Annotated in this window: 53 protein-coding genes (1 of these 53 running past the window's edge); 14 read left to right on the forward strand and 39 right to left on the reverse strand. The window is 52.1% G+C overall.

Annotated elements, in window-relative coordinates; translation table 11 throughout:
• Positions 1 to 322: 322 nt before the first annotated feature.
• Positions 323 to 1,540 carry an MFS transporter gene (locus AN477_RS16410; RefSeq protein ID WP_054970341.1) on the reverse strand — a complete coding sequence of 406 codons (1,218 nt, stop codon included), beginning with the start codon at positions 1,538 to 1,540 and terminating at the stop codon, positions 323 to 325.
• 397 nt (positions 1,541 to 1,937) lie between these two features.
• Positions 1,938 to 2,498 carry a PadR family transcriptional regulator gene (locus AN477_RS16415; RefSeq protein WP_054970259.1) on the reverse strand — a complete coding sequence of 187 codons (561 nt, stop codon included), beginning with the start codon at positions 2,496 to 2,498 and terminating at the stop codon, positions 1,938 to 1,940.
• A gap of 331 nt (positions 2,499 to 2,829) precedes the next feature.
• Between AN477_RS16415 and AN477_RS16420 the strand changes: the two genes are divergently transcribed.
• Together AN477_RS16420 and AN477_RS16425 are read left to right on the forward strand one after the other, a co-directional pair.
• Positions 2,830 to 4,119, forward strand: a complete 1,290-nt coding sequence (locus AN477_RS16420; protein ID WP_054970260.1) for an acyl-CoA thioesterase/bile acid-CoA:amino acid N-acyltransferase family protein — start codon at positions 2,830 to 2,832, stop codon at positions 4,117 to 4,119.
• Between the two features lie 373 nt (positions 4,120 to 4,492).
• Positions 4,493 to 4,891 carry a hypothetical protein gene (locus AN477_RS16425; RefSeq protein ID WP_054970261.1) on the forward strand — a complete coding sequence of 133 codons (399 nt, stop codon included), beginning with the start codon at positions 4,493 to 4,495 and terminating at the stop codon, positions 4,889 to 4,891.
• Positions 4,892 to 5,071: 180 nt separating this feature from the next.
• Here the strand turns inward: AN477_RS16425 and AN477_RS16430 are convergent, their stop codons facing one another.
• Positions 5,072 to 6,634 carry an MFS transporter gene (locus tag AN477_RS16430; protein ID WP_054970342.1) on the reverse strand — a complete coding sequence of 521 codons (1,563 nt, stop codon included), beginning with the start codon at positions 6,632 to 6,634 and terminating at the stop codon, positions 5,072 to 5,074.
• Between the two features lie 239 nt (positions 6,635 to 6,873).
• Between AN477_RS16430 and AN477_RS16435 the strand changes: the two genes are divergently transcribed.
• On the forward strand, positions 6,874 to 7,398 hold the full coding sequence (locus AN477_RS16435) for a PadR family transcriptional regulator (RefSeq protein ID WP_054970262.1): 525 nt from the start codon (positions 6,874 to 6,876) through the stop codon (positions 7,396 to 7,398).
• 58 nt (positions 7,399 to 7,456) lie between these two features.
• Here the strand turns inward: AN477_RS16435 and AN477_RS16440 are convergent, their stop codons facing one another.
• The gene (locus AN477_RS16440; protein WP_054970263.1) at positions 7,457 to 8,050 is read right to left on the reverse strand and encodes a hypothetical protein; all 594 of its coding nucleotides are present in this window, start codon (positions 8,048 to 8,050) and stop codon (positions 7,457 to 7,459) included.
• A gap of 163 nt (positions 8,051 to 8,213) precedes the next feature.
• A complete protein-coding gene (locus tag AN477_RS16445; protein WP_054970264.1) occupies positions 8,214 to 8,711 on the reverse strand; it encodes an NUDIX hydrolase in 498 nt (165 codons plus the stop codon).
• A 98-nt stretch (positions 8,712 to 8,809) separates the two neighbouring features.
• Here AN477_RS16445 and AN477_RS16450 point away from each other — a divergent pair, with 98 nt between their 5' ends.
• Entirely contained in the window at positions 8,810 to 9,106 is a 297-nt protein-coding gene (locus AN477_RS16450; RefSeq protein WP_054970265.1) for a hypothetical protein, read from the forward strand.
• A 307-nt stretch (positions 9,107 to 9,413) separates the two neighbouring features.
• Positions 9,414 to 9,629 carry a hypothetical protein gene (locus AN477_RS16455; protein ID WP_054970266.1) on the forward strand — a complete coding sequence of 72 codons (216 nt, stop codon included), beginning with the start codon at positions 9,414 to 9,416 and terminating at the stop codon, positions 9,627 to 9,629.
• Positions 9,630 to 9,702: 73 nt separating this feature from the next.
• On the opposite strand, the gene AN477_RS16460 is transcribed toward AN477_RS16455, so the two are convergent.
• Positions 9,703 to 9,891, reverse strand: coding sequence for an alpha/beta-type small acid-soluble spore protein (locus AN477_RS16460; RefSeq protein WP_054970267.1), 189 nt, complete (start codon positions 9,889 to 9,891; stop codon positions 9,703 to 9,705).
• A gap of 226 nt (positions 9,892 to 10,117) precedes the next feature.
• Entirely contained in the window at positions 10,118 to 11,470 is a 1,353-nt protein-coding gene (locus tag AN477_RS16465) for a glycosyltransferase family 2 protein (RefSeq protein ID WP_054970268.1), read from the reverse strand.
• A 335-nt stretch (positions 11,471 to 11,805) separates the two neighbouring features.
• Between AN477_RS16465 and AN477_RS16470 the strand changes: the two genes are divergently transcribed.
• The 3 genes from AN477_RS16470 to AN477_RS16480 all read left to right on the forward strand — a co-directional run bounded on the left by AN477_RS16470 (position 11,806) and on the right by AN477_RS16480 (position 14,627).
• Complete coding sequence (locus AN477_RS16470) at positions 11,806 to 12,132, forward strand: PadR family transcriptional regulator (protein ID WP_157062017.1); 327 nt, start codon at positions 11,806 to 11,808, stop codon at positions 12,130 to 12,132.
• Between the two features lie 14 nt (positions 12,133 to 12,146).
• Entirely contained in the window at positions 12,147 to 13,007 is an 861-nt protein-coding gene (locus AN477_RS16475) for a permease prefix domain 1-containing protein (protein ID WP_054970270.1), read from the forward strand.
• 69 nt (positions 13,008 to 13,076) lie between these two features.
• The gene (locus AN477_RS16480; protein WP_054970271.1) at positions 13,077 to 14,627 is read left to right on the forward strand and encodes an MDR family MFS transporter; all 1,551 of its coding nucleotides are present in this window, start codon (positions 13,077 to 13,079) and stop codon (positions 14,625 to 14,627) included.
• A gap of 137 nt (positions 14,628 to 14,764) precedes the next feature.
• On the opposite strand, the gene AN477_RS16485 is transcribed toward AN477_RS16480, so the two are convergent.
• The 3 genes from AN477_RS16485 to AN477_RS16495 form a co-directional block, all read right to left on the reverse strand.
• Positions 14,765 to 15,751, reverse strand: coding sequence for a LysM peptidoglycan-binding domain-containing protein (locus AN477_RS16485; protein WP_054970272.1), 987 nt, complete (start codon positions 15,749 to 15,751; stop codon positions 14,765 to 14,767).
• Positions 15,752 to 16,060: 309 nt separating this feature from the next.
• Positions 16,061 to 17,539, reverse strand: a complete 1,479-nt coding sequence (locus AN477_RS16490; RefSeq protein ID WP_054970273.1) for a hypothetical protein — start codon at positions 17,537 to 17,539, stop codon at positions 16,061 to 16,063.
• A complete protein-coding gene (locus tag AN477_RS16495; protein WP_054970274.1) occupies positions 17,536 to 18,519 on the reverse strand; it encodes an RDD family protein in 984 nt (327 codons plus the stop codon). Before AN477_RS16495 ends, AN477_RS16490 begins: the two co-directional genes overlap by 4 nt.
• A 28-nt stretch (positions 18,520 to 18,547) precedes the next feature.
• Here AN477_RS16495 and AN477_RS16500 point away from each other — a divergent pair, with 28 nt between their 5' ends.
• Entirely contained in the window at positions 18,548 to 19,537 is a 990-nt protein-coding gene (locus AN477_RS16500) for a stage II sporulation protein M (protein WP_054970275.1), read from the forward strand.
• On the opposite strand, the gene AN477_RS16505 is transcribed toward AN477_RS16500, so the two are convergent.
• From AN477_RS16505 to AN477_RS16560, 12 genes are all read right to left on the reverse strand, one after another.
• Complete coding sequence (locus AN477_RS16505; RefSeq protein ID WP_054970276.1) at positions 19,497 to 20,849, reverse strand: DUF58 domain-containing protein; 1,353 nt, start codon at positions 20,847 to 20,849, stop codon at positions 19,497 to 19,499. The two genes, AN477_RS16500 and AN477_RS16505, sit on opposite strands and share 41 nt — an antisense overlap.
• The gene (locus tag AN477_RS16510; protein ID WP_245631862.1) at positions 20,803 to 21,738 is read right to left on the reverse strand and encodes an AAA family ATPase; all 936 of its coding nucleotides are present in this window, start codon (positions 21,736 to 21,738) and stop codon (positions 20,803 to 20,805) included. Before AN477_RS16510 ends, AN477_RS16505 begins: the two co-directional genes overlap by 47 nt.
• Positions 21,739 to 21,776: 38 nt before the next feature.
• Positions 21,777 to 22,919, reverse strand: coding sequence for a DUF4350 domain-containing protein (locus AN477_RS16515; RefSeq protein ID WP_054970277.1), 1,143 nt, complete (start codon positions 22,917 to 22,919; stop codon positions 21,777 to 21,779).
• Positions 22,916 to 23,521, reverse strand: coding sequence for a DUF4129 domain-containing protein (locus AN477_RS16520; RefSeq protein WP_054970278.1), 606 nt, complete (start codon positions 23,519 to 23,521; stop codon positions 22,916 to 22,918). Before AN477_RS16520 ends, AN477_RS16515 begins: the two co-directional genes overlap by 4 nt.
• A gap of 11 nt (positions 23,522 to 23,532) precedes the next feature.
• Positions 23,533 to 24,444 carry a DUF7847 domain-containing protein gene (locus AN477_RS16525; protein ID WP_054970279.1) on the reverse strand — a complete coding sequence of 304 codons (912 nt, stop codon included), beginning with the start codon at positions 24,442 to 24,444 and terminating at the stop codon, positions 23,533 to 23,535.
• Positions 24,445 to 24,804: 360 nt separating this feature from the next.
• Positions 24,805 to 25,287 carry a cupredoxin domain-containing protein gene (locus AN477_RS16530; RefSeq protein WP_054970280.1) on the reverse strand — a complete coding sequence of 161 codons (483 nt, stop codon included), beginning with the start codon at positions 25,285 to 25,287 and terminating at the stop codon, positions 24,805 to 24,807.
• A gap of 30 nt (positions 25,288 to 25,317) precedes the next feature.
• Positions 25,318 to 27,129 (reverse strand): ABC transporter ATP-binding protein, encoded by a 1,812-nt coding sequence (locus tag AN477_RS16535; protein WP_054970281.1) that lies wholly within the window; start codon positions 27,127 to 27,129, stop codon positions 25,318 to 25,320.
• Positions 27,126 to 28,847 (reverse strand): ABC transporter ATP-binding protein, encoded by a 1,722-nt coding sequence (locus AN477_RS16540; RefSeq protein WP_245631863.1) that lies wholly within the window; start codon positions 28,845 to 28,847, stop codon positions 27,126 to 27,128. The genes AN477_RS16535 and AN477_RS16540 overlap by 4 nt, the downstream gene beginning before the upstream one ends.
• 127 nt (positions 28,848 to 28,974) lie before the next feature.
• Positions 28,975 to 30,321 (reverse strand): glucose-6-phosphate isomerase, encoded by a 1,347-nt coding sequence (locus AN477_RS16545; protein ID WP_054970283.1) that lies wholly within the window; start codon positions 30,319 to 30,321, stop codon positions 28,975 to 28,977.
• Positions 30,322 to 30,414: 93 nt separating this feature from the next.
• Positions 30,415 to 31,989: a Na+/H+ antiporter NhaC family protein gene (locus AN477_RS16550; RefSeq protein ID WP_054970284.1), complete on the reverse strand. Its 1,575-nt coding sequence runs from the start codon at positions 31,987 to 31,989 to the stop codon at positions 30,415 to 30,417.
• Between the two features lie 225 nt (positions 31,990 to 32,214).
• On the reverse strand, positions 32,215 to 32,421 hold the full coding sequence (locus tag AN477_RS16555; RefSeq protein WP_054970285.1) for a DUF378 domain-containing protein: 207 nt from the start codon (positions 32,419 to 32,421) through the stop codon (positions 32,215 to 32,217).
• Positions 32,422 to 32,532: 111 nt separating this feature from the next.
• Complete coding sequence (locus AN477_RS16560; RefSeq protein WP_169787913.1) at positions 32,533 to 33,261, reverse strand: HAD family hydrolase; 729 nt, start codon at positions 33,259 to 33,261, stop codon at positions 32,533 to 32,535.
• 234 nt (positions 33,262 to 33,495) lie between these two features.
• Between AN477_RS16560 and AN477_RS16565 the strand changes: the two genes are divergently transcribed.
• A complete protein-coding gene (locus tag AN477_RS16565; protein WP_054970287.1) occupies positions 33,496 to 34,791 on the forward strand; it encodes a uracil/xanthine transporter in 1,296 nt (431 codons plus the stop codon).
• A gap of 164 nt (positions 34,792 to 34,955) precedes the next feature.
• Here AN477_RS16565 and AN477_RS16570 read toward each other — a convergent pair whose 3' ends face one another.
• The 9 genes from AN477_RS16570 to AN477_RS16610 all read right to left on the reverse strand — a co-directional run bounded on the left by AN477_RS16570 (position 34,956) and on the right by AN477_RS16610 (position 45,134).
• A complete protein-coding gene (locus AN477_RS16570) occupies positions 34,956 to 35,429 on the reverse strand; it encodes a hypothetical protein (protein WP_054970288.1) in 474 nt (157 codons plus the stop codon).
• Positions 35,430 to 35,550: 121 nt separating this feature from the next.
• Entirely contained in the window at positions 35,551 to 36,468 is a 918-nt protein-coding gene (gene opp4C / locus AN477_RS16575) for an oligopeptide ABC transporter permease (protein ID WP_054970289.1), read from the reverse strand.
• Between the two features lie 11 nt (positions 36,469 to 36,479).
• Positions 36,480 to 37,439 carry an ABC transporter permease gene (locus AN477_RS16580; protein ID WP_054970290.1) on the reverse strand — a complete coding sequence of 320 codons (960 nt, stop codon included), beginning with the start codon at positions 37,437 to 37,439 and terminating at the stop codon, positions 36,480 to 36,482.
• Positions 37,440 to 37,539: 100 nt separating this feature from the next.
• On the reverse strand, positions 37,540 to 39,285 hold the full coding sequence (locus AN477_RS16585; protein WP_054970291.1) for an ABC transporter substrate-binding protein: 1,746 nt from the start codon (positions 39,283 to 39,285) through the stop codon (positions 37,540 to 37,542).
• A 54-nt stretch (positions 39,286 to 39,339) separates the two neighbouring features.
• Positions 39,340 to 40,305, reverse strand: coding sequence for an ABC transporter ATP-binding protein (locus AN477_RS16590; protein ID WP_054970292.1), 966 nt, complete (start codon positions 40,303 to 40,305; stop codon positions 39,340 to 39,342).
• A gap of 13 nt (positions 40,306 to 40,318) precedes the next feature.
• Positions 40,319 to 41,284, reverse strand: coding sequence for an ABC transporter ATP-binding protein (locus AN477_RS16595; RefSeq protein WP_054970293.1), 966 nt, complete (start codon positions 41,282 to 41,284; stop codon positions 40,319 to 40,321).
• A gap of 459 nt (positions 41,285 to 41,743) precedes the next feature.
• Entirely contained in the window at positions 41,744 to 43,027 is a 1,284-nt protein-coding gene (locus AN477_RS16600; RefSeq protein ID WP_054970294.1) for an MDR family MFS transporter, read from the reverse strand.
• A gap of 108 nt (positions 43,028 to 43,135) precedes the next feature.
• Positions 43,136 to 44,191 carry a selenide, water dikinase SelD gene (gene selD / locus AN477_RS16605; protein WP_083486366.1) on the reverse strand — a complete coding sequence of 352 codons (1,056 nt, stop codon included), beginning with the start codon at positions 44,189 to 44,191 and terminating at the stop codon, positions 43,136 to 43,138.
• 166 nt (positions 44,192 to 44,357) lie between these two features.
• A complete protein-coding gene (locus AN477_RS16610; protein ID WP_425388196.1) occupies positions 44,358 to 45,134 on the reverse strand; it encodes a lipoate--protein ligase family protein in 777 nt (258 codons plus the stop codon).
• On the opposite strand from AN477_RS16610, the gene AN477_RS25920 reads away from it, so the two are divergent.
• Positions 45,023 to 45,265 (forward strand): cytochrome c3 family protein, encoded by a 243-nt coding sequence (locus AN477_RS25920; RefSeq protein WP_169787914.1) that lies wholly within the window; start codon positions 45,023 to 45,025, stop codon positions 45,263 to 45,265. The genes AN477_RS16610 and AN477_RS25920 overlap by 112 nt on opposite strands.
• On the opposite strand, the gene AN477_RS16615 is transcribed toward AN477_RS25920, so the two are convergent.
• Genes AN477_RS16615 through AN477_RS16625 form a run of 3 tightly spaced genes read right to left on the reverse strand, consistent with a single transcriptional unit; the run spans position 45,184 to position 48,491 of the window.
• Positions 45,184 to 46,542 (reverse strand): glycosyltransferase family 39 protein, encoded by a 1,359-nt coding sequence (locus AN477_RS16615; protein ID WP_245631865.1) that lies wholly within the window; start codon positions 46,540 to 46,542, stop codon positions 45,184 to 45,186. The genes AN477_RS25920 and AN477_RS16615 overlap by 82 nt on opposite strands.
• Positions 46,539 to 47,573 carry a threonine ammonia-lyase gene (locus tag AN477_RS16620; RefSeq protein WP_245631866.1) on the reverse strand — a complete coding sequence of 345 codons (1,035 nt, stop codon included), beginning with the start codon at positions 47,571 to 47,573 and terminating at the stop codon, positions 46,539 to 46,541. The genes AN477_RS16615 and AN477_RS16620 overlap by 4 nt, the downstream gene beginning before the upstream one ends.
• Positions 47,574 to 47,606: 33 nt before the next feature.
• Complete coding sequence (locus AN477_RS16625; protein WP_054970297.1) at positions 47,607 to 48,491, reverse strand: LysR family transcriptional regulator; 885 nt, start codon at positions 48,489 to 48,491, stop codon at positions 47,607 to 47,609.
• A 258-nt stretch (positions 48,492 to 48,749) separates the two neighbouring features.
• Between AN477_RS16625 and AN477_RS16630 the strand changes: the two genes are divergently transcribed.
• Both AN477_RS16630 and AN477_RS16635 read left to right on the forward strand, forming a co-directional pair.
• The gene (locus AN477_RS16630) at positions 48,750 to 50,012 is read left to right on the forward strand and encodes an adenylosuccinate synthase (protein WP_054970298.1); all 1,263 of its coding nucleotides are present in this window, start codon (positions 48,750 to 48,752) and stop codon (positions 50,010 to 50,012) included.
• A gap of 84 nt (positions 50,013 to 50,096) precedes the next feature.
• Entirely contained in the window at positions 50,097 to 51,053 is a 957-nt protein-coding gene (locus tag AN477_RS16635; RefSeq protein ID WP_054970299.1) for a DMT family transporter, read from the forward strand.
• An 8-nt stretch (positions 51,054 to 51,061) separates the two neighbouring features.
• On the opposite strand, the gene AN477_RS16640 is transcribed toward AN477_RS16635, so the two are convergent.
• On the reverse strand, positions 51,062 to 51,433 hold the full coding sequence (locus AN477_RS16640) for a hypothetical protein (RefSeq protein WP_054970300.1): 372 nt from the start codon (positions 51,431 to 51,433) through the stop codon (positions 51,062 to 51,064).
• A gap of 26 nt (positions 51,434 to 51,459) precedes the next feature.
• Positions 51,460 to 52,836 (reverse strand): MATE family efflux transporter, encoded by a 1,377-nt coding sequence (locus tag AN477_RS16645; protein ID WP_054970301.1) that lies wholly within the window; start codon positions 52,834 to 52,836, stop codon positions 51,460 to 51,462.
• 235 nt (positions 52,837 to 53,071) lie between these two features.
• Between AN477_RS16645 and AN477_RS16650 the strand changes: the two genes are divergently transcribed.
• A complete protein-coding gene (locus tag AN477_RS16650; RefSeq protein WP_054970302.1) occupies positions 53,072 to 54,118 on the forward strand; it encodes a LacI family DNA-binding transcriptional regulator in 1,047 nt (348 codons plus the stop codon).
• Here AN477_RS16650 and AN477_RS16655 read toward each other — a convergent pair.
• The 3 genes from AN477_RS16655 to AN477_RS16665 all read right to left on the reverse strand — a co-directional run.
• Entirely contained in the window at positions 54,115 to 55,614 is a 1,500-nt protein-coding gene (locus tag AN477_RS16655) for a gluconokinase (RefSeq protein WP_054970303.1), read from the reverse strand. The genes AN477_RS16650 and AN477_RS16655 overlap by 4 nt on opposite strands.
• A gap of 116 nt (positions 55,615 to 55,730) precedes the next feature.
• Positions 55,731 to 57,023 carry an MFS transporter gene (locus tag AN477_RS16660; protein ID WP_054970304.1) on the reverse strand — a complete coding sequence of 431 codons (1,293 nt, stop codon included), beginning with the start codon at positions 57,021 to 57,023 and terminating at the stop codon, positions 55,731 to 55,733.
• Positions 57,024 to 57,601: 578 nt separating this feature from the next.
• Positions 57,602 to 57,671 carry the end of an ABC transporter ATP-binding protein gene (locus AN477_RS16665; RefSeq protein ID WP_245631867.1) on the reverse strand. Its footprint extends 1,787 nt past the window's final position, so only the last 70 of its 1,857 coding nucleotides appear in the window; the start codon falls outside the window, past its right edge — the gene reads right to left on this strand; the stop codon is at positions 57,602 to 57,604.

The raw sequence follows: 57,671 nt of genomic DNA on the forward strand, positions 1-57,671 counted from the left end.
CTAAGCAGCCCCGAGTGGCCGGGCATCACCTGGGCTTAGTCGGCGAAACCGACTTAAGCCGCAGAAAATGAGGAGTTAAGTCGCTCGGAGCGACTTAACGGATTACCAGAACACCGGCTTAGTCGGTGGCAGCGACTAAGCAGCCCCGAGTGGCCGGGTATCACCTGGGCTTAGTCGGCGAAACCGACTTAAGCCGCAAAAAATGAGGAGTTAAGTCGCTCGGAGCGACTTAACGGATCGTCACGACATCACAAAAGGCGCTGCCGCACGTTTCCCATTCGCCCATAACCCATTCGCCCATAACCCGTTCGTACGTTTCCCGTTAGTGATGCTTCGCGATCAGTGACTTTCGACCTGAAAAAAGTACCAAAACGCTGACAACCAGAGCAGCCGTCCCCGCGTAAAATGCAATACTTGGATTGAAAGACTCCGCCAGCCGTCCTGCCAGCCAGGGCGCCACTGCACCGCCAAGGAACCGAACAAAACTGTAAGCAGAAGACGCCACGGACCGTTCTACCGGCGCAGCTTCCATGGTCCCCGTTGTCAGCAAGGTAGCCATAATGCCCATAAAACATCCACCGAGGATGACACTCGTAATGAGAATCGCCCGTGCAGACCACATGATGCCAAGGGCAACAAAAATCGGTTTGCCAACAGCGGTCGTGAGACCCATCACCAGGAGATCAAGAGCAAGCAGCGACAGCACAAAATACATGGTCCGATGCGTGGCAAATCGAGCTTCAAACCAAGGGGCGACAAATACGGAGAACACCGCCATCATGACCCCCCAGCCAAAGAAAACAAAACCAAGTCCGTGTGCGTTCATCTTCAAGACGAACGGAGTAAATGCAAATAGAGTGTAAAAGCCGTAATTGTAAAAAAATGCAGTCACTGCCATGGTGCGAAGTCCCTTGTGGCGGAGGGCTCGAAATGGATCGAGCACGGAAATGCTCCGCTTCGGTTTAGGAACCTTCGGCAGCATCACGGCAATGGCAAAGAAACCAATCAACATCAACACTGAGACACCATAAAATGGGCCTCGCCAACTGATGGCCCCGAGTTGCCCGCCAAGCAGTGGACCAACCGAAAGTCCTAGACCAAGCGCTGCCTCATACAAAATCACAGCGCTCTCGGTGCCTCCGCTCGCTACTCCCACAATCACAGCGAGTGCAGTAGAGATGAATAATGCATTACCAAGTCCCCATCCTCCGCGGAATAAGACAACCTGTGCAACGGTGTTGGATGTCCCAGCTAATGCTGCGAAGACGACAATAATGAACAGCCCCGACAGCAACGTCCATTTAGGCCCAATTTTCGATGACACCGCTCCTGAGATCACCATCATCACGGCAGTGACCAACATGTAGCTTGTAAACAGCAACTCAACCTGACTCGGTGAGGCCTTTAGGCTTTTCGCGATCGACGTCAAAATCGGGTCTACGAGACCCAAACCCATGAATGCAACGACCACGGCAAATGCAACAGCCCACGCAGCGTGGGGCTGTCGGAAGTGATCCCTAAACCCTTTGTGTTTCTGGATCGGCTTGTCATTCTGTTCCGGCAATACATCTTGCAGAATTGCGCTTTGCTGCACGGTTTGTGTCCCTCTCTCTGTTATTCTGGTTGTCTCTTGTGTCTTTCTGTACTGTGTCTTTCTGTACTGTGTCTTTCTGTACTGTGTCTTTCTGTACTGTGTCTTTCTGTACTGTGTCTTTCTGTACTGTGTCTTTCTCTAACGAGTCTTCCCCCACCATTTCATATATAAAAAATTACATATGAAATACCATCACCATTAAGCTCCACCTTGTTTCATATGTCAATATTGATATATCTACTGAAGGACGATTCTGCTGGCGTGAAATCGTACACATCGGGCCAGATCGCCCATAAACAAAAAATCTGCGCGATCTGCCCCAAACAAGGCATCTCGCACAGACTCAGTTAGATTTATCGAGGAGGGTCATAACCCAGTCACACCATACGATTTCGTCTTCTTCCTGCTGCAACTTCCGCTTGAACAGCAAGTACCTGCCAAATACTCTCGAAGAAATATCCCACACTGTATCGCCAAACTCTTGCTCCATGAGTTTGATTTCTTCTTTCCGGTACAACACCTTTTGACGGTAGGTCTCCTTGCGTTCGTCAAACATTTGCTTTGCAATCTGCTTGTCGACAAGCCAGATGGCATAGACTTTGATGAGGAACTCATCACGAATTACAGGTGGGCTTGCGGGGCTCGATATCCAGTCTTTCAGGACTTGGCGGCCCTTCTCAGTGATCGAGTATACCTTTTTATCCGGCTTACTCGATTGCTCCACCCGTTCGTACGTGAGTAATCCCTCACCCTCCAACTTGGCCAACAGCGGGTATATTTGGCTGTGTTTGGCCTGCCAGAACACCTCTAATAGTTCTTTCAACTCATATCCGGTACACGATTTCCTGACTAGCATGCTGAGCAGAGCGTAAGCAAGTGCGTTCATGGGACACCACCCGTCCATCTCGTCCCTCCATTGTAATACACCGCATGGTGAATTCAATCCATGCAATCAATCCATGCATTCAATCCATGCATTCAATCCATTGCACGCCATGACATTCAAACCGAATTGATGCCTGTTCTGTTCCGCAATCATGGTCCGAAGCGTATGTGTACGATGCTTTAAAACGGAGAAATCATTGCACAATCTGGAAGTCTGCGGTACCGTAATTACAATTGTCGGATTTTTGGCAGCAATCACATAAAAACACTGTGATGCTCGTTACTGAGACACTTCGTTCTATGTGATTCAACCAAGACATTTGAAGCGAGATCAAGGGAGGGGTACAAGGGTGGCAGATAAGATCGGCTTTCATATTACACCAAGTGTTTCATTCGTGGACGATCCGATAAGCATTCAACTCAAGGGCTTAACCGCGCACCAGCGAGTCACCCTTCGCATGCACCGTCCCTCGACAAACCCTCTCATTACGCTGGAGTCTTACGGGATATTTCAAGCTGATGAACACGGGGCGGTGAACTTAGAAACCAAAGCCCCACTGGACGGGACATACTCAGGTGTTGATGGAATGGGATTGTTTTGGTCTATGCATCGGATCCCATTGGATGAAAGTCATCCATCATCCAAGGAGCCATTGACTCCCTTATCACCTCTCCTCTTCTCACTGACTGCAGAGGGCGAGGGCGAGGTGATCGCGGAGACAACCATCCAGAGGTGCTGGACTACTCCCTACGTGCAAAGAACACCAGTCCGGGAAAATGGACTGACAGCAACGTATTTTCACCAGGAAGATGACCACCCCCGACCGGGCATCATCGTTTTCGGTGGCTCTGAGGGTGGATTAAACGAATATATGGCAGCCCTGTTCGCAGCGCACGGCTATTCTGCCTTGGCACTCGCCTATTTTGGCATGGACGGACTGCCTTCCGAACTCGTCAACATTCCACTCGAGTATATTGAATCGGCCATTGAATGGTTTGCGTCGCAACCGGCAGTGCGTGAGGACTTTATCGGCATTCACGGTACATCAAAAGGCGGTGAACTCGCCCTTTTGGCAGCGTCCATGTTTCCACAGATCAAGGCTGTGGTCTGTGTATCAAGCGGCGGTGTTGTCCTTCACGGTATCCAGTTAAAAGGATCGGACTCGATGCCCCCGTCCTGGACCTATCGGGGAAAGCCCATTCCATATGCCTCGGCCGAGAACCCGCACCGCTCCGGAAAGCTTGAACCTCCCGGCACAGTCATCTCGTATCGTCCCTGGTATGACTTCCATCTCTCAGATGAAGCTGTCGTAGCCAAGGCGACGATCCCCGTGGAACGGATCCAAGGGAGTATTCTGTTTATCTCCGGACAAGAGGACCGGATGTACGACAGTGAGCGGATATCGGGACTCAGTATGGATCGGCTCAGGGAACACAATCACCCGTTCTCATTCCAGCACATCGTGTATCCCAGTGCCGGACATTCCATCTACGTTCCATACCTGCTCTCAAGCACGCAAGCTGAAGCGCCCAAAGTGGGCAAGGTGTGGGTCCTCGGCGGCACGCTGCGAGGTAACGCATACGCAAGTATTGATTCATGGAAACAAATTCTTGAATTCTTTCGCCGGGAGAGCGAGTGAATGCGGTCAAGACCCGAGTGAAGCCAACCCCAACGAGCGAATAAATACCATCATGGAGAAGGACACAGCTCTCACCTGGTCCTTCTCCTTATTTTTTCCTCTGCTTGCCAGTGAGACGAAGACTCCAAGTCCATGAAAAGTCCACTGTTGCCTGACAGTTGGATCATCTTCCCATCATGAAGTCTGGTTAAAGTAACAGTATCAAAGCCATACAGGTTCCAAACCTGGGCTCAATCAAATAGCCCAATGACCTGCCGCAAAACGACGTCTGAATCGATGCTGCGGTGGACAGAATGGGCATAGTCAGTCAGAAAACAGGGCCTATTCAAATAATCCGGCAACTTGTCGGAAAACCATTGGAGGTATGTATATTATGGAAAAGCATCTTGGATGGATTGTCGGCGGGATTAGCGCACTGCTTATCGGCATGACTACGCCGTTACTGGTTTTTGCAGGCACAGTACAAAATGGACCAACAACTTCACCCGTTTCCGTCCCATCTAAAACTGCCGTTTCAAAGCCTGTCACTGGAAACGCGCAGTCGGCACCCTCAGCCTCAGCCGTCGAGCGCCCGACACTACCATACAAAATTCATACTGTAGACAGACTCGCGGTAGACGCTGTAGGCGGTGGAACAGTTACAGACCTTTCCAGCCAAAACTCTGGTAATCAGTCGGTCTGGACGGTGACCGTCCATCAGCCGTCAGGGAACTACCAGGTTCAGGTGTCTCCGACGACCTACTCGGTTCTAGCTGTAAAGCGTATTCAGTAATAAAGCACCATAATGACCGACATAAAATGCTCACACGGTACGTTTCTAAACATAACATCCCCACCGCAGAGGTGGGGATGCTTCGTGATCAGACCAGATATGCTTAAGCGAACGACCTGCAATCAATACAGTTACTTCATACAATCAATGAAACATGTCCAGACTGTCATTTACTTTGCTCTAGCCCTGTACAGGAGAAGTCTCGCTATCCCGAACCAATCTCTTTCGATATGCTCCCGCAATCAAAACGAAGGCCAGACTCAATACAGAAATCACACAAGCACTCCAGTACAGATGCCCAAAACCTACATCAGAGACATCGTGCAACGCCTTTAATATGGCATTTTGAATTGGCACACTTGGGATTTTCGCAATCTGGCCGGTCAAATTCCCAAAGCTTTCAATCCCCTTTAGGCGGGCTAATTCAGAAGTCGGTACGTTCGATGGAGAAATCCCGATTACTTTGAGATTTGACATCAACTTCTGCGGAAACTGTGCCATCGCTCGTGTCAGAAACCCGGCAAAAATTGTAGGACCAAGCGTCAGTCCAACCTCTCGCACCAATGACAGGATGCCCAGTGCCGTCGATTTGTCATCTTCGACATGCTCCGTAATCATAAAATTGAGTGGAGCCCCGAGCGTGATCCCTACACCAAGTCCAACCAAACTGCTCGCAATGACCATCTGCCATGTTGTTGTGACCCACAGTGGGAATAATGCCGATCCGATCGCCGCCGTCACTGCGCCGAACGCTAACGTTGTGATGGGACCGCGCCGATCCATGAACGCCCCGCCACCCATCGCACCGACGCCTGAGAATAAGGCCATCGGCGTGTACCAGTATCCAGCTTGATTCGCAGACCACCCAAGGACGGTTTGCACATATGCCGGCAGAAAAATTACGGACGACAGAATCAGGCCAGAAGTGAGTCCAATGGCCAAAGTCCACCGGAGCTCGCTTCTTCTCAGTAAGGACATGGGGACCAAAGAATCCTCGCCATTTTTGTCTAACCTGTTATCATGCCAGAGCAGAACCAGCAGCAGGACAAGTCCGGCCAGTACATAGCCATAGACACTTGGGCTGCCTAAGCTTTGAACGATGTTGGCACCTTTCAGGTTGGTTAATCCGTACATCACCCCGAGCATGCCGGTCGATAAGAGCACAATCCCGAGTACGTCTAGTCGGCCCTTCGGAGCTGCACGATTCTCCTCGATACCTCTCTGACCTAAGACGACGAGAGCCAGTGCGATGGGCACATTGATCCAGAACAGCCAATGCCAATCGTTTGTGAGGCTCAATAACAAAGAGCCAATGTTCGGACCTAGGATTGCAGAAATTCCGTTCATGCCCCCGACCATGCCGAGTGCCCGCCCTTGACGCTCCACCGGAACAGTTGCCACGATGTATCCATTGGCAATTGGGAAAATACCGCCGCCGCCAAGTGACTGCACCACGCGACTAATCAGCAGAAATGTGAAACTGTGGCTGAGCGCCACACTCATGGAACCAAGCCCAAACAATGCAATACTGATGAGAAACATGCGCTTGCGTCCATACCTGTCTGAGAGTTTCGCCATGATCGGTACACTGACTGCCAAGCCAAGCGTATAAATTGTAATGATCCAAGCGCCCCAGCTTGCCGATACACCAAAAGAATGGATCAACGTTGTCAGAGCGGAACTCATAATTCCGTTGTCCAGACCGCCCATAAACACTCCAATTGCGAAAATCCCCAGAGCCATTTGTGTCTTTGGCTTTGACACATTCGTCGCTTCCTTTCCCCCAGCAACTGAAATCTTCCAGTCAACAGTCAGTCAACAGTCAGTCAACAGTCAGTCAACAGTCAGTCAACAGTCAGTCTAATAGTCATTTCAAATTAGTCATCGTTGACTATTTGCCTCATTGTAGCTCCCTTTGATCCTTTTAGTCAATCATGACTATAATGTACTAAGTTAACGTTTTGTGAAGGAGTGCTTCACGAGTGGATGAGCGTGCGTTATTACTACTGGGGATTTTGATGGCACAGAGTCAACACGGGTATCAAATCAATGAGTTTATCGACAAGAACCTCAGCCGCGTTACGGACATGAAAAAGTCAACCGCATACGCGACACTAGATCGGCTTTGTGAAGCCGGGTACGTGGAAATGCATCAGGAACAAGAAGGAAACCGGCCGTTGCGTAAGGTCTATGCCATCACCCCGACGGGAACGGAACACTTCCTCGCACTACTGCGTACCAACCTCGCAAAGGTCGATCCGCTGAACTTCGCTAGTGACATTGGGATGATGTTTCTCGACCATCTGCCCTGCGAAGAATCTTTGTCCTTGCTTGAGGAGCGGCTGCGTCACCTCGAATCGGAGATTAGACTGTATGAATCCGCACCGAGGCACGGTTTTGGGCTAGGCGTAGACTTCGCCATGGAACATCATCTCGTTCACCAAAAGGCTGATTATCAGTGGCTTCAATCGGTCATTGAACGTCTGCAAACAAGGAAAGATGTATAGCCGTGGCATGGCTCCGATTGGCGTCTCAAACTGCCATGGGGGTGAGACTGACTTCACTTTACTTTCCTTGTTTTACAACTGGATTTCCGATGGGAACCAGATGTCCCGGTAAGCCTGTTGGAAAAGCAGGCTTGGGCTTGTTAAATGCATAGTCTACTTTGAGAATCACATACGTATTGTCCTTTTTAAAGTAAAACTGGGCGATAAGATATTTGGGCATATCCCATTCATAAAAGGGCATCCCTGATTTAGTATGCTTCAGAACCCAGGGAACGGGCTTCAACTCGGAACCTGTTTTCCATGTTGCGGGCGACTGCGAGGTAAATTGAAAGCTATAAATCGGATCACCCGCCTGATTCCCCATAAAATCCATGTTCCCTCCGGAATCCCATTCCGTAATGCGGGGATTCGCGATACCAAGCCCACCTGTAACCATAAAGACCTCGTGGTCTTGAGGCGTGCCAGAAACATTGTATTGATTGAGGTGCTCTCGAATGGCCTTCATGGTTTGACTGTCAAAGTTATCATGAGGAAGGATATAGTCATGAGGAATCGCAGGCTTCACAGGGTGGTATCCGTAAACCACCAGCAACCCAGCAATCACGAGAACTCCAATAAAGAGTTCAACCGACAATCTGCCCCCGCGGGACATGATTACCCCTCCCATATACACATCGCTGTCCGCATTCGTGCCATTGAGGCTAGGCAACACCCATTGCCATCATCACCCATGGCTTTCTGATGATTTGATAATACACCATCCAATCATATGATTGGATGTCCGCAAAACCCGGACGTCAAAATTACCATCAGGTCTATATGACTGGGCTTTTCTCTAGCAGTGCTTTCTCAAAGTGAATCAGATTTCCATCGTCATCGTAGGTAAACCTATAGTCATGCTGCTGTTCTTCCTCAATCACTGTGTGCAGATAATATTTCAAATCGGCAACACCTCGGTTTTTCGGGTGAACTAACCACGACAGATCCTTCCAATCCAAAATCCCCTCATCCGTCTTCACCGGCGTTGAGTAGACCACTGTGTCCGATAATTGAGCCCGGAAAATGTACATGCCTCCGACAGAGCCACCCTCAACGTTATACCAAGTGGCTGTTCCTTTATACTGAACATCATACCCTCGCAGCTGAAGACCGGTCTCCTCCTGAACCTCGCGCAGCACACATTCTAACGGTGTCTCAGTGCCTTCGATTTTTCCTCCGACACCATTCCAGGCACCCATCCATTCAGGTGACGTTCGATTCAGCATTAAGATGGAATCCCGTTGCCTAATAAAACAAATGGTAAACTTCAACATAGGACGGCCCCTTTCACACCATTGCGGCTTGTCTAGCTAACTGATGTTCAGGTCGATATAATATAGATCTCAAATTCAACCAAGGTGGCGAACCAACGATGCGGTGCAAAGTCACACTAGCAGCAAAGAAACAGATTCAAGCCATATTGAAGGAACAAACAGATACGAATTTAAAACTACGGGTGTATGTCACAGAGGCCCACGGAGATCATGCTCATTATGGAATTGGGCTCGATTATAGATCGCAAAATGATGTCGTTAACGCTGCCACCCCAGGTGTTGAAGTGCTGCTTGAAAAGAATAATGAATTTCTGAACGATATTGTGATCGATTACGATCCGGCGCAAAGTAGTTTCATTATCAATAATCCCAGGCACGGCCATCATCACCACTAGAGCCTCGTTGAAACAATCCTCCAAATGATTCTGATGATCTCAAAAAGGACCTTGTCTGACAAGGTCCTTTTTTGTTCCCATCAAGTGCAAAAAAGATGACTCGCACAATATCTATCGTACGAGTCACCAACAGGGGATAAAGGAGACGATTTCAGTGTATGCTCCCAAGCGTACCAAAATCACCATTTTGAACAATGAATCAAACGAATTTTAGTTCAAAAAAACACACAATCATATGCTCATTGAAATGAACTTTTGCGCATAATTTATGTCAACCAGGAATATCGTCAGTTGCGGAGGGACAGGAATGCCGAGCTTTACGAAGGAAGAACTCATTGCTGCCAGCGAGCTGCGAACCATTTCACAACGAGAACTTTTTCACATGCTTGAAGAACGAGGTAAGCTTGGCGTCCTTTATAAGGATAGTCTTGCGGCCGTGTTGTTGCCCCATGCTCGTTATGCCACCATGGCGACTCGACTCAAAGAACTCGATGAGACTCTTCTCCAGCACCAGCACGAGTGAGTCAAAGGCGCCAAAAAAAGGACCACAGAGACACCGCTCTCTGTGGTCCTTTTCTTTGTAAGGTAAGTCACCCTTATCTGCGGCTAAAATGTTGCTCTGCAAATGCAACCAAGCGTTTTGTGATTTCTCCGCCAACGGAACCATTTTCACGAGCGGTCGTATCAGCGCCGAGCTGTACACCAAATTCGGACGCAATCTCATACTTCATCTGCTCGATTGCCTGTTCTGCACTCGCTACAAGTGTCTGGTTGTTCGTTGCCATCATCGTTCCTCCCAAAACATTTGATTTGCTTCCACGGTGGTTATTGTGGAATGTGCAGGTGTTTTTTATGCGTATTTTATGCGTTTTTTTGTTCAGTTTTATAAATGCATTTTTGCACAACTTATAGCATGGTTTTTTAAACAAAAATCCCTCCAAAAGACCATTACTTCGTTACGACAGACCCTTTGTGTTCGGCTCTGTTGCCATGTGATGAACTGGGCGCGGCTTAGTTTGATTGTCTCATCTCATCAAGACTAATCGATCGATGGTGTTCGGTATGGACCCATTCCCTGCTATGTCGACGATGGACGGCTTCGATGGAGAGTGGAATCCACGTCAAAGTAAAAAACAGGTACAATGGATAAAACACAAAAGCTCTCCACCCTGCACGTTCGAGGACAAACGCTGTCAGTGGAAATCCAAACCCGACAACACTCATAACGTCCCAGAAAACAGAAGGAATCAGATGGGTCAACCAAGGGAAGTACCAAGATGCTCCGAAAATGTACTGCAGTATCGACAGAACCAGATTGACGCCCATTAGTGCGACAAACACTGGCTGTAAAACGTAAATCGACATATCCAGGGCACGCATTTTCCCGTGCCGAGAAAATAAGGCTTTCCGTAAAAGCGGCCCAAGGTACTTCAATGCCGTTGTCCAATGTCCTTGCATCCAACGCAGACGCTGCACAGCGGAAGCTTCAAGGCCCAACGGCTTCTCATCATATACGCGCGCGTCCTTGGCGAAGACCACCCTGTGTCCTGCGATCGTCAACCGCGCTGTGTACTCCAAGTCCTCAGTCAAATTGACGGCTTCGAATGGATGCCTTCTGAGAACCGCAGTGGACAGACAGAATCCGGTCCCTCCCAACACAGCCGTCAATCCGAGAATGTCTCGGGCTCTTTGGGAAAATCGGTTCATGAACCAGTACATCGACGCGTACGCTAGGCTAATCCAGTTGTCATATGGATTTTTCGTATCCAGATAACCCTGAATGGCTGCGTCTCCTCGCGCCAAATGTTTTGCCATTACCTTAAGAAAATCTGCGTTGACAAGATTGTCAGCATCAAATATACAGACGGCGTCATATCTGCTGAGCCTGGCCTTCGAGTGTAACGCCCAGCGCAAGGCGTATCCCTTACCGCGCTCGAAGGCATTGTGCCGTTCCCAAACGATTGCCCCCAAGCTTTTCGCAATGCGAGGGGTTGCGTCTGTGCAGTTGTCTGCCAGCACCACGACATCATAGCGGGCGTCAGGGTAATCGATGGCTTTCAGGCTGCGAACATGTTCTGCAATAACCTTTTCCTCATTGTGAGCTGCCGTCAGACATAAAATCCTTGGATATTTGTTCACATTCACAGACGGACGCTTAAGTTTGAAAAAACCAGCTACAGATACGGCAGCCTGGTAGAGGGACCAACTGAGGAGCGTGCTTTCCACGCAGAATATCAAGATCGAAAAGCAATATTTAACAATGGTCCCGGCGATTGTGTGATTATTTTCAATAAAAGTGATGATCCCGACGAAGAGAAGTGTCATTAGGCTTATCACAAGAAGACTGAACTTCTGATGCTTCAACTGTGAGCACTCCTTTATCAAGGATTCTTCAACGTTTTCGCACCCCAATTTCGCTGAACACTGCATACACCGCCAAATTCAGACTTCAAAGTACGTCCGAACTTTAAAGCAACATATACCTCCTTGATTCAGACAATTCGACCAAAAAACCGACTCTTTGACCGTAATAAAATAAAAGCCATGCTGATGATCAAGCTGTATGGGCCACAATGGCATGTCCACGTCCCTCGCGTTCCAATGTGCGACGTCATCGGTGCAGTAACTGTTCTGTTAGGTTGTCAAAGTACATTGACTGTCATAGTAATATGACATATATTAAACACGAGGTGAAACCAGTGACAGGAAAGATCTCATCCGACCTCTTGAGAGGTCACACCGATACCATCGTTCTCAGAATTTTACTTGAGGGGGACAGCTACGGCTATGAGATATACAAACGGATTGTCGACAAGAGTAACGGACTGTATGAGTTGAAGGAAGCAACGTTGTATTCGAGCTATCGAAGGCTGGAACAAGAGGGCTGCATCACCTCGTACTGGGGCGACGAGACGCTGGGTGGCAGACGAAAGTATTACCACATTACAGCGGTCGGTGCAGATGTTTATCAGCGCAATAAGGAAGATTGGGAGTTTACAAAGTCAGTCATCGACAAGCTCATCTAAAGAGGTGGAAGAAGATGAAAAACAAGATCAAGCGACATGTCGACGGGTTGTTCTCTGGTGTCTATGAAACAAAGCAGTTACGAGAACTAAAGGAAGAAATTTGCTCTAACCTGTTAGATAAGGTCAATGATCTGATTACAAAGGGATCCAATCCAGATTCAGCCTTTCAGTATGCCATTTTGGACTTAGGAGATATGACTGAACTCGTCGACAGCCTGCGGGAGGCATCGGAGACAAGACTTATGAAGGATCAAAGTACACCGACTTTCATTGATAAGAACCATATCATCGGCTATCTCGTCGCATCATTCACCTTACTGATTGGACTGTTGAGTGGTGCTTACGTATACCTGCAAGTGAGACACCTGTTCGTTGCATTGGAATATTTGGCTCCGTTTCTTCTCGTGTCAGCGCCATTATTCATCTACTTTGGCCTCACTCAGGAGACCAAACACGATTACGGAATGAATACAAAGCGAGCACTGATATACAGCATGGCATCGGAAGTTTTCCTTTTGGGTGCCAGCGCTTCCGCAATTGAATATATTGGGCGACATGGCCTGGCAATGACTCTCTTAACGTTTGGTCCGTTTGTCATCGTATCAGCAATCATCTTTATCTACTTAGGGCTAACGGAAAAGAGTCGACGGAAGATGGACTCGCAGTGGCAAAGAGAATGGGTCAATTATTACAACGACCCGCATACTGCTATGGTGCGAGGAAGTATTTCCGGCGCCCTATGGCTCTTTAGCATCGCAGCTTTCTTCTTCATTGGTTTTGCTTGGGGCTGGAAATACTCTTGGATCGTATTCGTCATTGCTGTTGGCTGTGAGCCTCTGATAGAGGCTTACTTCGCCTCAAAAAGAAAGCACTAGACCCTTGGTCGTAATCTATCGATTGCAGATGGTCGACAAAAAGTCAATGAGATAAGCAGGTGATAAAGCATGGGCGTGGTGAAAAATCAAACAGGTTTTATCATTGTTGGTCTCCTGTTGGGTATTCTCATCTCATCGATGGACAATACCATCGTTGCGACTGCGATGGGGACGATAGTTGCACAACTCGGAGGGCTCAACAAGTTTGCCTGGGTTTCTTCGGCATACATGGTTACTGAAATGGCAGGTATGCCGATTTTCGGGAAACTCTCGGACATGTATGGAAGAAAGAGATTCTTCATTCTCGGGATGGTGTTGTTTTTCACTGGTTCAATTCTGTGTGGAACGTCTCAGAATATCACAGAGCTCATCATTTATCGTGCTGTTCAGGGCATTGGTGGTGGTGCATTAGCCCCGATTGCGTTTACCATTTTGTTTGACGTTGTTTCGCCAGAGCAACGTGGAAAGATGGGTGGAATGTTCGGTGCTGTTTTCGGTCTGTCAAGTATCTTTGGACCTCTGTTAGGAGCGTATATTACCGACCACATAAACTGGCGTTGGGTGTTTTACATTAACATTCCGCTGGGTATTGTCTGTTTCCTGTTGGTGTTCATCTTCTACAAAGAGTCCATGCAACACTCTAAAGAGCGGATCGACTGGTTTGGCGTGCTTACACTCGTACCGGCGATTGGCAGCTTAATGTTTGCGCTGCAACTCGGTGGTGCAAAGTACCCATGGAATTCGTCAACCATCATTGGCTTGTTTTTCGCAGCAGGAGTGCTGTTTACGCTCTTCCTCGTTATAGAAGCGAAGGTCAAGGAACCAATTGTACCCTATCAGATGTTTGCCAACCGTCTGTTCACCGGAAGCAGCCTGGTTGCATTGTTCTCCGGTGGTTCGTACGTTGTGGCGGTATTGTTCATCCCCATCTTTATTCAAGGCGTTATGGGCGGAACAGCAACGAACTCAGGACTTATCTTGTTACCCATGATGCTGGCAAGTGTCGTGGCGAGCCAAGTCGGCATACTCATTGCAAGGAAACTGACGTATCGCGGTATAATGATGATTTTCTGTGTGATCTTTACAGCCGGCATTTACTTGTTGAGCACCATTGGTGTAGAGACGACCAGACTACAAATCACGCTGTTTATGATTGTCATCGGCTTTGGCATCGGGGCGTCGTTCTCGGTTCTCAGCGTCGCAGCCATGCAGCCATTCGGCATGCGTCAACGTGGGACGGCGAGCTCGACGACAAACTTTATTCGTGAGTTTGCGATGGCTGTGGGTATCACCGTGTATGGAATTATCCAGAAGAACATGTTTGCCCATAACGTCACACAAGCATTTGCCAGCCAAGGGACATTATCAGCGATGGCCAGCAAATTTTCGCACACAGACCCCCACGCCATTCTGTCGCCTCAACTGCGGTCTGCCATTCCAACTCCGATTCTCGAAAAATTAACAGGGGCTCTGTCTGCATCGATTGCCCACACGGTTCTTTGGACCCTGGTTCCCGCTGGTCTGGCCTTGATACTCGTGTTTGTGATACCAAAAGAAAAAATGACCATGGGTTTTGGTGAACTAGAGCAACTGTCTTCATCGCCATCTCAAGGTGAGTAAAGGTTTGTCGAGTGGACCACCCCCGACACACCAGAAGCATTCTTTTCACACGTCTTCATCGCAAGGCATCCTGTAACACTTCTAGTGCTCTAGGTACACCGGTCACAAATCAATGCTAGATAGACTTCCACAAAGTGTTACGCAGACCTGCATTCATTTATGCTTTTTCGTTGGTGCAGTGTGGTGGTGGTCATCGGTGGTCCTCCGACCCACCCCCACTCATAAGTCATCAACATCAGAAAATCGACTTCTTCGCCCAGAGTCTTGTAGTCGAATGCGCCCATCCATGATGCGGTCGGAGAATCGCTCGTCTTCGGCCCCATCGCAATTGAAATGGAGAGACGCTGACGGCGACATGCAGCTGCCAACTCGCGGATAAATGTGTTGTACAGCGGCCGATCCGTTGGCCGCATATGCTCAAAGTCGACGTTTACTCCGCTAAACCCTCTCTCCCTCGCCATGGATACCGTGCTCTGAATCAGCTTCCGCCGCAAGCTCGAGTTGGCAAGCAGTGTATGCGCAAGTTCGGTATTAAATTGGCTGCCGTCAAAGTTTGTCACCGTCATGAGGGGTTGAACCCGGGCCGTCTTGGCTGCACTCAGCGCTTGGGAATCGGCTTGCGGGGTCAGTGTCCCATCTGCCCTTGCTTGGTAACTAAAGACACACAGATAGGTCAAGCGCTCACCCACTTCTTGAACAACGCGAGCATCGCTCTGTGTTCCTTGCGGCAAGAGATAGCCATTAACTTCGATGGCGCGTTTCTGGGTAATTCGCTTTGGAATCGCGACTCCAGCCCCAGCTTGCCAGGGCATGGCACTCTTATAACCTGGAATGGGCTGGTTTGGAGCCTTGTTCCCAGGGGCAGGCGTGATACCGAGCCATCGTTCTAATTCAACTTGGGACACGCCGGCTCGCCGAGCCACTCGGGCGACCGTGTCCCCACGCTTCAGCGGGTACACCTCAGCGAGCGTTGCAGTCGGTGACGGGATGAGCAGATGCTGTCCAGGAACGATAATCTCCTGGCTTTGTAATTCATTTAAGTGCTCAATCTCACGTGTGGTTGTCGAGTACTGCTCTGCAATTCCACGCAGTGTCTCTCCCTCTGTGACAGTGTGTATCCACATCGTCCTCGCTCCTATTCTCATGCAAACGTACATTCTGGTTCCACCCGTGCAACCCTGAATGTTCCAGCCACTGATCAAAGACACTATCCGTCGATCGCGTATGGCAGGGGCTTCATTGAAGCAGATGAGACCCACAATGCCTTCGTACTGCTGCTAGGATACGGGCATTTTGGGCGAATAGTGACGAAAACAGCCGCCCAAAAGCGGGCGGCTGTACCTTACTGACGTATTCGGCTGGCAATCGGCTGACGACGCAGGATATGATTCTTGGAGCACCTTGCCGAGCGCTAATCGTGTCCAACAATGCAATCAGCCAGAACCACCCGTCGGAACCGTCGTGTTCACAGGAACCAGAACGTCAGCATTTCTCCCATAATACACAATCTTCCATTTGCCTGTTCCGGTGAGATAGGTCACAAGGGAGCTGCCGCTGTTAAAAAGAATAGCTTTGAAATGGTACTCATCAAGCAAATACGGGGCGTTGGACCACACGTTCTGGAGTGCGAGATAGTCCATGAACTTACCGTTCTTCAAGTAGATATCTGTACGTCCATCGATAAACGTAGGAACTCCCCTGAGAATCAGGTAGCCCCCCCAGTCATATTTGTTCAAAACACGCGTTGTCAGGTGATGTTGCTCCATATAGTTCACAGCGCCGACAGGATAGGCACCTTGACTCCAGTGGTCTGCAACCGGTCCTTTCACATTCGGAACAGTGGTAAGAAAATACACCACCCAGACGAGGAGCAGGATGCCGTCCGCAAATCGCATCAGGCGTGTTGGTCTGTTTAACCGTTGGAACCAATCACTTGTCACTTGTGCTAGGAGAGGCACAGAAGCGATGGCGACGTAGGGAAGGAAACGCTGATACACCAGCATCACAGCAAAACTGCCGCCAAAGTAAAGCACATCACGCATCGGCAACGTCTTGTGGCGCATGAGGATGATCAAAAACACGATGATCAGAAACGGCAACACTCCGTACTTGAAACTCCATATGTGAAAGTCTGGCGAGTGCCATTCCATGATGTTGTTTGTCATTTCTGGGTCATTGCCAAGCAATGCATATGTATAGGCCTTGATCCCATTCGGATTGATGAGCCCGACCAAAGTTCCTGCCACAGCGGCAAGCAACAGCCGCCACCTGGCTCCCTTTGGCAACACAGTTTTGGTGAATCTGCCCACTGTCGGCAAGAAACTGACCAGGACCTCGAGCACCAGTAAGAAAATTCCGATTGTCGAGGAACCATGGGAATTCGCCCACAACAGCATGAGCAGGGGGACCCAATAGAGGACGTAAAAAGCCCCTTCGCGAACACGCTGGATGAGCAACAAAAACAAGGCAAACATCAAGTAAGAGACAATCTGCGGCCGCATGGTCCAGAAAATGATACCGGCGAATTGCCCGATGCATGCAAGGAAGGCAGCCATCACACGATTGCCCTTCGACACCCTAATCGCCAGGTGGTACAAAATGAACACTGTACCCGCGAAAATGGCCATCTGAAACAGCCATGTGGCTGGAAATCCAAAGTGTTTGCCCAACCAGGCAAAAACAACTTCAAACAACCACTCTTGCGTTACCCAAGGTTGTCCTTTGCTCGACCAAGAGAATGGATCGGTGGTCGGAACCATATGATGCGAAAGGATATACAGACCTGTGGCATAGTGCCATGGTGTGTCGGGGTCATCGTACGCGTGCATCTCATACATCGCGATGGCGAGAATCCAGACAAATAGAATCAACCACTCGACGCTAAAGAGACGCCGAAAGTTCCACTTCATCATGACTTCCTTCCTCTCCGGTTGTCGCGGATCTGTCGGCTTACCGCAGTCAGCAAATGCTCCATCTCCCTCAGAGTGACCTGTACAGGAGACGCTTTCGCAGACGTCTGTTGCAGAGTCGTCGTTGAACCCGCCTGGACAAACGGCATGGGCTCTTTATCCTTATCACTCTTTCGCCGTGAATCGACGTTCCCCTCCCACGGTTCTACAGTGACAACATCGAGCGCCGTGAACCTGCGCCATACTTCGGGCACCAGTTCGTTCCGCTTTTCCTTTGACAGGGAGCGTAACCGAACCGTGAATTCGCTCAAAAACTGCCCCCAGTCTCCTGGCAAAGTTCCTTGAATCAACACAGCTGCAGTACATTTTGGAACCGTTATTTGCACGTTTGCAAGGGGTTGAGTTGCGATACCGGGTTTGGATAGGTTGCTGTCTACAGATGCGCTCTGGTTCGAATCCAGCGTCTCGGCAACGTTCCCTTGACCGAGTTCCCAGAAACTCATCATGCGGTCATGAACGACGACTGTACCTGCAGCGAGATCGCCCAGGCGGCGCTCTTGTTTGTCAATCACCGTCACAACCATACCAATCAAATAGCCAAATGGAAGAAAGTCGACGACCCGAAGCAGATTTCTCACCGTCGACGCGTAAAAACTCAAGGGTCGGCCGTCTCGACCAACTGCTCGAATCTTCATGATTTTTTTCCCTATGGTTTGTCCAGACAAAGCTGTCTCAAGTGCGATAAAATAACCCCAGAAGATGAGAAAAGAGATGACGACCGCTGCCCCGACCAGATAGGAAGTGGCACTCCCGAAGACGTTCAACCATTGCCACATCAGTTCACTGAGTGTGAAAAGGACATAGAAGACGACCAGAACCAGGAGATCGATGAGTTGAGCCACTGCGCGCGACCCGATGCCCGCCAGGTGGAGACGCAGGCGCACCTGCTCTGGTGTCTGTATTTGCATATCATTATCCAGCACTTTATCACCACCAGGAGGAATACACGCTATGCTCGTCCAACAGTTTCAGGCTCGAAGAGGTCCAACTTGGCAAAAACTAGAGAGCTTGCTCCAAGAGCGGAACCTGAGTCAAACCGCCGACAAGTTTACACAGTTTGTACGGCTTTACCGGGGTGTGGCGAGCGACCTCTCCTATGCACAGACGTTTTACCCTGACCACCCCGTTACAGAATACTTAAACGGCCTGGTATCTGTTGCACATCATCGATTGTATCGCAGAACGAGTCGCAGCTACACGACAATTTGGACTTTTTACTCGCGCATCTTTCCCCAGACATTCCGTCAACTCAGCGGCTACATCTTCGCAGCGACGGCATTGTCTCTCATCGGTGCCTTGTATGGATATATGCTTGTATTGATGCAGCCAATTCAGGCGTACCATTTGCTTCCACCGTCTTTTCTCAGCCAGTTTCACCCGAATCAAGCAGGCCCGCACGCAGTCGACTCCCCCTTAATATCGAGCATTATTATGACCCACAACATCATGGTTGCCTTGATGGCATTCGTGGGCGGAATTACTGTCGGATTGTATACGGCCTATGCTCTCTGGCAAAATGGAATGATTCTCGGCGTTCTGGCAGCCCTCTTTCAGACCAGTGGACGAGCCACGGTCTTTTGGTCCCTGATCGTGCCGCATGGTGTTACTGAACTTCTCGCCATCTTCATCGCCGGGGGCGCTGGTCTGCGTCTGGCCCACAAAATGGTGGCTCCTTCGCACCTGACACGGCCTGCTGCGTTTCGTCTCGGTGCACTGGATGCCGTAAAGTTAATGCTCGGCACCGTGCCAATGTTCATGATTGCGGGGACCATCGAAGGTTTTGTAACCCCGTCGAACATCCCTGTCTGGATGAAGTTCATGGTGGCAGGCCTCACAGGGCTCATCTGGGTGATTTACTTTTCATCCGCCGGCCGCAGGTCCTCTTCTCGCTTCCGTGCCGCTAAAGTACGCCGCGACGCTTCTTCTTCAGATAGTTACTGACCACTTTGGTCACAAGCTCACTCGGCGGAGCTTCAATGACATCGACATTCTCACGACGCAACACCGCTGAAAGGTCCTCGCGCTCCTCGAGGAGCCATTCCACCGATGCCCATTCCGCGACATCAGCTTCTGTCAGCGGCGGTTGTTGCAGGAGTTGATGCAAGTGGACCGGAGAGACCGTAACGAAGACTGTCGGGTGATGCCGCCTGGCCGTATGAATGGCTGGTAAAAAACCGGCATCTGTCGCGAGTCCTTCCATTTCCGATAGTACGATAAGCAGGCTTCGCCGCCGAAAGCGCCCCGAGAGACTGGAAAAAAGCGCCTGGTACCCCCCTTGAACCGCCCGCGGTGTCAGCTTAGCGAGGGAGTCGACAACGGCTTGCCAATGTTTCTGCCCTTTATTTGGGGAAAGACGAACGTCCACTTTATCGCTGAACCCAATCACCCCTACGCTGTCACCCATCCTGAGTGCGGTATAAGCCAAAGCAGTCGCGCACTCGACTGCATGATCGAGCCTTGTTTTCCCATCTGGCAACTGAACAGCCATGTACCGACTGGCATCGATCGCGATAATGATGTGCTGGCCGCGCTCTGGTTCATACACATTTTTCATCAACCGAGTTCTGCGAGCGGTGGCTGCCCAGTTTACCGACCTGAGGTCATCATCCACGCCATACTCAGCGATGTACGCAAAATCTGTATCGCCGCTGGCAAGACGCCTTACATGTCGGCCCTCTTGAAACAGCGTCTGCATGAGGCTCGCCACGCTGTCTCGCCAAGATGTCACATCCGGCAGCACCAGAAGCTCACATGCAGTATCATCCGCCCGGTGGAAATAGGTCCAAAATCCCAGCGGACTCTTCCATCGGCAGTCAACAGCTGAAAATTCAGCCCACCCACGCACCCTCGGTGTCAACTCTGTGTGGTACACGAAGGGCGATTCCATTTCTGTACGCTTGGTGACGCCCCACGAGAATGGTTCACCCAGATCGAACTCGAACTTCGGTGCTGCCAACGTGGGCGAAGGCAGAACGCGAACGGTCACCGTGAGCGGCAGTCCAATCTGCGGCGTCCCACTCGTTTCCCGCTCAACTTGCGGTGTCCCCATTCGGCGTCCAATCACAAAGTCAACGAGGACCACGATGCCAAACAGCAAAAACAAGATGCCCCCTGTATATGTGAAGCTTTTGAGCGTTCCGAGCCCGAGCGCGATAATCCCCAGAACCACCCACACCGCAGCTTGGCGATTTGCAGGGGCTGTCCTGTCAGCGCGGGACTTCCACTTGTTCCAAGATGCGCGAAATGACGGCATCAGCTTCGACTCCTTCGAGTTCAGCGTTGGCCATAAGCAGGATACGATGCCTCCAGACCGGATGTATGACTGTGTGAATGTCGTCAGGAATGACATAATCACGCTCGTCGATGTAAGCTGCCGCCTTTGCGGCATCGAGCAATGCCGTCGCAGCACGAGGACTCGCTCCAAGGGAGATGCCCTCGACATTACGAGATCGACGGGCAAGCTGCACGATGTACACTAGAACTGCTTCGGAAGCTGTCACGTTTTGAACCTCACGCATCATGCGAAAGAGGTCCTGCGTAGAGACAACCGGGGCCAATCGAGCCAGTCCATCCTCCCCCATCCCACCTCGATGATGCTGCAACATCAAAACTTCTGCTGCTTCATCTGGATAATCCACCCGAATCTGCATCAAAAAGCGGTCCAATTGCGCCTCTGGCAACGGGTATGTACCTTCATACTCAATTGGATTCTGGGTTGCGATCACGAAAAAGGGGTGCGGCAATGGGCGGGATTCTCCATAAATGGATACCTGTCTTTCTTCCATGGCCTCAAGCAACGCAGCTTGTGTCTTAGGTGGCGTACGGTTGATTTCGTCCGCCAGCACCACATTCGCAAATATGGGGCCTTGTCGAATTTCAAAGGTACCATGTGACATATCGTAGTACGCATTCCCAAGAATGTCGCTTGGCATTAAGTCAGGCGTAAACTGAATCCGTTGATATACACCGCCAATCAGTTGCGTCAATGTCCTGGCAAGCCGGGTCTTTCCGGTGCCTGGCACACCTTCAATCAATACGTGACCGCCGGCAAGCAGTGCAATCAGCATCTCATTGACGACACCCCGCTGTCCAAAAACCACGGATTCAAGCTGTTCTTGAATCGATTTGACCTCTTCTCGCAACTTCCCCGTACCCCTTTCGCTCGCCATCCGTGTCAACTTTATTCAGAAGTCTCACCAAGCCCATAGAGGAGACTTTGCAAGGCTCGAAGATTGCGTCTCTGGGCAGCTCTTCCGGCCTTCATACCATCTCCGCCATCCTCCGTACGCCACTGTGCATATGCCTGTTGCAATGACGGGGATAGGCTCGGCAAGACCACGGTATCAAGAACCTCCCAAGAGGCCGTTCGGGGCATCCCGTACAACTTGCACAGCCTGCGTCGTACGGCTCCGTCGAGCAGAGCCTGCCGCGCCTTCAAGAGGCCGCGGCGCCGATAATGCCACGCAAGTGCATGCACCAATTCCACGTCAACACGAGGCTGTTCATCTGGGGCTGGTCGAAAAGCCCCAAAACGGGTGCCTCCTCCCATCACAACGGCAACGACGGCCGCAAGCAGTAACAAGAACGTCCCTTCGCGCCCGTACCCAAAAAGAGTGGCCCACATTCCCTGTGCTACGACGCCGTGTCCATACTCATCCCACAAGATGGACTTTCCCGCGGAGAAGTGCCAGAGAATTTGCAGGTTCTGAGCCTTGCCAATCGCTTGATTCTCGAAAACCCGTGGTGCAGTCCAGACAACGAGCTCTCCCTTGCCGAATTGGAACTCAGCCCCGACATCGATATCGTTGTTGGCAACCATGAGCGAATCGGCTGCTTGTAAGCCGCTCCCACCGAGTTTACTGGACGCTGAAAAATCCAGTCCTCTCAGCGACGTGTAATCTCCAGCGGTTCGAATCTGAACTGAGTGCACTTTCTGAGTACCCGTTGTGTTCACTGTGAGTTTTAGAAGATGGGTCACTGTGTCAGGGCTGGAGGTCACCCAAATCACCTCGTGCCCTGCTTTGACGTAATCGACCAGCGCCTTTGCGTGTGCGGTATTGTACTGTCCAGATTGCGGTTCCACGCTTACATAGACCGCATTTGTGGACGTAGGCAGCAACTCAGGAACCTGCGCAAAGGTCTGAAAAGAGAGGCCAAGACGCGGCCAGAGCTGTGCGAGTGCAAGATCGCCCATCGGTTGTGCTGATGCACTGGATCCCGGGGTTGCATCTATCGTCGCTTTCGGGTTCGGGTGAGCGATATACAAAACACCAGCGTAAATCGCCATGGCCAATAAAACAAGCCACCAACTGCGCGGTCTCATGACGCCTCCGTCCCCCTCACCGCCAACGCATCGCTCACTTCGCGCAGAATCCGCTCTGCATCCGCTTGAGCCAGCGGCCGTTTTGCAAACCAGACGGCTTCAGCGGCTGCGGCTGTTGATTGAAAAACGCTGGCAAGGGGGGCCTGTGCTCGGATCAGTTCACGGCTGTATGCACGAAGTGTCTTCGATAGGCGGACGCGGATCAAATCCTCTGTTGCCGCCCGCAACAGCATCGCCTCAATCAAAAAATGCAACATTTGCGAGTAATCGCCAGCTTCAAAGCGGCGGTTGGCATCCTTGAGGAGCGCTTGCCCATCCTGGCTCTGCGGCGGTACCCGGATTGCTAACCCCCTGGCGCGTCCTCTGACGACACGCCACACGACTACGCCAGCGGCAAGGATCAAGATGATACAGACACCAGCCAACGCAAAGCCCACATCGCGAAGGGCGTGCACACTGAGGTTCAGATGAATGTGCCTGGCTATCCACTGCAAAGCACGCATCCACCACGGAATGGGCTGTTTTGGGGTGTGAAACAACTTATCCCGTAAAATACCCTGAAGTGCTTGATGAGCTTCTCGATATGAAGGGGAGTTGGCCATCCCATTACCCCTCACTCATCACGCAGCCAAGCGGCAAGATCGGGGGCTTCCGTGCGGATGCGCAAATCCAGGTACAATATCGCCATCGCGAGGATGGAGAAGGGTGTTACGACGACCGCAACGAGATCGGTCAGAATTGACTGGAGGACAACAGCCTTCACCAGGCTGAGCAGTAAACCGAATCCAAGACTCACCACAAAGATGAGCAGTTTGACAACAATGTAATATCCGATGATCCGCCACATGTTTCCGCGTGTCAGTTCAAACGAGCGACGAAAGGAAGCACCGAACGAGACCTTTTCTTCGAGCGTTGCGGACGGAACAAAAGCAAATTTTACTGCCAGCCAAATCAGGAACACTGCGGCGGTGAGCGACAGGATCATGACAGCGACAGTCACCGCTGCTGACGTCAGGCCCATACCCCCAAAGAGGGCACCCACTGCTATGATGATGGCTGCAGAAACAGCAAAGGCGACGAAGTAGATGATCCAGCGAAGCACGTTCGTCCCGAGTACCGCAGGCAGCCTGCGCCAGGCATGTAAAAACGCCGCCCAATTCCCACAGGGACGCTCCTGTCTGTCGTACTGAAGACTCACGACAATATGCAAAACGGATCCGTAGAGAAGCGGAATCACGACAAACGCGCTTAAGAGCGTGAATACAAAGCCCGCGATCAGTGTCGGCAGCTGTGCAATCACTTTTTGCTGGACAACCGCCGGGTTCTGTACGTTCTGCAGCAACCCGGACACAAAGGTCTGCGTATGGATGTTAAACAGCGATTCCACTATCAGATACGGCAGATAAATACAAATCGTGAGAAGCATCAGGGAAAGAAAGTGCCGGCGGTAAAGTCGGAAGGTGGTATCGATTAACCCTCCCACGGTCTGAGGCCGTAGATTTCCAGGTTGTTCGTGGATGCCCACCTGGTTCCCTCCTTTGAATGAGACAGTCAGATGACAAAACACTGGACTGAGGCGGCATGATTTCAAAACTGGGACAATCTTGTTCTTCGCCCATGATAGCACATCTGCGTGAACAGATGGGCAGATCGGACGTGCATATCCGTGAGAAGATGACTTGCAAGAGCATTGGCCGTGCGTGATTGGACTCGCCTGTACAGAAAAAGGCTGCCAAAACAGCGGTTTTCACCACCGTCCGGCAGCCTTGTTCGATCCGTTTACTGGAACGTAGTCGGTACGTGAGCCTATTTCCATCAGGGCTCATTTCCATCAGAACTCACTGACGAACACCATTAATGCGAATGTGATACGAATCGTTGTCCATTAATGTACCACTGTCGGTACGCTCCTGGCCCGCTCTGCTGCAGCTTTGGCTGCTCTTTCCGGTACCACGAGCAGATATCCTTCCATCGGACCTTCATGGTTTGCATCGGCGTGGGCCGTACAGATGACACGAAAGAAACCAGGTTTCGTTGCTTTAAAATGGAGAGTCGTGACCTCATTTCGGTGCACCACAGTGTGAAGATTGTAGCCCTCAAGCACGAGAGGATGATCGTGACCCTTCAGCCCCCGAATCCTTAACGTTACATCATCCCCTTCGGCTGCTACAAACACTGCGGGGTCCAACCGATAGACCTCTGTCGTTGATCCGTCCGATTGTTTGGCAGCGATCTCGTTCGTGACCACCTGATATGACACACTTTCCGCAAGCACTGTTCGCGGGTGCATCACGAGACTTGCAGCAACAACAGTCAAAACCGCCGCAAGACTGACGGCGCGCGTCAGACTTGTGTGACTTATACGCACAGAAACTCACCCCACCGCCCTCATCTTGGCCTAGCTTCTGCGCATAGGATGTACAGTTTCCTCCGGTTTATACTCAATGCCGGACTTCGCGTGCAAGTCTGCGTAGAGTCCCCCCAGAGCCAGCAGAGATTCATGAGTGCCTCGCTCGACAATACGTCCCTTGTCGAGCACCAAGATCAAGTCTGCACTCCGGATGGTCGCCAGGCGATGTGCAATCACAAGAGTCGTACGATTGTGCGACACTGCTTGCAGTCCTTGGCTGACAAGTTCCTCAGTCTGACTGTCTAGATTCGCTGTGGCCTCATCGAGAATCAGGATGCGCGGGTTCAGCGCAACAATCCTGGCGAATGCAATCAGTTGGCGTTCGCCCATCGAAAGATTGGCCCCCTTACCGTAGAGCATGGTCTGGTAGCCCTGCGGCAGCCTGGAGATCATCTCGTGTGCCCCGACCATACGTGCCGCCTCAACCACCTCGTCATCTGAAATCTCTTGTCGGAAGATGCGAATATTGTCTGCAATGGTACCGCTGAAAAGGTACACGTCCTGCTGAATCAAGCCGACGATCCGATGCAGGTCGACTTGTGAAAGTCTTCGAATATCCATTCCATCGATGACAATCTGCCCCTCGTTCGGGTCATAAAACCGCGTGAGGAGACTCATCACGGAGCTCTTCCCTGCACCGGTCGCACCAACCACACCGATGAGTTGCCCTGGGCGCACCGTGAAGTCAATGTGACGGAGAACCGGCCGGTCCGCTTTGTACCCAAACGATACATTCCGAAACTCGACCTGTCCTTCCAGTTCTTCATCGCTTACAACCGCTGGTTGAGGAGGGTCAACAACCGTTGGTTCTACCATCAGGACCTGACCGATTCGATCTGCGGCAACCATCGACGATTGCAGCGTGTTCCACTGCTGTGTGATGGAGTTAATCGGTTGGAAAAACTGACGAATGTAACTGATAAAGGCGTACAAAGTGCCAAACAAGATGGTATGGTGCAGTACTGCGATACCGCCAATCCACACGATGGCTGCAACTGCAGCATTTCCGAGCAGTTCAAAAGTCCGGTTGAAAATGACCGACAGTTGATACTCTGCTACGTTCGCTTCTCGATGCGCTGTGTTCAGTACATTAAAATGGCGGGCCTGGCGTTTCTCCTGGTGAAAGATTTGGATGATCCGTATTCCAGCCAGGTTTTCTGCCAGAAACGCAACAATGTTTGAAAGTCGTGTCCGCGTTCGCTGGTATCGTTGCCGCAACTGTTTACGGAAAAGCAACGAGATAAGGAATAAGAGCGGAATCAGGACCATTGCATAACTCGCAATGCGTACGTTCAACTCAAACATAGCCACGACAATCATAACGAGGGACAGTCCATCGCGAATCATACTCAGAAAAAAGTTCGTGAAAAACTGAGATACGGTCTCAGTGTCGCTGGATACGTTGGTCACAAGCCGCCCTATCGCATTGGTATCAAAAAAGCCCATGGATTGTCGCTCGATATGTCGAAACAAATCCAGTCGAATGGTCCGAATGATGCTTTGTCCAGAAAACTGCAAAACGAGGATTTGGAAATAGTTCGCTACCACACCGATGACGACACTGCCCACGTAGAGCGCACTGATGACCACAAGGCCGTGAATCTGTGGATTCGCCGTGCTAAGGTCCCGGTCGATGGCCACTTTCACCAACCATGGTTGTAACACGTTTGTGCCATTAAAAATGACCACCAACACCATGACAAGGATAAAGTGCATCCGAAATGGCTTCGCGTAGGGGAGCAATCTCAGCAGGCTCTGGAAGCTGGCTGAAGGTCGTTTCGTTACGTCGTTCGTGCTCATGCCAGTGCCTCCTCCCCTTCCTGCAGTGCGACCATCGAAGCATAGATACCGCTGTGGGCAAGGAGTTCCTCATGGGTTCCTTGTTCAAGCAACGTGCCATCATCGAGTACAAGAATCTGATCGGCATGTCGGATGGCAGATAGACGGTGTGCAATGATGATGGTCGTTTTCCCTTGTCTGAGCTCTCGAATCGCCGCAATAATGCGTTTCTCTGTATTCATATCTACGGCAGAGAGACTGTCGTCGAGAATTAGAATCGGTGCGTCTTTCAAGAAGGCTCTCGCAATTGCAGCACGCTGCTTTTGCCCACCGGACAGAGACACACCGCGTTCCCCGACAACTGTATCGAGTCCTTCCGGGAACTCTTCGATCTCGTTCCAAAACGAAGCGCTCTGAGCTGCCCGGATAATCTCTTCCTCCGTGGCGTTTTCTTTCGAAAAACCGATATTCTCTCGAATCGTCGTAGAGAAGAGGAACCCGTCCTGGGGAACGTAAGCAATGGCCTCGCGAAGCGTTTCCAGACGAAGGGTGCGTACGTCATGACCGTCCACGAAGACCGATCCAGCCGGCGGGTCGAAGATGCGTGGCAACAGGTTGACAAGGGTCGTTTTTCCCGCCCCAGTTCGGCCGACAATGCCAATCGTCTCGCCTGCGGCAGCCGTGAACGAAACGTTTGCGAGGGCATCGCGATCGCCGTCAGGATAGCGAAACTTAGGAAGCGAAACCGTGACAGCTCCTTGGATATCGACCTCGACCGGGTTTTCCGGGTTCGTAATGTCCGGCATCTCCGAAAACAACACCTCGAGCCTGGCGAGGGATGCTGACGCACGCTGGAACTGGTTAAAAACGAACCCCATCTGCTGCAAGGGCTGAATGATCATCGCGAGGTAAAGCGTAAACGCAACGAAGCCTCCGAGGTGAATCTGCCCCGTGATGGTTAGATAGCCACCGTAGAGTAGGGCAATGGAGAAACTGATGGAGCCAAGAAACGGAATGATGGACTGAAACATGGCACTTTGACGAAACACTGACATCTGTCTGCGGACGATGACGTCAACACGCCGCTCAAACCGGTGTGCCTCGATATGCTCATTAGCTGTTGCCTTGACGAGACGGATAGCCGAGATACTCTCTTCCGTTAAGTCTGCCATATCGGACAAAGCCTCTTGTGCTCTCCGTGACGCGTTTCGAATCCGGGGCCCCCACCAAATCACAAACAACGGAAGAAACACGAGCGGGATCATGCTCACAAGCGTCAGTTTTGGACTCACGGTTCGGAAGGTCATGATGAGTGTCGCAGTCAGTAAGAACAAAGCGTTCGTGAGGATGTTCAGTCCGCCTGACAGAGCCTCGCGAACCGTCCGAACATCGTTCAAAGCGTGGTTCAACAGGTCACCGATACTTCGTTTGCGAAAGTACGCAGTGGATAGACTTTCCCAGTGCTCGAACAGGCGTCGCCGCAGTTCGTATTCGAACTGTCTGCCAAGTTGTCCGTTTCTGAGCTGCCCGAACCCGTAAAGAAGAACATATAAAACGCCGACTACGAGTAACAGAAAGCTGTAGTGAAGCACGACAGCGCGCGACAAATGATGTGTTTGAAGCGTGTTGGTAAAGTTCCCGAGCAGGTTCGGAAACTGCACCATCACGAATTCAGAAATGACAATCGATAACAGCGACAGTGCGTAAGCCCACTTGCGAGACGAAAGGAAATTTCGCAATAAGTGTTTTGGATTCTCGATGGTGTCCTCACCCCTCATAAGACCGTGGAATTGGGCGTGTCACCACGCCCGTTGCTGCAGCGTTCGCCGCGCTACCCGGTTGTTCCACGTTTACTCAGCTTGTCTGCTATACGTTTAGCTGCTTCAAAAGCTCTGTACGCTGTTGCTCAAACCCGGGCTTTCCTAGCAGTGCAAACATGTTCGCCTTGTACGCTTCGACGCCTGGTTGATTAAACGCGTTCACCCCAAGCAGTTGTCCACTCATCGCACAAGCGAGTTCAAAGAAGTAGAACAAGTCGCCAAGGCTCTCCGGTGTCTGATCAGAAACATTCACCAGAAGGTTTGGTACTTCTCCATCCACGTGTGCAATCTGTGTCGCCAAACGGGCTTGATCGTTAATGAAGGACAGCGGCTTTCCAGCCAAGTATTCAAGTCCGTCTTGCACGTCCGGCGTCGACGGAAGGTCAAGGTCGGAAACCGGGTGCTCAATCCGAATCACGGTCTCAAACAGGTTGCGGTAGCCTTCTTGCACAAACTGTCCCATGGAATGCAGGTCAGTTGTGTACCCAACCGATGCGGGATAAATGCCTTTATGATCCTTGCCTTCACTTTCACCGAACAGCTGTTTCCACCATTCCGCCACCATCTTCAAGGATGGCTCGTAATAGGCAAAAATCTCAGTTGTCTTGCCTTTGCGATACAGTGCATTCCGGGCCGCTGCGTACAGATAGGCAGGATTGTCGGTCACCGAAGATGTGGAAAGTGACTCCTCCGCTTTGGCTGCTCCTTCTAACAACTTCCTCACTTCCACCCCGACCGCTGCAAGTGGCAAGAGCCCGACAGGCGTTAAGACGGAATACCTTCCACCAACATCATCCGGGACCACAAACGTCTTGTATCCCTCTGTATTTGACAGTTCTTTCAAAGCCCCTTTTCGGGCATCCGTCGTAACGTAAATCTGCTTTTTCGCCTGTTCTGTGCCGACTTGTTTCTGCAGCCAACTGCGCAAGATACGAAATGCAACAGCCGGTTCTGTCGTGGTCCCGGATTTTGAGATGACGTTCAGATAAACCCGTTTGCCTTCAAGTACTCGAAGTAAGTCGTTTAAGGCTGCAGCGCTCAAATGATTTCCCGCAAAATAAAGTTCGGGCCCTCCCCGGAGAGCTCGAGGGAGTTGATTGTAATACTCCGGTTTCGCCCACTCAAAGGCCGCCCGTGCACCAAGGTACGACCCGCCAATCCCAATCACGACAAGCGCGTCCGCACCATCTTGAATTTCCTTGGCCGCCGTAAGCAGCTCATCGATGCCGGCCGTCAGTGTCTGACTCGGCAAATGCAACCAGCCTAAGAAATCTGAGCCCGGGACCTCGCCGCTATGTAATCTCCGGTGTGCTTCAGACACGACCGGTTGCAGTTGTTCTACCTCGTGATCAAACACAAAACGCCTCGCAAATCGCAGATCTAACTCCGCCATTCCTCCAGCCTCCTTCTCTATGAATAAGGATACTCTTAAAACTGGTAAACACCAAACAGAGCCGCGTTGTCAACATTCAGGAAAGCCCGCTGGTTACAGCCACCCTGCAAGTGCGTAGAGAGCGGCAGAGCCCCCTGCTACGAAGAGTGCTGGCTTCAATTTTACTCTCGCATATTCCATAAGCGGCAGTTTCATCACGGTCGCCATTGCAACGGTGTTGTCACTCAAAGGTGAGGCGAATCCTCCGAAGGTGCCGCTGGCGAAAACTGCCCCCACAATCAGGGGTAACGATGCGTTCGTACTCGCTGCAAGGGAAAAACCAATTGGCATTAAGATACCCCATGTACCAAACGAAGAACCGATGACATAGGAAATGGCGCAGCCGAACAAAAACAACACTGGAGCGATCCAGGCTGCGGGCACGAGGCCTCCGATTACGCGTTCCATGTAGGTTGTGAACCCGAGATCGGAAGATACAGCTGACACGGCCCAAACAAGAGCCAAGAGAACGATGACCCCCATCATCTCGTTGCCGCCGGCCAGAAACCCGAACATGGTTTTGCCAATCGGCTGGCGCAGTGCAGCATACCACACTACAGAAAAGATAAGTGTAATCAGCAGTGCTTGCAGCATGGCCCGTGCAGCATTGGCCTTCACAAGCGCTTGCCATATGGATGTTGCACCGGTGTGACCGCTCCACCAAGTCAACAGCAATGTCAAAACAAGCAGGAGCGCGAGCGGCAGGAGCAAATTCAGCATATTGGGCTTCGTGCGCTCAGCGGCCACCTCCATCGGATCGGGCAGAGCATCTGAAGATACGTCTTTCTGTGAGGAATCAGCCTGATCCGTTTGACGACTTGCGATGGCTTCAATCTCCCTCGAAACCGACAAGTCCTCACTCGCCTCCATCCCAAACTGGGAAGCGATGCGCAAACGGGATTCCGGTGACAGATGCAGCCGCTTCGGCGACTTTGCCGGACTCACTTTTGCATCCACCTCCGTTTCAGCCGTCGATTGCCGGACGCTCCGGGCAAAAAACGTACTGTACAAGCCATAGAGCAGCATGAGGAGCGAAAAAAAGTTGAACGGCAGGCTGAGCAGCAGGAGGTGATATGCGTTTGCTGCAAGTCCATGGTGAGGACCTGCTGTGGCGAGCAGTCCAACCATGTAACCAACAAACACAGTCCCAAGCGGAATCAACGCGGTTAACGGGGTCGAAGTCAGATCAATGACCAGTGCAACCCTCCGACTCGACACCTTGAGGCGTCGAAAGACATGGCTGACCACCGGAGCAACGGTAATGATGCGAAAATCAGGCGCCATAAAAGTTGCCAGGGACGACAGCCAAGTCAGCGCAAAGGCTCCCCTCACGGTTGATACCCGCTTCTCCATCCACTTGGCGAACCCTGTCACTCCGCCAGTCACCCGAACCAATCCAACAAAAGCGCCAAAACCGTACAAAAAGACAATCAGTCTGAGGTTATCCGGAATGCCGAGTTCTCTGAGGATGTAACTGAGCGCGCCGTCAATGCCGCCGAGCAGTGTCGGATGCATCATGTACGAGCCTACCAACAGGCCGACCATCAGCCCAGGCAAGACCTGGCGGGTTACAATTGAAATGGGGATCACAATCAAAAAGGGCATGAGAGACCAGAAGCTTCCGTGCACACTGTCGCCTCCTTGTCTTTCACAGACCGTGTCTCGCGCTGCGGAGCCTCGGATGGCTGTCCGCCTAAGCGCTGTGTCTGTGAAACGTGCAGCGGCGGGATGCGTACCTCCGCATCCTCTAACTTCTCACGGAAGATTCATCTCATGCATGCCCTTTCCAGCCCGCTTTCCCATCACGGGGTTTTGTGACGGTAAAGTGGGTGTGGGAACCTGCAGCAAACCGATTCAGTCCTTTTTCTGCACCATCTTGACCCCGAACGCTTGCGGCAGCAGGTATACCCCAGCCAACCCGACCAAGACATAGATAATCCGGCTCCACAGCACATCTGATCCCCCAAACAGAGCGGCGACGACGTCCAATTGGAACAGTCCCACGAGCAGCCAATTCAGTGCACCAATGAGCACAAGCCACCATGCGATTTTCTCGACCATGGTACATCCCTCCCTACTTGTACATATGTACAAGAGAGAAACTGTAGACCGTATGTGCTGAATTTGGACAACAAATTCACCGCCTGGCCGACTGCAGTTGTCCGTGTCCCCCTAGTTTCGAGCTGATTCGAGCTGTGCGAGGGCGCTCAGGACCTGCTCCCGGGTTGTCAGCGGGGTTTTGCCCAGCTGTTCTTCAGCGTCGTGCGCCATGACTGGGTCCGGCACATACCAAATAGCACTCATGCCAAAGGCCATTGCCCCTTCCACGTCTGCGTGATAATTGTCGCCAATCATCACGGCTTCTGCCGCCTCAATCCGCAGTACATCGCACGCTGCCTGATAGACAGACGGGTGTGGTTTCGCCATGCCAATCCGTTCCGAGATAATGATGGTGTCCTCGGGGAAGTACGACGCCAGTCCAACAACGCTGAGCTTTCGCTGTTGTAAATCCGGCGATCCGTTGGTGACAATGCCAAGGCGGTGGTCACGAGCGAGATCGCTCACGAGGTCTAGGGTCTCCTCGTACGGAAACAGCGTGTTATCAAAGTTCGCATCGTAGACAGATTGGAACTCTGCAGCGTCAGCGAGGGTTTTATGAACACCGTGATCGCTCCACGCTCGCAGAAATCTCTCCCTGCGCAGATCAGCCATCGTGATTTCACGTTTGTCATACTGCGCCCACAACGCTTGATGATTCGCCAAAAAGCGCTCAACCCAAGTTTCAGGGACCTGATTGTCGTAGAGCACCTGTAGTGTATGTGTTAAGCCGACGTCATACTGTCGCCTTGTATCTACCAATGTGTGATCCAAATCGAGAAATACCGCTGCAAATTTGCGCATCTCTGAGTGCTCCTTCCCAAAGAGTTTCAACTCTTCCCGTTTCAACTCTGCTACTATACCACTCTCATTGCGCAATTCACATGCCTTCTATACAAGGTGGGACACCTGCTTCTCCCATCTCAGGAGAAGATTGAAAGACTTTATGGACCGCCAACACCAATCGCTGCGGATACGGTATGATTTTGGCTGTACACTATCATGAATTCCTGCAAGTAGGTCACGAGGGAGGATCCAATGGGCAAGCAGTCAACAACCACAACCACGATTTTTGCCGCAATTCAGTGGCTCGGCTTCATGTTCGCGAATACTGTTGTGATTCCGTTATCTGTCGGTGCTGCGTTCCACATGTCTCCCGTAGCTCTGAGTGGCGCGATGGCGCGCTCGTTTATGATTACAGGCATCGCTTGTCTGATTCAGGGGATGATTGGACACCGATTACCCTTAATGGAGGGCCAGTCTGGTCTCTGGTGGGGGGTATTGTTGAATCTCGCAGCCACAGGCAGTGCTGCAGGACTTGGGATTTCGGAAATCGGCGGCAGCGTAGCGGTCGGCATGATCCTCGGCGGCCTGGCCCTGATGTTGGCCGGAGCATTTGGATTACACAAGTTTCTTAACCGCCTGTTTACCCCGATTGTCATGGCCGTGTTGCTACTGCTTCTGGCGGCCCAGTTGATTGACATCTTCTTCGAAGGCATGATGGGTCTCAACCAGGGTCACATCATCCTGCCCAAAGTTGCGCTCTTGTCGCTTCTGCTCGTGGTTTTGGTCTCCTACCTGACCATTGGCGTACGGGGGGTTGTCAGTAATTTTTCAATTCTCATCGGTCTGGCATTAGGATGGGTCGTGTACGACGTGTGGATTGGTGGGACGTCTAGCGTGGCTTTGCCTGAGTGGTCTGAAATTACGCGGCTGTTCGCTTGGGGTAAACCTGCCTATTCTGCAGGCATCCTGATTGCCTGCGTCATCACAGCGCTCATCAATACCACCAACACGATTGCAACGCTCCGCGCAGCAGAACCTGTGTTTGACGTGCAGATTAATGATTCTATCTATCGACGTTCATTGCTCTTTTCAGGTGCATTTACGGTCATTTCCGGCCCCCTCTCCCTGGTCGCGTACGCGCCGTACACGTCGTCGATTGGCTTTCTTCGTACCACGCGCATTTTAGCCCGCGCGCCGTTTCTCCTCGGTGCGGCGTTATTTGTGGTACTTGGCGCGGTCCCGCACCTTGCTGCATGGTTTGCCACCTTGCCTGTTAGTGTAGGTGATTCGGTCTTATTTGTTGCTTACTTACAACTGTTCGGCTCGGCCCTTCAAAACATTCGAGGCATTGAGTTCAACTTCCGCACGATCTTCCGCCTTGCGCCGGCAGTGTTGACCGGCCTCGCTGTACTTGCCACGCCGAAGGCTGCTTTCAGTTCACTGCCCCCGATTGCCCAGTCTATCTTAGGCAACGGCATGCTTGACGGAATTATTCTAGCCACCGTCCTCGAGGCTGTAATTCCGTGGGAGCGTTTAAATCAGGCTTGATGATGCCGATGGCCCCGTCGAACCGACGGTCCTTTCTGCCGCGGGTCCCATGAACTCGTGGGTCCCGCGAATAAGCGGCTTCCACAAGAATCGGTGGTTCATTCCCTCCTGATTGCTGGTTCATTCTCGGCTCATGAAAAGCACGGTGTTCAATTTTGTGCTCCTTAAGACGCCGTACTCAACGTTTCAACACTACTTACCACACCTGTGGAGAGATGAAGCGTCAGTGCTGCATGTGTGGAATCAATCAGCACAACATCAGCTTCAATCACGGCTTTCCCCCCCTCGGCTGCATACTCCAGAGTGAGGTGCTCCCCTCCATCCAACTGATGATACGTCTCAAACAGCCCCATCGCCCTGGCCTTTAGGGCGTTGTCCGGAATCGGCTGGTCAAGGTGCAGCACGCAGAAATCCGTTTGAAAACCGGATGCGTCATCTGTAACAACCGCTTGACCGATGTGATGCGACAGCACGTACTTTGCGAATTCTGAAGAGGTTTTGGAGCGAATGCTGAGGGCCCACATGGTAATGCTTGCGAAGGTGGCAGCAAGGACCAGAACAATGACCGCTCCGATGATGAACTGTAACCTGGACTTTTTCGTTCCATTCCCGCTTGCCTCATTCCTCTGCGTCGCCATGTCTGATGCCTCCATGGTCTGAAATCGCAGGCCCCCCATGCGGTACCTGCCGGAAATTGAAATAATGGCGTGCCCGTGAGGCACGCCACCAACCCATTACTGATTTCGATGTAACTCCATTTTACGCCTCAAAGCTTGGATCAAACGCATCACGCAAACCGTCACCAATGAAGTTGATGCACAGGATAGTAATCGTGATGAGTGCAGCGGGTGGCACCCACGCGTACGGTTCTGTCGCCAAGGTAAAGTAACCGAGGGAATTCGACAAAACGTCGCCCCAAGACGGTGTCGGCGGCTTAACGCCAAATCCGATGACCGCCAGTGCTGCCTCAGCTGCAATGAACCCAGCGACCGCGAACGTGGCTTGCACAACCATAACACCCATGACGTTTGGAACCATGTGGCGGAAGATAATCCGAAACGCGCCAGCACCTGACATTCGGGATGCGAGAACAAATTCCGACTCCCTCAAGTTGAGGAACAAGCTTCGCACAAGACGCGTCATACCAGGCCAACCGGTCAAGCCAATCACGAGAATCAACAACCAAACAGACGTGGTATTGAAAATCGCAGACAAAACAATGATGAGAAGCAGGAATGGGAAGTTGAACATGAAGTCACACACACGCATGACCAGAGAATCAATCCAGCCCCCGTAGTATCCAGCCAACCCACCGAGCACCATCGCAATGGTCATGACGATCACGGTATCGACAAATCCGATCAACAGGTCGACCCGCCCGCCGTACACGTCACGCGAAAAGAGGTCGAATCCGGATTGGTCCGTACCCAGAACGTGTCCAGGTCCGGGAGGGGTATCCGTGCTGCTAAGAAATTGATGGGTAGGGCTTACATGTGTAATTAATGGTGCCGCAATACTCATGATCACGATGAGCAGCAAAACGACGGTGCTGATGATGGCTGCTTTATTGACCATAAATCGTTCAAAAGCCATCCGGGTGGGACTCTTGCTGGGTCGCCCACGACGGGAAGTGACTTCGATGTTGGTGTCATTTGGTGTAGAGACTTGTGCGCTCACCTTGTCACCCCCTAGTTATACCGGATCCGAGGATCCACAACCGCGTACAGAATATCAGCCAACAGGTTGCCGAGCAACACAGCAACCGCAAAAATAATGGTTGTCGCCATGATGACGTTGTAGTCCCGGTTGTTAACGGCACTAATGGTGAGAAGCCCCATCCCCTGGTACGAGAACAGACCCTCCAAAATGACAGCACCACCAACTAGGTTACCAATGTCAAGACCAAAGAATGTAATCAACGGAATCAAAGCATTCCGAAGAACGTGCTTGCTAAAGACCTTACCTTCCATCAAGCCTTTTGCATAGGCTGTACGGACATAATCCTTTCGGCTGACCTCCAACATCGACCCACGCGTGTTTCGGCTGTAAAATGCCAAACTCACCAGTGAGATAGAGAGCGCCGGAAGCAATGCGTGGTATATATGGTCGAGCAAGGAACCAGCATTCGGGCCGGTACCAACAGCACCTTGTGCCGGGAAAATTCGCAGGTGAATTGCAAACAGGTAAATCAGCAGAATCGCGAAAATAAAGTATGGAACAGAGAAAAGGATGAAACTGACAACGGACGTCGTGTAGTCGAATCCGGAATATGGTTTGCGTGACTGTAACACGCCAAGCGGAATACCAATGGCCAAGGTGATGATTTCCGCCATCACGGACAGGATTAACGTGTTTTGAATCGCAGGTCCGACGAGGTCAATAACCGGTGCATGCTGTGCAAAACTAAAGCCCCAGTTCCCTGTCACAAACAGTCCAATCCAGTGGAAGTACTGCCACCACAGCGGCTTGTTCAAGAAATTTTGCGCTTCCAAACTTGCAATGAGTGCCTGGGGATCCTTAATAGCCGGATTCATAATCGAGTTGAACGCATTACCGGGAGCCGCATGCATCATCAGGAATACTGCAACTGTAATGAAGAACAGCATCGGAATCATGCCAAGCAGGCGACGCGTGATGTAGGTTCCCAACGAAGTACCTCCTTCATACAGGCGAATGGGCGGGGCGACCCGCCCATCTCTGCCTCTAAATTGGAACCTGTCTAGTCCAGGTTGCCGGTTCTTGGTGTTATCACTGAGTCAGCCACCAGTCTTGGATGTTCAAAGGTCCTTGCGAGCTGAAGTCCTTGTTTGGAATATTCAGCTTGGAGCTGTAGGCGAATACGTTGTCTGGTGCCCACAGGAAGATAAGCGGCATCCGTTGGTTGACGTACAGCTGCCATTTGATGAGGGCAGCCTTACGGTCGGCCTTGTTAAACGCTGCTGCATCCCATGTTGCGTTAATCATCTGGTCGCTGGTCTTGTTCTTCCAACGTTCGAAGTTAAACGCATCGGTGGACATCCACAGTCCGCGCGGATCTGGATCGATGGAGAGGCTCCAGCCCATCAGCCACATCTGAATGCTCTTGTCGTTACTTTCAACCTTGCTGGCCAAAGTGTTAAAGTCCATTGGCGAGTTCAAGGTCACCTTGATGCCAATCTTGGCAAGGTCAGACTGGATGGCGACTGCTTCAGCCTGAACCGTCGGGTCACCACTCGAGTAGGAGAGGGTCAGATTCGCTTCTTTACCCGTGCTCGGGTCGATACGGAATCCGTTAGAGCCCATCTTCCAACCAGCTTGATCAAGCAACTGACCGGCCTTGGTTGGGTTGTAGTTGTATGGATTCATGCCGTCTGCCGTGGTTGCTGCAGCCCAGCTCACCGGCGGCAATGGACCGCTGATTGGTGTGCCGAGTCCCTTCAGGATGCCATCGACCATGGCTTGACGATTCAAGCCGTACTCGAGAGCCTGACGCACTTTGTAGTTCTTGAACTCCGGCAGATAGTCTTTGATACCGAGGTAAGAGAACCCATTCTCAGGCGGCGTCTTGACGACGATACCCGGAATCTGCTTCAGCTTGGCAACGTCAGTTGGCTTCAAACCAGACAGAACGTACTGCACAGAGCCGTTTGCCAACAGACCTGGGACAACGTCCGGGCTGACGGTCTTGATAACGAGGTTTGTGATATGCGGCTTACCTTGGAAGTAATTCGGGTTCGCAGTGTACTCGACGCTGTCCTGACCGTTAACCTGTTTGAAGGTGTAGGGTCCGTCGACAACCGTCGGCTGCTTGTCATAGGAAGCTGTGTTCCAGGAGCTGATAGGAATATTCTTCAGCACATGCTCCGGAATTGGCTGAATGCTTGAGATGTCAGACCAAAGCACGGCAGCGTCAACGGTCTTGAACGTAATGGAGAACTGCTTGGCGGAAATCTTCTTGAAGCCGCCAGTGCTTGCAAACGAAGTGGCTTTTCCGTTGCCGATTCTGGTGGAACCGACGACAGGTCCGACCAAGTAGCCATACTGGCCTTGGAGAGTCGTGTTGTAGGCTTTGGATGCCAGGTAGTTCATCGTAAACAGAACGTCGTCAGAGGTCACAGGCTGACCATCGGACCAGTTCGCGTTAGCAAGCGTAATCGTAACCGTCTTCTTATCTGAGGACCATGTCCAAGTCTGAGCAAGGTCAGAAACGAAGTTGAGGTTTTTGTCAATGTTCATCAGCGGATCGAAAGCATAGCCGACGACGTTTGCTGTGTACAAGCTGGCATCCATGTCAGGAATCAGCTCATCGTTGAACTTGGTGCCTTGAGCCATTGTCAAGGTGCCGCCATCTACCGGCTGCCCAGTCGTAGTGGTACTCGTGTTGTTGCTGCTGTTGCTGCCAGTTCCGTTGGAGCTGTTGGTGCTGCCACCGCCGCTTCCGCAACCGGCTACCAGCATGGTGAGCGATGCAGCAAGTGCAATCGTCGCCATGGAGCCTTTGCCAATTCGCTTCATGTAATGACCCCCATTAAAATTTTTTTATAATCAGCGCCGTGCTGCAAAAACCAATCAGTACAAGTGGCAAGCAACCAAGTGACCTGGTGTGATTTCGCGCAGCTCCGGGCGTTGACTTCGACAGACGTCCATGACTTTCGGACAGCGAGTGTGGAACGGGCAACCCTTTGGCGGATTCGCCGGACTCGGCACATCCCCCTGAAGGATGATGCGTTCGCGTCGGCCTTGGCGCTTTGGCTCAGGGGCCGCAGACAACAGGGCCATGGTGTACGGATGCAACGGATTGTTATAGAGCTCTGTCTTATCCGTGATTTCCACCATGTGACCGAGGTACATCACAGCAACGCGATCACTGATGTGGCGGACAACAGCTAAGTTATGTGAAATGAAGATATAGGAGAGGTTAAACTCCTTCTTCAAATCGACCATGAGGTTCAAAATCTGAGACTGAATGGACACGTCGAGCGCAGATACAGCTTCGTCGGCAACAATCAGTTTCGGGTTGAGGGCAAGTGCCCGGGCGATCCCGATACGTTGCCGCTGCCCGCCGGAAAACTCATGCGGATAGCGAAGACGATCTTCACCGCGCAATCCGACAGTTTCCAACAAATGAACGACACGCTCAATCGCCTGTCGCCGGGATGCTACGCCATTGACAACCAAGGGTTCTGCAATAATTTCTTCAACCGCCATTTTGGGGTTCAGCGATGCATATGGATCCTGGAAGACCATCTGGAACTTCGGTCTAACGCGCCGAAGCTGGCTTCCTGACATCTTCGTGATGTCTTCGCCATCAAACACAATCCGGCCATCCGTGGGCTCCAGCACACGCATCACCATGCGTCCAGCCGTGGATTTTCCGCAACCAGACTCGCCGACGAGTCCGAGTGTCTCACCCGGCCTGACTGTAAAAGAGATATCATCTACAGCCTTAACATGACCTACTGTCCGGCGAAGCACACCGGCAGTTATCGGAAAATACTTCTTTAAGTTTTGAACTTCAAGCAGGTTCTCGCTCATGTAAGCAGTCCCTTCATACAAGATCGCAGCGAACGAGGTGTCCGGGCTTTACTTCCCGGAGCAGCGGCATGCTCTCGTAGCAACTCGGCTGCTTAATCGGACACCGATCCGCAAAACGGCAACCCACCGGGTAAGCCGCGGCATCCGGAACTGTGCCTGGAATGGAATAGAGGGTTTCTTTCTCCTCTTCCAGTGACGGAATCGATTCCATGAGCGCCTTGGTGTACGGGTGCAGCGGTGCTGCGAACAAGTCATCTGCGTTAACAGATTCAACTACCTGACCCGCATACATGACAACCACATGGTCTGCCATATCTGCGACAACACCGAGATCATGCGTGATGAGAATGATGGCGGTGTTGAAGTCATTGCGCATTTTTTTCATCAGTTCAAGCACTTGAGCCTGAATCGTTACGTCGAGTGCGGTCGTTGGCTCGTCCGCGATGAGCAACTTGGGCTCACAGACCATCGCCATTGCAATCATCACACGCTGACGGAGGCCGCCAGACAACTGATGCGGATACTCGTGAACAATTTCAGCCGCTCGCGGTACACCAACAAACTGGAGCATCTCAACCGCTTTCGCCATTGCTTCGCGCTTGGTCAAATTGCGGTGCCGTAACAACACTTCCGTGATTTGCTCGCCAATGGTTAGAACGGGGTTCAGTGCGGTCATTGGTTCCTGGAAAATCATCGAGATGTCATTGCCGCGAACATCAGTCATTTGCTTTTCAGTCAGTTTCAACAAATCCCGACCTGCAAACTTCACTTCGCCGCCGACGATTTTACCGCGTGGTTGAGGAACGAGTCTCATGATGGACAATGAAGTCATGCTCTTGCCGCAGCCAGACTCACCGACGATACAGACAATTTGTCTCTCGTTGACGTTGATGTCGATGCCGTCCACAGCGCGGACTTCCATGTCTTTGCTGATAAAGTAGGTCTTTAAATCTTTGATTGCGAGAAGCGGTTCTGCCACCACAAGACCTCCTGCCGTCGTTGTTCTACCCTGCTTAGGGGCGGGGCCTTTCTGAATAAAGCAGCAGCCGTACAATGATTGTACAACTATTCTTTGTGGAACTAGAGTTACAACTAGAGTTACAAGAAGTGTTCGGTAATCTATGAATTCAAAGATTTTGAAGTCATTCTACTTTCCACCGAACGGTTTGTAAAGTCCCAATGACACCTTGTCACAATGTTAATCTCTTCTGAGTGTAGGAAAAAGCTCCCTATTCGCCAAATTTTCACACATTACTATTTTCCTTCTGTGGTCCGTCTGGCCAAGGTTCGTGTTCATCATAAAAGACTTTGAACCCAAGCGCAAGTCTTGTCCTGCTGGAAGTTAAGCGTTTTCATGAAATAAACAAAAATAATAGTAAATTCAGTCAGGATGCTGAAAGCTCCGCATGACCCTTTGCAGGTTGAGACGTTCTCTCAACTACGCGTGCACGTCAGAACTTGGCAAATCCGGACCTGATGGTAAATGCGAATGCTCACTGCGGGCAATCCACAAAAAACATAGTGCTGGCAATACCAACACCGGGAGAGCTAGAGATAACAGACGATGAACCCCAACGTGATCGTACAAATAGCCGCCCGCGAGCGGACCGAGCATCCGTCCCAGCGTCGCTGCGCTTTGAACCATCCCTTGCAGAAAGCCCATTCGATGTTGTGGAGAGACCTTTGCAATGAACGCCGGTACGCTCGGCCAAACGAAGACTTCACCGAGGGTCGTAATCACCATCGCAGCTACAAAAGCCGCGTACTGCTGAGAAGCAAGGAGTATGCTGTAGGCTGCGGCATACATGACAATGCCGGTCACCATCTGCATCCCCAGTGACGGCATGCGTTTCGTAATAAACGACACAAGAGGTTGCGCGGCAAAGATCAACAATCCGTTCATAGTCCAAAGCACACTGTACGCGGTCAGCGGATACCCGATGGCTTGCATGTAGACCGAGATTGAGCTTTGCCACTGAACGTACACACTCCATCCAAGCACAAAACCAATCAGTACAATCGTGACAGTGCCCCAAGGAATCACAGAAAAGCCGACGTTCACGGCGTTTGAAGACAGCGGCTCGGATACGCTGTGCGATGCCTGTCGCATTTCGACCTGTTTCAAGCGCGGACGAAAGGTAAAAATAACCACCCCCAAAAAGGCTGCATAGGCCACACAGATACCCAGAAAGACGCTCTCGAAAGACCACTGTGCAAGGACGCCGCCAAGCGCTGTCCCAATGGCGACCCCGAGATTGTTTGCCACGTAAATGAAATTGAACGCTCTCCGACCACCTTCGGGCCACAGCCTGCCCGCAAGCGCGCTGAGGACCGGAAATGGCATCGAACTTGTAATCCCAAACAGAATCATCACGGTGACATAAACAGGCCAAGCGCGGGAAAAGACGGGACCTAAAATAACCAGGCCTGATGAAGCCAGCCCAAACACCAAGACAGACAATGCGCCCAGTTTATCAAACAGCCACCCGCCAAGTGCACTCCCGACAAAACCGGCGGCTGAGTAGCACATGAGAAGTAGTCCTGCCACCGTCATGGATTTGCCAAGCACGGTATGAATGTAAATGGCGTTCACTGGCCAGAGCAGCGATAACCCGCCGACATTAATTAGACAGCCGATGCCAAGGAACCAAATTAACAAGGGGTATTCCCTTGCCCACTCCTGCAGTCTGGACTTCACATTTGTTTGGGATTGATTCCCCACCATACTAATCTCCCGCTTTTACTCAAAATGGCATAAATGTGCCGATCCCGACACAGAAGACCGAGATCGGCATAAGTCATACTTGAAGATATAAACCAACCATGGACGTCAGAGGGACACAATGACGTCAGCACCCTTTACAGGCGCAACCACCTCACCAATCTTTGCCGCCCAGGTGACACCGTTCTCTTGCAGCTCCTCTACCAAGCGTCCAGCCTCTTCTTCCGGCACTGCAACCAAAAGACCGCCTGACGTAATCGCATCTGCAAGGACAATCTGCCATAACTCAGACACATCAGAGTCAAACGTCGTCGTCGACCGAACGTAATCAAGATTCCGTTTGCTGCCGCCAGGGACGGCTCCCTGCTCTGCGAAAACGAACGCGTTGCCGAGGACAGGAACCGACTTGGCCGCAATCCGGACAGTGGCAGAGGAACCTTGCGCCACTTCGAGAACATGTCCAAGCAGGCCAAACCCAGTGATATCCGTACAGGCGTGGACTGAATAGTGTTTTGCTGTATCTGCTGCGACACGGTTTAATGTCGCCATCACCGTCGCCACTTGTTGTTCTTCATCAGGGATGGTGAGTCCCTGTTTGATGGCAGTCGTAATGATTCCAATGCCGATTGGTTTGGTCAGCACCAATGCATCACCCGGCTGCGCACCGGCGTTTGTCCATATATTGTTCGGATGACAGGTGCCTGTCACTGCCAAACCGTACTTCGGATCTGTATCGTCAATCGAATGCCCGCCCATCAGCACAGCTCCAGCTTCGCGTACCGTGTCCGCACCACCCTGTAAAATCTTGGCCAGGGTCTCCGGGGGCAACTTACTGATGGGGTAACCCACAATATTCATCGCTGTAATCGGAGTTGCACCCATGGCATAGATATCGCTGAATGCATTGGCGGCGGCGATACGCCCAAACATATACGGATCATCGACAATCGGTGTGAAGTAGTCCACGGTTTGAACCAGTGCCAACTCGTCCGACAACCGATACACACCTGCATCGTCGTGGGTCTGCATACCAACAAGCAGATTTGGATCGGACATTGGTAAGTTCACCATAGAAAGTACATTTGAAAGGTCCGCCGGACCTATCTTACAACCTCACCCAGCTTTGGTCGTCCACTGGGTTAAGCGAATCTGTTCGTTACTCATGGAACTCCCCCCTCTCTTTCAGAGGCCTTATCGTGTCCGTCGTTAGCATACATCACGGGAGTTCTCCTTGAAAAGTAATTTTACACACAGCTGGTGCCTAGGCACCTGTCCCTGCCGCCGCAGACTCGCGCTGTGACGATAATATGAACGAAATCAGCTCACAAACCTACCGACGTACATCAGCAACCTGCGCCGAATACCAGGTCACCCAGTCGTTCGCCACGCTCGTCGCGGCTTCAAACGGCGTCATGCCTTGAAACCTATCCGGAACAAGGTCTCTGAGCGCCGTGCTCGTCTCCGGATGAACACGGTAATCATTGCCCGCCCGTGCGTAAAAGCGGTTGATCCGCTCCGCAGCTGCCACCATGTCGACGTCGACGACCATGCAGGCATGCGCGAGAATATAACCCGGACGATTTGACTTTACACCGGCGAGTCCGCCCCGCCAGGCTTGAGCGGTTCCGACGAGCTTTTTATTGTCGACAAGGATGTTGTATGTCCCGTCGCAGTAGCTGCCAGGCAAAGCGCCTGTGACAGCTTGAAGGCCAAGAGTTTCTAACCACGCGATGAGCGGTTGACAGAGGATCCTGTAATAAGCGTCCGTCGTCACCTTTCTTGCATCGCGAGGAAACAGATACGACAGATGCACGACGCCAGGTCCCTGCGGAACTGCCGTTCCCCCTGTATTACGGACAACGACGTCCCAGCCGCTCTGTTTCATCTCATTCATGGCAGCTAGTCCATCGTCGCCCGATACGTCCCTCCGACTGACGCCGATTCCCTGTGCTAGAGCGGAGCGCCAAATTCGAACGAGCGGACGGATCTCTCCATGTGCCACAGCCTCACCCAGCGTTTGCTCGAGGGCAAGATTGTGCGCGCTGTCATTCATATCATCAATCCACCGGACCTCCACATCTCTCGGCCACAGTGTCTGGTCTATCATCACTCTGTCATCTTCCATATCATTGCCTCCTACATCATTGCCGCCTACATCATTGCCTCCTACGCCAGCGTCCCACAATGTACCATGCTCCGATCCCAAAGAACACAGCATACAGCGGCATCATCGGATAACGAAACCTGTCCCACGCCGGAAAGAAGAAAAAGATGGCCGTGTTGTAGATAATGTAGGCAAGAAGCAGCCACCACGTCCTGCTTTGCCTGGAAAAGCGGCGAAACACTTGGACGATCCCGGTGAGACTCACTGCCATCCACAGGTAATACGCGATGTTGTCGAACCACATGTTCGCTCGAATGACCCATTCTTGCACATGAGGGGCCTTTTCTGCGAAAGTGACACTGATCACGTTCCAGTCTACCCAGTACAGGAAGAACCACTTTTCTACCCCGTTGAACACCGTCAAGAGCGGGTGACGCCTGTAATACTCAAGTGCTGCATGCATCGCTACCTTGTTTTCCAGATAGTCGTTTTTTACGTAAGGCAAAAGCGGGTTCACTTTGGGATTCCAGCTCCAGTAATACCAACCGTTTGCGTGCGTACCCTGCCACAGATTGACGCCTCCGTTGGTTGAAACGAGGACGAAATGGTGCAAGGCAATAAAATTGCGGATCGTCACAGGCGCCACGCCCGCATATAGGGCAACCGCAAATGTGACTGCGACAAGCCACGAGCTGCGCCAGGTTTCACGAGCCGCATAGCGCTCGTAAAACAGCGACGCAGCGGGAAACAACAGCACAATCGGACGAACGTCGGCGGCCAGTCCCATGATGACCCCGGCGAGAGCCGTAATCCAGATGGGCTGCACCCGTGCGCGACTGGCGAAGCCGCCATGCAAATCCCCAGGATTACGGGCTCGGCTGCCGACCAGGTACATCCACAACGACAACAAAAGTAGAAATGTAAATAACTCCTCTGAACCGAGGACAGAATTCCATTCAATCTGGCTGGGTAACACGCTGTACCCTGCTGAAGCCCAAAAAGCCACCGTCGGATTGCGAAACACCAGTCTCGACAGGCCGTATACGAGCACCACAATGCTGGTACTGAGCAGGACGTTCGTGATGAGTCCCGCAGTGACAGAAGGCCCGGTCAAGTGAAACAAAAGCGATAGAAAAAACGGATAGCCGATGGGCCAATAGCTTGTCGGGTGACCGTACCAAACGTAGCCTTGGCCCTCGTACATCTGAGTGGCGTGACTAAAGTACCACGCGAAGTCGTCCACCTGCGGCGGATGCATGTAGAGAAGCCAACCAAACCGCAAAACGAGGTTAGCCACGATGAGGATAACAAGTCCGAGATAACGTCGCTGTTTGGTCCACGTGGTCTGGGCCGCTTCAGCCGTCACTTCTGCATCAACCACTCGAGCCCCCGTCCGTCTAGCTTCACTCACTGCAGCACACTCGCGAAGATTTCTGGCGCCACATTGCCACCACTCAAGACGCACACGACCGGGCCATCAAACCGGTGCCCCGCTTCAGATGCTCCGAGCACGGCCGCGACACTCGTACATCCCGATGGCTCAACCACCAGTTTTGCTTCGAACAGTATTCGCATCGCCTCCGTGATCTGCGCTTCGGATACGAGTGCAATTTCATCAACATTTTTTTGCACAATCGGAAACGTGAACGAACCCGGATGACTTGTCCGCAGTCCGTCCGCAATGGTGGTATTTGATCCGATGTCGACAATCCGCCCTTCCTGCATGGACAAGTAGGTGTCATTGGCAAGCTCTGGTTCCACGCCAATGACACGCGCCATTGGCCTCAACGACTTCACCGCCGTAGAGACGCCAGAGATGAGGCCGCCTCCGCCGACAGGTACGTACACCTCACGGACTTCCGGCAGACTGTGGACAACCTCAAGCCCAGCCGTCCCCTGCCCAGCCACAATGTCCTCGTGGTCATAAGGCGGAACAAACACGAGGTTTTGCTGGGCGGCTAACCGTTCTGCATAGTCGATCCGGTCTGAAGAGGTCCGCCCCACACGTACCACCTGAGCTCCAAACGACTCGATAGCCACTTCCTTAACACGAATGACGTCTTCCGGCACGGCAACCGTGCAGGGAAGCCCTACCCGCTTCGCGGCGTAGGCAACAGCCTGACCGTGGTTTCCGGAAGACGCGGTAATGATGCCCCCTAACCGGCGACTGGCTCCGCTGAGCCCTTGTGCATCAGCGCCAAATGTTGAACTGGCTTCGGAGTTCGCCGCCCCCAGCCGTTCAACAAGAGAAAGTACAAAGTTGCTTGCTCCCCGTGCCTTAAACGACCCCGTAACTTGCAGATTCTCACACTTCAAGTAAACATCCGTGCCTACCATGGCCGAAACCTGGTGCGCTTTGATTAAAGGTGTCTCAACAACAACCCCGCGAATCCTCCGAGCCGCTGCCTCGATGGCTTTCAGGTCAACTATGTTCGTCGTCATAAACTCCCGTCGCCTCCCAGACTGATGAATTACTCAAAACAACCTTGGCAACTCCTCTGCAAAACGTTCCGCATTCGCCGGCAGACTGCCCTGCGCTCGGTAAACCATCGTAATGGTGCGTGAAGCCGGAGGCTCATCCATGAGGCGTATCACGGCGAGGCGGCCTGCATCGAGATCGTCACGAACACACGACCTCGGTAAAAAAGAGATGCCAAATCCAAACTGGACCAACCGGTTGATGGCTTCAAGGCTGTCTACTTCGAGTGCCGGGAGCAGTTGCACCCCCCTTGATTCGAGCAGGTCTTCGACCAACCGGCGCAAGCCGGACCCTGCCTGCATGACAATGATCGGGTACCCCTGTAAGTCCGATACCGTGATCGCCGAACGAGTAGACAACGCATGACTTGGCGGGGCGACGAGCAAAAGGTCGTCCTTATAGAGCGGTTTTGCAACCAAATCGGCCCGTTCAGGGTTAACTGTTGTCACAATCCCGATATCGATCTCGCGGGCAGACAACATCGCATCAACATCACTCGACGATCCGGTCCGCAGATGAAAGGTCACTCCTGGGTGGAGGTTGCGGTACATGGCAAAGGCCCCAGGCAACAGGTGAATCGCCGGCGTGACTCCCGCCCCGATGTACACGGTGCCTGCCTCCGGATTCGCAAGCGAGTTTAACTCTTCGCGGAGCTTGTCATCGAGGGCAAGCAGTCGTTTGGCAGTCCGGTACACAACCTCGCCCGACCGGGTCAAGACCAGCCGGCCGCCCGTACGCTCGAACAGTGGTTGGTGAAACTCCGCCTCTAGTTGCTGCAGCTGTCGTGTAACGGTAGGCTGCGTCACATGGAGCGCTGCCGCTGCTCGCACCAAAGTGCCGGATTCTACACTCACAACGAATGTACGGTACAAGCGGTTCAATCACAACACCTTCCTTGCCGTTCTTCAGCATTCTTCAGGATTCCTCGTCATCAAAGCGAACACGGACGGAAAAACTAGATCAGAGACAAAAGCGGATATACGACATCCGCATAGTTTCTATGTATTAAATTCATTTTACACATACCCGTCGAAAACTTACACTACAGAAGGAGCAACACGTCAGAAACATCGCCACGAGGGCGCACGGAGCCCGATAAAACAAAGTAAGCAAATGTGTTACAAAGGGAGTTGTTACGAATGGTTCATGCAGTTGTGGGTGCCCAGTACGGGGACGAAGGCAAGGGTAAGATGGTCGACTACTTTGCTGTTCAGGCAGACATGGTCATCCGCTTTCAAGGCGGCGGCAATGCCGGTCATACCATCGTGAACGAGGCAGGTACGTTTGCCTTACACCTCGTTCCGTCCGGAATCTTTAACCCGAACACCATCTGCATCCTGGGGACTGGTGTGGTGATTCATCCGGCGAACCTCGTGAAGGAACTGCAGTCTCTGCAGGATGCGGGCATCTCCACCGACAAGCTGGTCATCTCTGAACGTGCTCACATGGTGATGCCCTACCACCTGTGGCAGGACGCGTACGAGGAAGAAGTCCGGTCGAAAAAGGTGGGTACAACCCTTCAAGGCATTGGGCCCGCATACCAAGACAAATCAGGACGCTTCGGCATTCAGATTGGTGAAATGCGCGACATGGAGCACTTCCGTAACCGCGTCGAGACTGCATATGCACTGAAGTTGCGACGCATGCCGGGAATGGAACACCTCTGCGGTTCATTTGATGAAATGTGGAACGAACTGATGGCTGCTCGTGACGTACTTCTTCCATATATTACTGATACTCTCCCTTTGATTGAGCAGGCGGTTCGCGAAGGAAAACACGTATTGCTGGAAGGTCAGCTAGGAATCATGCGCGATCTCGATTGGGGCGTCTACCCCTTCGTCACGTCTTCGAATCCAATCAGCGGCGGTGTGGCAGCAGGAGCAGGTGTTCCGCCGACAGCCATCAATCGGATCACTGGCATCACCAAAGCCTATACTACGGCCGTAGGTGAAGGCCCATTTCCTACACTGTTAACCAACGAGATTGGAACCTATCTGCAGGAAAAAGGCCATGAGTACGGCGCTACCACCGGTCGTCGACGTGCCTGTGGTTGGCTGGACATCCCAACACTCCGCTACGGTGCATGGTTGAACGGCTACACAGAGCTCGCTATGATGAAACTCGATGTGCTCAGCGGTTTGGACGAGATTCAGGTCTGCACTGGCTACGAGCTAAATGGCGAAGTGTACGCGAGGCCATTACCGGCATACGAATTAGAACAGGCTGTTCCACAATATGCTAAGTTGCCTGGATGGCAGGAAGACATCTCTGAATGTCGAAACTTTGGGGAATTACCGATTGCGGCGCAAAACTTTGTAATACAGGTTGAAGAGTGGACCGGCGTGCCGATCACTTACGTGTCTGTTGGCCCCGATAGAAAGCAAACGATTGTCCGCGGGTAAGCCCGCGTCCTAAAACGGATGGGACTTGCACGCTGAGGTCAATCTGGGCACAGAGCAATTCAAGTATCAGGAGGAGAGACAATCATGAGCGAACCGTTGGACCCGATGCGGCCATTGCCCACCTCGTTATTTGTCTCTCCCCGCATGTTGGGCATCGTGATGGTGCTCATCGGATCGACTTTATGGGGCGTGTCTGGAACCGCTTCTCAACAATTATTTCAGCACGATGGCTTTTCTGCAGCATGGTTGGTCGACGTCCGAATGGGGTTATCGGGGATTGTCTTGCTTGTCTCCGTAGTCTTTACACAAGGTACGCCAAAACTGTGGGCAGTTTGGAAGCGCCCACGGGACGCATTCCACCTGATTGCCTTCTCACTCGCGGGCCTTCTCATGGTGCAGTACTCGTACTTGGCGTCGATCCACGACGGAAACGCAGCGATGGCAACTTTCCTGCAATACCTAGGACCTGCCGTGATTCTGCTGTATGTAACGCTGAAAGCCCGGCGCCTGCCCACCCAAATTGAGGGGGTGGCGTTGGTGTTTGCGCTCGTGGGTACGTTTTTATTGGTAACCAACGGCGCGTGGGGAAAGGTCGTCGTTCCCCCTGCGGCTGTCATCTGGGGCCTGATCTCCGCCATCACGCTCGCCATCTACACAGTCTCGCCGTACTCCTTGATTCGCAGATATGGGTCAGCGCCGATTATCGGCTGGGGGATGTTGATCGGATCCATCGGATGCTCTATGGTTGCCCCGCCTTGGCAAACGGGTCACAGCCGCTTCTCGACGGGATCGCTCATCCTGATTGGCTTCGTCGTCGTTTTTGGAACGCTGCTGGCGTTTTACCTGTACCTGAGCAGCACAAACTACATCACCCCATCTGAAACCAGCCTGATTGCATGCATGGAGCCGTTGTCAGCCGCGGCAGCCTCCGTCATCTGGCTTCACACCCACCTTGGGGTCGCAACAGTCGCGGGTGGTGTATGCATCCTCATCACTGTCATTCTCCTGGGAGTAAAATCGAACACTCCCTCTGGCAACTGAAGTCTGACTCACACTGCATTGTACAAAATTCTCTGCTTGATTTGCACGCTGTAGAGCGTGTGATCATGTCCTTCCACAATCGCGGCCAGGGCTAGGACGAACCCTTCCGCATCTCCTTCTATAAACGGATTTGGGATGAGATGCGCGCGTCCGTCTACCAGGTAAACGAGTTCACTGTCCCCCGAGAATTGTGTGTCGTTGACGCTTGACCACAGCATGAGGAATTCACCAGCCTGACCCCAAGTTTGTTGAAACCACTTGGTTAATTCGTGACAGACACCGTTGCTGTCAGCGGCCGTATACCCGCTGTCCCACATACTTGTCGTGTAACTGTGATCGCGAAGAAATCGTGCAAACTCCATCATCACTGACTGTGCCAATCTTGATTCCCCCATCCTCGCCTAATTTAGTGTTCCATCGGAACAGGAGCCCCCGATGAAGCGTCGCCGTTGACCGTGCTCGCCTGCACGTAACTGCGGCCTTGCCAACGGTCACCGCGAAGGCGGCGAAATACCAGCCCCGCCCGGATCCACTCGTCGAGACACATCCCCCACCACATTCCGTACAACGCGCCGTGCCAAGTGATACCAAAGAGGTATGCGAAGATGACTGACAGCCACACAAATGTGCCGGAATTCCACATCAGCCACTTGTTATCGCCCGCACCCCGAAGTGCGCCGCCGATGACCATGTTCACTGCCTTGGCCGGCTGAGCGATCGCGATAATCCGCAATACGCCAGTCCCCCACCTGATGACGGTCGGGTCGTGTGAGAAGACACGAACGATGTCCCCACCAAACAAAAACAAAAGTCCGCCGGTGAGGGTCATTAACAAGGCACCCAAAATGATACCCTGGTTTGCGATCTCCCTGGCACCCGTGTAATCCTGGCGGCCTATTCGGTGTCCCACTAGGATCGAGATACCTTGAGAAAGCCCCATGCCGACCAGGAAAGACATCGATTCCACTGCAGACGCATATGCGCGCGTCGCAACTGCATAGGCACCAAGCAGAGACACAAGGGAGACAATCAGAAACTGTGTCAACTGATAGCTGCCCAGCTCTACGGCCGATGGGACCCCAACCCGGATAACGTCCCAAGTAAAGTGACCTCGCTTCCACCACGCGGACAGCCCCACCTTTGCAGGCATCTTCGTGTAGAGCAGTCGACACATCAGGACGGTGCTGACCACCCCTCCAAGCGCGTTCGCTCCAACGAGCCCCTCAATCCCAAGCTCCGGCAGTCCAAACCCCTGATACACAACGACTGCATTGCCACTCACTGTCAAAACGACATTCAAAATCGATAAATATAAAACCGGCCGGGTGCTGCCAAAGCTGCGGAGTATACCTGCCGCCAACATGGAGACAGACTGCAACGGGAGCAAAACACTCATCCAGCGCAGATAAAGACGCGCAGGCTCGAGAATCAACGCGGGTGTATGCAACAGCGTCAGCGCGATCCAAGGTTCCGCCATCATAAACACCCCGACGATGATGGAGACGAGCAGATTCAGCCGCATAGCTTCGACGACAATCCGACTCGTCGACAAACGCTCCCCTGCTCCAAAGTATTGCGCGACGAGGATATTCGCACCGATCCCGACAATGCCCATTAGCATTCCAACAATCGATAGAGCTGTGTTCGCCGTTGCAACCGCGGCCACAACCCCGTCTCCGAGACGGCTGACCATGAACGTATTCATGTTCATGATGAACATCTGCACGCCCATTTCGAGCAATATCGGCCATGACAAGGAAAGGATCTCTCGGTACGATCTCATGAAGTCTTCATCCCTTCCACGAAAACAAATCTGAGTACGGCTCATCCAACAATTCGGGTGCCGCGAAATCCGAGTCTGTCGGTGCCGCACTATTCCCAAACAAAAGAAAATAGAGTCCCTTCGGAAACACCCCTGCGTCAACAGTGTATCAGCCTCTGTCAATAACGGATGTTGGTTCTTGTTCGCGAATATGAGATGATGGAAGGAAGATATTTCTGCGTGAGAGGGACGAAGTATGGCAAACCAATCGGTGACCATTAAGGATGTCGCAAAAGCCGCTGGCGTCTCGATCACCACTGTATCGCGGTTTCTGAATCGTCGATATGACTCGATGAGCGTGGAGACCAAACAACGGATCGAGCAGGTCATCGCAAAGCTTCATTACCAACCCAATAAAATGGCCCAGGGTCTGAAGGGACAAAGCCGGACCGTAGCAGTTGTTGTCGTCAATCTCGGCTATCCGTACGCTGTCGCTGTGATTCGGTCGATCTCCTCTGTACTGAATGCCGCAGGCTACTCGCTTCTGGTCTGTGAATCCTCGGGGGACCGCGAGCAAGAGGCTCAACTTCTGCAGTCATTGATGGCTCAAGGAGTGGACGGGATCATCATACAGACGAGTGGAGACAACAACGAGCTTTTGGAGCGGATCGCGCTGGAAAAACCAGTGGTGCTGATGGACCGGCAATTCGACATCCCATCAGCTATCAATGTGATCACGGATAATCAAGCTGCATCACAGAAGCTGACAGAACGACTCTTTGAGGAAGGCTACCGCAGCGTCATCTACGTATCCGAACCAACGGAGGGATTGAGTACGAGGGAGCTGCGACTAAAGGGGTACGAAACTGCCTGCGATTTGTCTGGCGCTTCCCCAGACGTTCGCTGGGTCCTGCGCGAGGATCCCGCCTCAGTCGATGCGCTGGTTCGCGAGTTGGCTGAGCATCCGCCAGAAAGACCATTTACGGTTTACACGGCAAATGGTCTCGTTATGCTCGATTTATATCCGCGGCTGGTGCAACTGCCTTACATGGTACCCACCGAAATGGGGCTAGCGACCTTTGACGAACCAGATTGGGTTCACGTAACCAGCCCACGGTTGACATGTGTGCGGCAGCCCACGGATGAAATCGGAATCGCCGCAGCGGAAGCTGTCCTGGACCGGCTTGGGATTTCGGAGGCTGTTCTGGACCGGCTTGGGATTACTGTGGATTCAACAGCAGATGCCACACGAACCCTTGCGTCCGAGGTCATCTGGAACAGGTCAACAACCCGGCGCAGTTAACCGTTTTGCGCCGGGGATGCGAGTCCAAGACCGATCGCCGCGTGTTTGAACCGGTCAAACCTCGTCAAGTGTCTGATATGCTCTTTCTCATCCGGTTCATGCCGCTGATGTGACTCGGTAGGCAAACTGACGTCGCTCCACTGCCGCTCTCCAGTCGCTAGCTCTGCCAACCAAGCGGCTCCTACTGAAGAAGCATCGCCCTCGTCGTAATACTCAACCGGGATCGCAAATACATCTGCCATTGTCTTTCGGATCCACTCCACTTCGAGGAGCCCCCCGGAAGCCATCAAACGTGAAGGTATCCCGGTTTGTTCAAACAGCCCCGTCGCGATCCAGTACGCGTTATACAACACACCCTCAACGACTGCACGCAACAGATGCGTCGGCTGATGATGCAGTTCGAGACCAACCCATGCTCCGGTTGCGTCCGGGTTCCACAGCGGCGCGCGCTCTCCCGCTACATATGGCAAGCACAGCAGGCTTCCGGTATCAACATCTCCGGCCTCTTTCAGGGCTCGACTGAGACCTTGTGCAAGCTGGTCTTCGTTCAGGCCGCCCATCACCTGACGGTACATCCGTTCCACTGAAACTCCTCCGCTGTTGCTCGGTCCACCAATGACGTACTTCCCATCACTCAGCACATAGCAAAACGACCGTGTTGCTTCATGTGTAGCCGGTACATCAACTGTAACCCGCAGCGCACAACTGGTTCCAATCGTAATAACCATCGTGTCCGATCCGATGGCTCCGACACCAAGGTTCGCCAGAACCCCGTCTGTGGCTCCAATGTTGACTGAAGCGACGCTGTCAAGCGGCAAGGCTGAGAGCACCTCGCTCTCCTCGACCAAGCGGCAAAAAGTGGTCTGTTGAATGTCACTAAGTTGATCCCGTTTGACCCCAAGGAATGCGAGCGTTGCCTCGTCCCATTGGCGGGTGGCGGTTGCGTATATACCTGTAGTACTCGCCATCGACTCATCGACCTGCCACGCACCGAACCACCGAAACCAAATCCACTCTTTCAGTGAGACGAACTTGGCTGCAGACTTAATGAGTTCGGGACTATGCTCCTGCATCCACAGGAGCTTCATGGCCACAGTCATGGGATGAATCGGGGTCCCCGTCCGAGCATACATCTCCCTGCCAGCCGTACTCGCCCACACTCGTGCAGACTCCCCTTTGGCCCGAAGGTCCATCCAAGTCCACGCAGACGACAACGGGGCACCTGTCTGATCCACAGCCAGCACGCTATGCATAGCAGCACTGAACCCAATCTGTTGCACGTCGAATTTGCCTTTGACGGCTTCAACGACGACAGAAAGGGCCTCCATAACTGCATCGTATACAATAGGTGCTTCTTGCTCTGCCCCGCCCTCGTCTGTGTAGCGGATTGGAAGGATTACTTTATGATAAGCAACCTGCTCTCCGTTCTTTGATAAAGCAATGACCTTCGCTGATGTTGTTCCGATATCAATACCAATCGTGCACGATGGCGCCATGCACACTCTCCCCCATCCCAGCAAACAAGTGCCGCCCCTCAGCCGCCAGGGCCAAAGGAGCGGCACACGATGTATATTTCAGTACTGATACTTTCGTTTCCTGTCGACTTACCCTTTTATCGCGATGCCCGACCTTCGTTGTACGGAGTCTTAATGGGTTCAATTCGCCCCATGAGGAACAAGAAGCACAAGATGCCGACAACGAGCGCGATCGCAGCCACTAAAAACCCATCTGCAAAAGAGCCTGTACCGCCAGCAATGTAACCAGTAATAATCGGTGCCGCGATACCCATCAGGTTGTTGACGAAGTTCATGATACTTCCAACGGTACCAACTGTTCCCTTTGGCGCAATGATGGCTGGAATACTCCACCCGATTGGTGCCGCAAAGGCGAGGCCGCCGAGTGCAATGGAGATATAAATGATGGCGACATTCGGGTTGTTTGTAAACGCTGCTCCACCAACCGCGAGTCCCAAAATCATACCAATTGTGAACAACGTTTTCCGCACCTTCGACGGATTATATCCCTTCCGAATCAGCGAGTCTACCAAAAATCCGCCGATGAGGAAGTCAGTAATTGTAGCAATCAACCATGGTATGGCAACATATCCACTACTCTTTAACACGCTCATTCCCATCTGTTTCTCCAGGTACCCTGGCAACCACGTCAAGAAGAGATAGAAAGAATATCCATAAGCAGCAAAACCGATTGTCAAGCCCCAAACTTTTCTGTTGCTGAGCAGGAATCCAAGGTTTCGACCGACACCGCCTTCAGCTTCACCCTCTGACTGCCCGCCGCCTTCTGCAATGTACTCCAGCTCTTCTTTCGTGATGCTTCGATGCTCTTTCGGATCGCGATACCAAATCCAATAAATCACAGCGTAAATGGCACTCAGAACACCGGTCATCAAAAAGCCGCCGCGCCAAGTCCAGATTGTCACTGCCCACGCTACCAACGGAGCTCCGATAACGTTCGAAAACTTCGCTGCCGCGTCGAACATTGATGTGGCAACACCACGTTCCCGCATTGGAAACCAGTAGCCAGTGGCCTTCGACGCGCCAGGAAATGCCGGTGCTTCAGCGGCACCCAACAGAATCCGGGACAAAATGATAAGTCCCATACCGCTGACAATGGCTGTCATAAAAGTGGCTAAACTCCATACCACAGTACCAACACGCATCAGCCATTTCACGCCGATTTTATCCAACAACGCACCAATCGGAATCTGTAACAAAGAGTACGACCAAGCAAAGGATGACATCAGGACACCCCATTGCCCAGTTGTCAGGTGAAACTCGTGCATCATCGGTTTGGTAGCAACCGACATATTGGTGCGGTCAAAGTAGTTAATAAGAACGCCTAAAAACAAGACGACCGCGATGCTCCAACGGACCTTTCCACGTCGCATAGACAAACCCTCCTTAAGTCATCAGTGTTCCCTTATTCGGTTGTCTCATGAACAGGGAAAACATTTTACGAAAACGTTTTACTAAGTATTTATCAGAATGAGAGTTGTGTCAAGAGGCCCGGATTTAGATAGTTTTTACAGTACCCTTTGAAACGCTGATTCATTGATGTGCGACGGGTACCATGCCAGAACTCAGCTCTTGACGACCACCTGCTGCGTTAAAGGAACTCAGTTCCGCTAGGCCTCAGCTCTTGACGACTCCCACCTGCGTTAAAGGAACTCAGTTCCGCTAAGCCTCAGCTCATGGCGACCACCTACTGCAACACAAGAGCAAGAGGTCTATGTACGCGTTGCGGCCTTGAGAGCGGTGGTTTTCTATGTTGCCTGTTGCCTGTTGCCTGCCATCGGCGCCCATTGAAGTCATGAAGAAAGGCACCCCGAATCGGGGTGCCTTACCGTTGAATTGAATTTGGAAGTCGTTTGTGTTTAGGCGTGCGTCAGCCTTTAACCCCCCGCGACGACCGCCGGACCCAACCTGTCCCACGGGCCGCGCACAGCCTACATCTACACCCCTACATCTACGCCAAGAACTGATACTGTGCTTCCACTAGGCCGTAGTAGTGTCCACGCTCACGCATCAGTTCGGCA

The organism is Paenalicyclobacillus ferrooxydans (genome assembly GCF_001399675.1).
GTDB lineage: Bacteria > Bacillota > Bacilli > Alicyclobacillales > Alicyclobacillaceae > Alicyclobacillus_B > Alicyclobacillus_B ferrooxydans.

Excerpts from the sequence above, each read along its gene's own strand:
- AN477_RS16415 (WP_054970259.1), bottom strand. The coding sequence starts at position 2,498 with ATGGACGGGTGGTGTCCCATGAACGCACTTGCTTACGCTCTGCTCAGC.
- AN477_RS16425 (WP_054970261.1), top strand. The coding sequence starts at position 4,493 with ATGGAAAAGCATCTTGGATGGATTGTCGGCGGGATTAGCGCACTGCTT.
- AN477_RS16430 (WP_054970342.1), bottom strand. The coding sequence starts at position 6,634 with ATGGCTCTGGGGATTTTCGCAATTGGAGTGTTTATGGGCGGTCTGGAC.
- AN477_RS16440 (WP_054970263.1), bottom strand. The coding sequence starts at position 8,050 with ATGTCCCGCGGGGGCAGATTGTCGGTTGAACTCTTTATTGGAGTTCTC.
- AN477_RS16445 (WP_054970264.1), bottom strand. The coding sequence starts at position 8,711 with ATGTTGAAGTTTACCATTTGTTTTATTAGGCAACGGGATTCCATCTTA.
- AN477_RS16450 (WP_054970265.1), top strand. The coding sequence starts at position 8,810 with ATGCGGTGCAAAGTCACACTAGCAGCAAAGAAACAGATTCAAGCCATA.
- AN477_RS16455 (WP_054970266.1), top strand. The coding sequence starts at position 9,414 with ATGCCGAGCTTTACGAAGGAAGAACTCATTGCTGCCAGCGAGCTGCGA.
- AN477_RS16460 (WP_054970267.1), bottom strand. The coding sequence starts at position 9,891 with ATGGCAACGAACAACCAGACACTTGTAGCGAGTGCAGAACAGGCAATC.
- AN477_RS16475 (WP_054970270.1), top strand. The coding sequence starts at position 12,147 with ATGAAAAACAAGATCAAGCGACATGTCGACGGGTTGTTCTCTGGTGTC.
- AN477_RS16480 (WP_054970271.1), top strand. The coding sequence starts at position 13,077 with ATGGGCGTGGTGAAAAATCAAACAGGTTTTATCATTGTTGGTCTCCTG.
- AN477_RS16485 (WP_054970272.1), bottom strand. The coding sequence starts at position 15,751 with ATGTGGATACACACTGTCACAGAGGGAGAGACACTGCGTGGAATTGCA.
- AN477_RS16490 (WP_054970273.1), bottom strand. The coding sequence starts at position 17,539 with ATGATGAAGTGGAACTTTCGGCGTCTCTTTAGCGTCGAGTGGTTGATT.
- AN477_RS16500 (WP_054970275.1), top strand. The coding sequence starts at position 18,548 with ATGCTCGTCCAACAGTTTCAGGCTCGAAGAGGTCCAACTTGGCAAAAA.
- AN477_RS16505 (WP_054970276.1), bottom strand. The coding sequence starts at position 20,849 with ATGCCGTCATTTCGCGCATCTTGGAACAAGTGGAAGTCCCGCGCTGAC.
- AN477_RS16515 (WP_054970277.1), bottom strand. The coding sequence starts at position 22,919 with ATGAGACCGCGCAGTTGGTGGCTTGTTTTATTGGCCATGGCGATTTAC.
- AN477_RS16520 (WP_054970278.1), bottom strand. The coding sequence starts at position 23,521 with ATGGCCAACTCCCCTTCATATCGAGAAGCTCATCAAGCACTTCAGGGT.
- AN477_RS16535 (WP_054970281.1), bottom strand. The coding sequence starts at position 27,129 with ATGAGCACGAACGACGTAACGAAACGACCTTCAGCCAGCTTCCAGAGC.
- AN477_RS16545 (WP_054970283.1), bottom strand. The coding sequence starts at position 30,321 with ATGGCGGAGTTAGATCTGCGATTTGCGAGGCGTTTTGTGTTTGATCAC.
- AN477_RS16555 (WP_054970285.1), bottom strand. The coding sequence starts at position 32,421 with ATGGTCGAGAAAATCGCATGGTGGCTTGTGCTCATTGGTGCACTGAAT.
- AN477_RS16560 (WP_169787913.1), bottom strand. The coding sequence starts at position 33,261 with ATGCGCAAATTTGCAGCGGTATTTCTCGATTTGGATCACACATTGGTA.
- AN477_RS16565 (WP_054970287.1), top strand. The coding sequence starts at position 33,496 with ATGGGCAAGCAGTCAACAACCACAACCACGATTTTTGCCGCAATTCAG.
- AN477_RS16570 (WP_054970288.1), bottom strand. The coding sequence starts at position 35,429 with ATGGCGACGCAGAGGAATGAGGCAAGCGGGAATGGAACGAAAAAGTCC.
- AN477_RS16585 (WP_054970291.1), bottom strand. The coding sequence starts at position 39,285 with ATGAAGCGAATTGGCAAAGGCTCCATGGCGACGATTGCACTTGCTGCA.
- AN477_RS16590 (WP_054970292.1), bottom strand. The coding sequence starts at position 40,305 with ATGAGCGAGAACCTGCTTGAAGTTCAAAACTTAAAGAAGTATTTTCCG.
- AN477_RS16610 (WP_425388196.1), bottom strand. The coding sequence starts at position 45,134 with ATGATAGACCAGACACTGTGGCCGAGAGATGTGGAGGTCCGGTGGATT.
- AN477_RS16620 (WP_245631866.1), bottom strand. The coding sequence starts at position 47,573 with ATGACGACGAACATAGTTGACCTGAAAGCCATCGAGGCAGCGGCTCGG.
- AN477_RS16630 (WP_054970298.1), top strand. The coding sequence starts at position 48,750 with ATGGTTCATGCAGTTGTGGGTGCCCAGTACGGGGACGAAGGCAAGGGT.
- AN477_RS16635 (WP_054970299.1), top strand. The coding sequence starts at position 50,097 with ATGAGCGAACCGTTGGACCCGATGCGGCCATTGCCCACCTCGTTATTT.
- AN477_RS16645 (WP_054970301.1), bottom strand. The coding sequence starts at position 52,836 with ATGAGATCGTACCGAGAGATCCTTTCCTTGTCATGGCCGATATTGCTC.
- AN477_RS16650 (WP_054970302.1), top strand. The coding sequence starts at position 53,072 with ATGGCAAACCAATCGGTGACCATTAAGGATGTCGCAAAAGCCGCTGGC.
- AN477_RS16655 (WP_054970303.1), bottom strand. The coding sequence starts at position 55,614 with ATGGCGCCATCGTGCACGATTGGTATTGATATCGGAACAACATCAGCG.
- AN477_RS16660 (WP_054970304.1), bottom strand. The coding sequence starts at position 57,023 with ATGCGACGTGGAAAGGTCCGTTGGAGCATCGCGGTCGTCTTGTTTTTA.